The organism is Janthinobacterium paucivorans, assembly GCF_051380805.1.
GTDB lineage: Bacteria > Pseudomonadota > Gammaproteobacteria > Burkholderiales > Burkholderiaceae_D > Janthinobacterium > Janthinobacterium lividum_D.
In genome coordinates, this window is record NZ_JBNYXR010000004.1 from 1 (window position 1) to 57671 (window position 57671).

The window sequence follows — 57671 nt, forward strand, 5'->3', positions numbered from 1 at the left end:
AGCTGATCATCGGCGCCATGATGCGCAAGCTGGTGCACGTGGCATTCGGCGTGCTCAGGTCAGGAAAAATATTTGATCCGACCTTGCACGCCGCTTGACGGGGATAACAGTATCTACAACTGCCATGACGGAGGTAGGTCGGATTAGCGCTACGCGCGTAATCCGACAACATTGTTGGCCGCACTGCCGTCACCGCAGCAACGGTTGAATAGCCGCGATGGTCCGCGGCGTAGCGCCACGGTGCTGGCTGGCAAACGCCAGCGCCTTTTGTCCCATCGATGCCAGCTGCGCGGGGTTTTGCAGCAGGACTGACGCCTGCGCCATCAGCGCGTCCGCATCGACCACTCGCGCGGCGCCGCCGGCGGCAATCGCCTGTTCGGTGACCAGCGCAAAGTTGAAGGTGTGCGGGCCGATCAGCACGGGCTTGCCCAGGGCCGCCGGCTCGATCAGGTTTTGCCCACCCAGTGGCAGCAAGCTGCCGCCGACAAAGGCGCAATCGCAGGCCGCGTAATACGCAAACATCTCGCCCATCGAGTCGCCCAGCAGCACCTGCGTGTCCGCCGCCACAAAATCGTCCTGCGCCAGGCCGGACCTGCGCTGCACGGCCAGACCGTGCGCGGCGATCATTTTTTCCACCTCGTCGAAGCGCTGCGGATGACGCGGCACGATCAGCAGCAGCGCATTCGCAGGCAAGCTGGCGCGGGCAAAGGCATCGAGAATCAATGGCTCTTCACCTTCACGCGTACTGGCACACAGCAGCACGGGACGCTGGCCGATCGCTGCGCGCAGCGCAGCGCCCGTCGCCAGAGCAGTCTCGGGCACGACGACGTCGAACTTGATACTGCCCGTGACCACCACGCCCTGCACGCCCAACTGGCGCACGCGCTCGGCGTCATCATGCGTCTGCGCCGCCACCAGGGTGATGCCGCGCGCCGCATCGGCGATAAGCTTACCCAGGCGCTGCGCCTTGCCCAGCGAGCGCTGCGAAAATCGCGCATTGGCCAGCACCACCGGTACTTTGTAGCGATTGCATTGGTGGATCAGGTTAGGCCACACTTCCGTCTCCATCAGGATGCAGATGCGCGGCGCGAAATGGCGGATGAAACTGGCCGGCATGGCGCCCGTGTCGTAGGGCAGATAGCTTTGCACCAGGCGCACGCCGTGTTTTGCGAACAGGGACTTTCCCGTGGCACGCCCGGTGGGCGTCATGTGCGTGAGGACGATACGGCAATCGGGCCATGCGGCCAGCAAGGCATCGATCAACGGTTCGGCCGCGCGCGTCTCGCCGACGGAGACGGCGTGCAGCCAGAGCGTCGGCATCCGGCATTTGGGCAGGCGGCCATATAAACCAAGGCGCTCGCCCCAGTGCTGGCGGTAGCCGGGTTCCCGGCGTCCGCGCAGCCACAGCCGCGCCAGCACCAGGGGCAATGCCAGCCACCAGGCGAGGGTATAAAAATGTCGCATGATTGTTCAATATTAAAGTCAGGCGGGTGGATGCTCGGCCAGCAGGTGCTGCACTGCGGCCAGCACTTGCGGCACGCCCGGTGGCGCCCCCGTGTCGCCCAGGTTGATGATGTTCGGCGACCAGTTACCTTCTGTTTTCCAGCGCGGTGAATCGGCGTAGATTTCCACCGTCGGACGCACAAAGGCGGCGGCGATATGCGTGAGCCCCGTATCGACGCCGATCACCAGCGCCGCCTGGCGCGCCAGCAGGGTTGCCTCGCCCATCGACAGCTTGGGCAGCACGCGCGCATTCGGCAGGCCGGCCGCCAGCACTTCTGCTTCCGCTTTTTCCTTGGGCGAACCCCAGGGCAGCAAAATTGGCATCGGCGCCAGCGCCTGGCCGAGGGCGATCCAGTTTTCCGGCGCCCATTTCTTGGCGTCGCGCGCAGTGCCGTGAAAATATACGGCATACGGCGCAGCGCCCATCCAATCCGGACGTGGCTCGCTGCCCGACACTTTCGGCAAGCCAAAATCGGCAGGCGTGTCGGCCGAGTAGCCGAGTGCGGCGGCGGCCACCAGGCGGCCGCGCGTTACCGCATGCGTACGCGGGTCCAGCGCAATGCTTTTCGTATGGAACAGGCGCGAAATGCCTTCGTAACCTGAACCTTCGCTGCCATTCGCCAGGCCGACCTTGTGCCCGCCAGGCGCCAGGCGTGCAGCGCCCATGATGATGCCCGTCTTGAGCAAGCCCTGGGTATCGAACACATAATCGTAGCGCGTCTGGCGCAGGCTACGGAAAAAAGCGGCGATTTCCGCGCGCGTCTCCTTCTTGCCCAGGCTCTTGCGCCAGCGCCGCAGCGCGAACGGAAAAATGGTATTCACGCGCGGGTTCAGGCGCACCAGACTGGTGTAGCCTTCCTCGACCACCCAGTCGATACTTGCATCCGGATACTGACGCGCGATGTCTGCCACCATCGGCAAGTTATGCAGCACGTCGCCCAGCGAAGATACCCGCACCAGCAGAATTTTCAAGGGCGCCTGTGCGCCAGATTGACCGGCCATGCTGTCAGAACGGCAAAATAGCGTCAGGCTTGGCGCCCAGGATCACGCTCTTGAACTGTCCCTGGATGCGCGCCAAGGCTTCCGGCGTTTCCGCTTCGAAGCGCATCACGATCACCGGCGTGGTGTTCGATGAACGGGCCAGGCCAAAGCCGTCCGCATACTCCACGCGCAAGCCGTCGATGGTGATAATCTGTTCATTGCCAGGGAAGACTGCGTCGCGGCGCAGCATGTCCATCAGCGCGACGTTCTCGCCTTCCTGCAATTCCAGGTGCAGTTCCGGCGTGCTGTCGGACTGCGGCAGGGAATTGAGCAGGGCCGAAGGATGCGCTTCGCGCGTGAGAATTTCCAGCAGGCGCGCAGCCGAATACAGGCCGTCGTCGAAACCGTACCAGCGGTCCTTGAAGAAGATATGGCCGCTCATTTCGCCGCCCAGTGGCGCACCCGTCTCGCGCAGCTTGGCCTTCACCAGCGAATGCCCCGTCTTGTACATCAGCGGCACGCCGCCATGCTTGCTGATCCATGGTGCCAGGTGGCGCGTGCATTTGACGTCATACAATATCTGCGCACCCGGATGGCGGGTCAGCACGTCGGCGGCAAACAGCATCATCTGGCGGTCAGGGTAAATGATCTGGCCATCCTTGGTGACCACGCCCAGGCGATCGCCATCGCCATCGAAGGCGATGCCGATTTCCGCATCTGTCTCGGCCAGGCAGCGGATCAGGTCTTGCAGATTTTCCGGATGCGCGGGATCCGGATGGTGGTTCGGGAAATTGCCATCGACGTCGCAAAACAATTCGATGACCTCGCAGCCCATGCCACGGAACAAGTCGCCCGCAAATGCGCCGGCCACGCCATTGCCGCAATCGACAGCGATCTTGATCGGGCGCGCCAGCTTGACGTCACCCAGGATGCGCTCGAGGTAGGCGGCGCCGATATCGTGCGTGGCATAGCTGCCCGGCGTTTCACTGGCGCTACCGTCGTGGGCGACAATGCTGTGATACAGCGCCTGGATCGCTACACCGTGGATCGCTTCGCCGGCCAGCACCATCTTGAAACCGTTGTAATCGGGTGGATTGTGGCTACCCGTGACCATGATGCCGGAGCGCGTGTCGAGCACGTTCGTGCCGAAGTAGACCATCGGCGTGGCGACCACGCCCAAGTCGATCACGTCGATGCCCGCAGCCTGCAAACCCTGCGCCAGCGCCGCCGTCAGTTCAGGCCCCGACAGGCGACCATCACGACCGATCACGACCCGCTGCTCGCCCTTGGCCAGGGCGGCCTGGCCAAATGCCTGACCAATCTTGTAGGCCACGCTGGCATCAAGAGTTTTAGCGATGATGCCGCGAATATCGTAGGCCTTGAAGATCGTTTCAGACAATGGAAGCATGGTGTGGACGCTATGAGTAAAGGTATCGATGGGAGGCATGGCAAGGGAAGCGCATCACTAGCAGCTTGCCACTGTGCCAAGAGTATACCGAATTATACGCGCAGCAGATCGATGGACTTGTCCGATTCCACCCACTTTTTGACCCACCGCGGCTGGCGGCCACGGCCTGTCCATTGTTCAGTCGCATTGTCAGCATTGCGGTAACGTACCGCGACTTTGCCCGTGCGCGGTTGCAAACCGTCGAGCATCAGCTGTTTCAGCGCAATGCCCGCTTGCTGCGCGATAGCCATAATCTGTACGCGCGCCTTGTTCAAATCTTCACGCTCGCGGCTGATCAATTCCTGCTTCACATTATTTTCCAGCTTGCGCAATGCCAGCATCGTCATGGTCGACAGATCCATCGCGTATATCCTTGACGTTCAGTTCAACAAAAAGCGGTGAAACGTTTAGGCCACAGTAAATACCAATACGAAAAACTCGCACCCGGCCTTTCCCCTGCGACCGATCGTTCGCGCAAGCGGGACTCTGCCGGGAATGCATAGCACGCCAAAGTGCAAGCATGCTTATAATGCAGGCGCGTCGCTCACTTCAACTCGGCACCTATGAAAACTTACTTTATCGGCGATCTGCAAGGCTGCCATGCACAAACCGTCGAACTAATCGAACGGATCGAGGCAGCGGCAGATGGTCCATACCGACTCCTGTTCGCGGGCGACTTGATCAATCGCGGCCCGGACTCGCTGGCTACCCTGCGCCACGTGCACGCACTGGCGCAGCAGGGTCTGGCCGACAGCGTCCTGGGCAACCATGACTTGCACTTGCTGGCCGTGGCCAACGGCATCCGGCCCGAGCATGCCTCCGATACGCTATCCGAGATCCTCGACGCGCCCGACCGCGAGCAATTGCTCGGCTGGCTGCGCCAACGTCCACTCGCCTTGCAGCAGCAGGGCCATGTGCTTGTGCATGCGGGCTTGCTGCCGCAATGGAGCGCGGCCCAAGCCCTGTGCCTGAGTGAAGAAGTATCGGCCATGCTGCGCAGCGACGACTGGGTGGCCTTCCTGCGCACCATGTACGGCAATGAACCGGCTGCCTGGCGCGACGACCTGCAGGGCGCTGACCGGCTGCGCTGCATCGTCAACGCCATGACGCGGCTACGCTTTTGCACGCCAGACGGCGTGATGGACTTCAAGATGAAAGAGGGTGGCAGCGCGCCAGAGGGCTCTGGCCTGCTGCCCTGGTTCGACGTGCCGGGCCGGCAAAGCGCCGGCGACACCGTCGTCTTCGGCCACTGGTCGGCGCTGGGACTGCAGTTGCGGGCGCACCTGATCGGCCTCGATAGCGGCTGCGTCTGGGGTGGGAAACTGTCCGCCGTGTGCCTGGAAGACCGCTCGCTGCTGCAAGTCGACTGCCCCGCCTTCCGGCAGCACAGTGGCAAGCAGTAAGCTGTATTGCGCGCATATGCTTAATCGGAATCGGTCGTTTGCCTTGCCGCGCGTGGCCCGTATGATGCAACTTTTATGATGCAGCTTTTGCCCGTGCCATCCCATGCATCCTGATACCGACAGACTGGCGCGCTGGCTGCTCGGCAGCCTCGATCTCGACACCGCCGTGCTGCATGTGGGCCAGTACTGCGGCCGCTGGCGCGCTTCCACGGCGGGCCGGGAACTGGGCAGCTTTCACCTGGTGCTCGATGGCCACTGCTATTTGCATCTCGATGGCGCTGCGCCGATTGCGCTCGGCCCTCGTGATGGCGTCTTCCTGCTACGCGACTTGCCGCACTTCCTCAGCCCTCACAGCGATCCGTTGCAGGCGCTGAACGCGCTGAACGCGCACGCTATGCTGCCGCTGCAGGCCGTCACCGACCAGCCGGCGACGGCGCTGGCCTGCGGCTTCTTCCAATTTCGCGGCGCTCTTTCCGCGCTGATCGTCGACTCCTTTCCACCGTATCTGCTGATACGCGGCGACGCGCCCGCATTCGCCGCTGCCGCCGCGCTGTTCGACCTGATCCTGGCAGAGGCTGGCGGCGACCCGGAACAACCGTCGCCGCTCATCGCACGCCTGGTCGAACTGCTATTTTTTTATCTGATACGCCATGTGGCACAAGGTGAGCAGATGGCGGCCGGCCTGCTGTCGCTGCTACACCAGCCTGCGTTTTCGCCGCTGCTCGAACGCATGCTCGACGCCCCTGCCGATGACTGGTCGATCGAGAACATGGCCAAGGCCGCCTGCATGTCGCGCGCCAGCTTCTGCAAACATTTCGCCAGCGCCAGCGGCCACTCGCCGGCCCAGTTCCTGCTCCTGCTGCGCATGAAGATCGCCGCGCGGCGCCTGCACGATGGCGTCTCCGTCGAACGCACGGCCGAACTGGTCGGCTATCGCTCGCACGCCGCCTTTACGCGTGCCTTCAAACGGGTCACGGGCGAACAACCGGGCGCCTATCGCCGCGACCAGCGCCAGCGCCAACTGGCCAGCTGAGGTTCAGCTGAGGTTCAGCTGAGGTTCAGCTAAGGTTCAGCTGAAATTCATCCTGACATCAACGGTGAGGCAATCAAAGACGAACGAGCACAAAAGGACGACGCTGGCGTCTGTTGCGTGCACGGCATGGCCGATATAATGGCGAGGTGAATTACCAACTTAGCAAGGTCCCCCATGTCCCGTCTGACGCTGCACACTCTCGATACCGCCCCGGCCGATAGCCGCCCCTTCGTGGAGAAGGCCATCGCCAACAACGGCTACCTGCCCAACCTGATTGGCGTACTGGCCAATGCGCCAGTGGCATTGGAAACCTATCTGACTGTCGCGGGCATCAATGCGCGCACCAGCCTCAGCCTGATGGAACGCGAAGTGGTGCAAATCACCGCCGCGCGCATCCATGGCTGCGATTTTTGCATCGCCGGCCATAGCGCCATTTCGCTGAAAAAGGCCGGCCAGACGCCCGACATCGTGCGCGCACTGCAGCATGGCCAGCCGACCGGCGACGCCAAGCTCGACGCCGTTGCCGCCTTCGCCAGCGCCGTCATCGCCACGCGCGGCGCCGTCGCCGACAGCGAGTATCAAGCCTTCCTGGCAGCCGGCTATAACGAACAGCAGGCGCTGGAAGTCGTGCTGGGCATCAGCCTGGCCACGCTGTGCAATTTTTCCAACAGCCTGGCCGGCACGCCGGTCAATCCGCAATTGACGCCCTACCTGCCTGGCGCCGTCTGACATGGGCAAGCTCACTGAATGGCTGCACACGCATGCCGACCAGCTTGACCAATCATCGACACTGGCTGAAAACGTCCTGCCGGCGCTGGCCGGCGAGCAGTTACTGACCATCGGTGTGCCGCAGGCATACGGTGGCGCGGGCGGCGACGTGCGCGACGCCATCAATGCCATCGCCAGCGTGGCCGCGCAATCGGTAACGGCGGCTTTTGTTTTCTGGGGCCAGCGCTGCTTCATCGAATTCCTGCTGCAAAGCCAGAACTGCGCGCTGGCCGAGCGGCGCTTGCCCAGCCTGCTGGCGGGCAAGCAGGCTGGTGCCAGCGGCCTGTCGAACGCCATGAAATTCTTGTCCGGCATCGAGCAGCTGCAAATCACCGGCGTGCGCCACAATGACGGCTTGCTGGTCGACGGCAGCCTGGCCTGGGTGACGAATTTGCGCAAGGCGGGCTTTGTAGCGGCGGCCGCCGTGGCACCCAACGACGGCGCACCACCGGCCATCGTCGCCTTTGACAGCAGCACGCCAGGCGTCCAGCGCAGCGACGACCTGGACTTGGTCGCCCTGCGTGGCAGCAATACCGCCTCGGTCAAGCTGACGCAGGTGCACATCCCCGCCGCTGATATCATCAGCGACAATGCGCCGGCCTGGCTGCCGCAAGTGCGCCCATCGTTCCTCGGCATGCAGTGCGGCCTGTCGATCGGCCTGGCTCGTGCCAGCCTGGCGCAGGCGGCGCAGATCTCGGCCGGCTCGCGCAACGCGCTCACGCCGCGCATCGAAACGCTGCAAGCGACGCTGGAGGCGACTGTCACTACCCTGCTGGCCGGCGTGCACGATGGCCGCTTCAAGACGCAGGCGCCAGCCATGTTCCGCCTGCGCATACAGCTCGCTGAATTGCTGCAGCAAGCCTTGATGCTGGAACTGCAGGCGATGGGCGGGCGCGCTTACCTGAACGCGCAACAACAGGGCTTTGCGCGCCGCTGGCGCGAGTCGTCATTCATCCCCATCGTCACCCCCAGCCTGACGCAATTGCAAGCGGCCTTGCAGCAATTCGACAGCCAGCAGGCGGCCAAGGCGGGAGCATCGGCATGATCGTTGCTGATTGGGCCTTACAGGCGCAGGATCTGAGCTACGCCTATCCGGGCACGGCCCCCGTGTTCCAGCATGTCTCGCTGGGCGTGCGCAAGCGTGAAATCGTCTGTCTGCTGGGTGGCAGCGGCTGCGGCAAATCGAGCCTGCTGCGCGTGCTGGCCGGCTTGCAGCCGCCATCGACGGGCGCCATTCAATTCCTCGACGCACCCATGCACGAACCAGACCCGCGCAGTGCCCTGGTGTTCCAGCAGGCGAGCCTCTTGCCCTGGCTAAATGTCACGGCTAACGCCGGCTTTGGCCTGGACTTCAAGCACCAGCCGCAACTGACGCGCGCAGCGCACCAGGCGCGCGTGGCGCAAGCCATCGAGGCGGTGGGCCTGAAGGGCCGCGAAAAGCTGTATCCGTCCGCGCTCTCGGGCGGCATGGCTCAGCGCGTGGCGCTGGCCCGCGCACTGGCGCGCGAACCGGAACTGCTGTTCGCCGATGAGCCGTTTTCCGCGCTCGACGCCATCACCCGCGCCGAAATGCAGTCGCTGCTGGTCGACGTGGTGCACCGCTGGCATACGGCCGTGCTGCTGGTCACGCACGATATCGATGAAGCGATCCTGGTGGCCGACCGCATCTTGCTGATGGGCGGCAAGCCCGGCAACATCGTGCGCGAATGGCCGGTCGCCATCGCCCAGCCGCGCATCGGCCACAGCGCCGAAGTGATCGCCCTGAAAATGGATATCCTCGCCGCGCTGCAGGCACTGCAACTGCAAGATCAGGCCCACGCTGCCCATTGAGGCACCCCGGCCCCTTAGTACCCTAGCACCTTATTGGAACCCATCATGTCCCTCCCCGACGATAACAAACCACTGCACATCTGCGCTTCCTCCGATTGCGATTGCGGCCTGACGCGGCGCGACTTCCTGCGCATGTCGGCCCTGGCCACGGCCAGTATCGCTTCGCCCCTGCTGTTCGCCGGCGACGCCATGGCCCAGCAAGGTCCGAAAGGCGACGACCAGCCCGTGAAAATCGGCTACCTGCCGATCACCGACGCCACCCCGCTGCTTGTCGCCCACGCCCGAAAAATGTTCGAGGCAGAAGGCTTGCAGGCGGAAACACCGCGCCTGTTCCGCAGCTGGGCGCAAATCATCGAAGCCTTCGTCGCTGGCCAGGTCAACGTCATCCATTTGCTGTCGCCCGCCACCCTGTGGGTACGCTATGGCGCCAAGTTCCCGGCCAAGGTCGTCGCGTGGAACCACGTCAACGGCTCCGCGCTGACGGTGGCCAACGAGATCAACCAAGTGTCCGAACTGGGCGGACGCACCGTCGCCATTCCGTTCTGGTACTCGATCCACAACATCTTGCTGCAGCAAATCCTGTCCGCGCATGGCCTGACCCCGGTCACGCGCGCGCGCAACGCAGCGATCAAATCGAATGAAGTCAACCTGATCGTGCTGGCGCCGGCTGAAATGGTCTCCGCCCTGGCCAGCAAGTCCATCGCCGGCTACATCGTGGCCGAGCCATTCAATGCGGCAGCGGAAAACGCCGGCATCGGCAAGATCCTGCGCTTTTCGGGCGATGTGTGGAAAAACCATGCGTGCTGCGTCACATTCCTGTCGGAGCGCGACATCAATACGCGTCCCGAATGGGCGCAGAAGGTAACCAACGCCATCGTCAAGGCGCAGCTGTGGACACGCTCGAACCAGGTCGACACGGCGAAGCTGCTGTCGAACGTGGGCGAACACCGCTACACGCCGCATCCGCTGCAGGTACTGACCAAGGTGCTGGCCACCACCGATTACGCCAGCTACGAAAAACAGGGCCTGATCGTACACAAGAACTGGCAGCAGCGGCGCATCGACTTCCAGCCGTATCCATTCGCCTCGTACACGGAAGAACTGGTGCGCGCCATCGGCCGCACCAAGGTCGAAGGCGATACGCGCTTCCTGGCCAACCTCGATCCGAAGTTCGCCGCGCGCGACTTGGTCGATGACCGTTTCGTGCGCAAGGCCATTACCGCCGTGGGCGGCCCGGCTGCCTTCGGCTTGCCGGCCAACCTGCTGCGCAGCGAAACGGTGGCGGTCTGACGATGGCAAGCAAGTTGTTCACGAAATTCGGCCTGCCCCTGGTGGGCCTGGCCTGTGCTTTGCTGTTATGGTCCTGGGGCGTGACGACGCTGGAGAAATCCACGCCGATCGCGACCGCCTTTGCGCCGCTGCCCACGGCGCTGGCGCTGCGGGAAATGCTGGGCGGCGCAGATATCTGGCTGCACGTGGTACTGAGCCTGCAAAGGGTGGCCGTGGGCCTGGGGCTGGCCATCATCATCGGCGTGCCGCTGGGCGTGCTGGTGGCCATGTCGAAAAGCTTTTCCGGCGCGGCCATGCCGCTGTTCCAGCTGCTGCGCATGATTTCGCCACTGTCGTGGATGCCGATTGCCGTGATGGTGCTCGGCGTGGGCGACGCCCCCGTGTACTTCCTGCTGGCGTTTGCCGCCGTCTGGCCGATTCTGCTCAATACGGCGGCCGGCGTGGCGCGCCTCGATCCGAACTGGCTGCTGCTGGCGCGCAGCCTGTCTGCGACGCGCAGTGAAATCGTCTTCAAGATGATTTTGCCGGGCATCACGGCGGATATTTTGACGGGCGTGCGCCTGGCCATCGGCATCATCTGGATCGTGCTGGTACCGGCGGAAATGCTGGGCGTGTCTGCCGGTCTCGGCTACTTCATCCTAGATACGCGCGACCGCCTCGCGTATTCGGAACTGATGGCCGCCATCGTGCTGATCGGCATACTCGGTTTTATCCTCGACTACCTGGCCCGCGCCGCCCACGCGCGCTGGCTGCATGTGAAGAACTAAGCGGTTTTGTCCAGCGGCAGCACAGCGGCCACCGCCGCCTGCGTTGCCGCCGCCAGTTCGCGGCGGTGCGCGTCCAGCGTCGCCACTGGCGCCAAACAGGTCAGGCGCGCCGTGATGGGCGGACCGCTGAGGATCGCCACCATGCTTTGCGCAAAGCTCATCTCACCAATAAAATCGACGGCGTGATGCAACTGCCCCTGTGCATCCACATACACCAGCGCGAACGGCTGCACCGGCACTTGCGCATCGATGGCCGCCTCGAACAGGTTGGCGTGAAACGGCAGTATCTGTCCTTGCGCAGCAGTGGTGCCCTCGGGGAAGAAGGCAATGCGCTCGCCGGCCGTCAATTTATCTACCAGACCCTGAAAGATCAGGCGCAAATCACGCTTGCTGCCGCGCGAAATGAAGATGGTGCCGGCGCGCCCCGCCAACCAGCCAAGAATCGGCCAGGCACGGATTTCCGCCTTGGCCACGAAACGGCAGGGATGAACGGCATTGATGACGAAGATGTCGAGCCACGAGACATGGTTCGCCACCACCATCGCATGCGCCAGGGCCGGCACACTGTCGGCCGGCTGCACCACGTGCACGCCGCAAATGTCGAGCAGCTGCGTCGACCAGCTGCGGATGCGCCGGTTGCGTCCTTCCAGGTCCAACCAGGGAAAGAGCACGGCACTCTTGGCCATGCCGCAGCTGAGGTGAATGGCGATGCGCGCGAGGCGATAGGTAAGCAGAAGTTTCAAATCACACCAAGGTTGGAAGCAGCCCCAACAACAAAAACCGGGGTCGGACCCTCAGGGTCCGACCCCCAGCTCTTGGCCTTGGGTTCAAACAAAAAAATTAACGCTGAAAGGCTACCTGTCCAGCCACGATGGTCGCCTTGACGACGCCGCTCAGCTCATAGCCGAGGAAAGGCGTGTGCTTGCCCTGGCTTGCCAGCGAGGCCGACGACACGGTCCAGCGCGCGGCAGGATCGAAGACGCAAATGTCAGCCGCCTCGCCCACAGCCAGGCTGCCAGCCGGGATGCCGGCAACACGGGCCGCGTCCGACGTGACCTTGGCCACAGCGCGCGCCAGCGCACGGGCACCGCCTTGCGGCTGCTCCAGCGCATAGTCGTCGGCCCATTTCAGGGCCAGCGACAGCAGCAGTTCCAGGCCCGTGGCGCCCGGCGAAGCTTCGCCGAAGGGCAGCAGTTTTTCATCGTCGTCGACCGGCGTGTGGTCCGAGCACATGGCGTCCACCGTGCCGTCCAACAGGCCGGCACGGATCGCATCGCGGTCGCGCTGGCTGCGGAACGGCGGCGTGACGCGCGCGTTCGAATCGAAAAAGCCGATGTCGGCGTCCGTCAGGTGGACATGATGCACGCCCACGTCGCAGGTGACGGGCAAGCCTTCTGCCTTGGCAGCGCGGATCAATTCCAGGCCCGCTGCCGACGAAATGCGGCACAGGTGTACGCGCGCGCGGCTGGCGCGCATCAATTCGAAGATCGTGTGCAGGGCGATGGTTTCCGACATCACGGGCACGCCGGACAGACCCAGGCGCGACGCCAGCGGACCGCTATGGGCGATGCCGCCACGGCCAATGTGCGGATCTTGCGGGCGCAGCCAGACTGTGTAGCCGAAGGTGTTCGCATACTGCATGGCGCGCAACAACACGGTGGTGTCTTCGATAGGCTCTTCCGCCTGCGCGAAGCCGATGCAACCGGCTTCCGTCAATTCCGCCATTTCCGTCAGCGACTTGCCCTTCAAGCCCATGGTCAGTGCGCCCAGCGGGTGCACGTGCGCCTTGTTCTGCGTCTTGGCGCGGTATTTCAGCATCTCCACCAGGCCAGGCTCATCTAACACCGGGTCGGTGTCCGGCGGGCACACCAGGCTCGTCACGCCGCCCTGCAGGGCCGCCTGCAATTCCGATTCCAGCGTCGCCTTGTATTCGTAGCCCGGTTCGCGCAGGCGCGCGGACAGGTCGACCAAGCCAGGGGACACCACCAGGCCGGCCGCATCAAAGGTGGTGTCAGCCTTGAAACCGGCCGGGGCGCTGCCCACGGCCAGCACTTTGCCGTCGGCGATAAACAGGTCTTGCAAGCCATCGATGCCGTTGGCAGGGTCGATCAGGTGGCCGTTCTTGATATGTAGTGTCGTCATGCTCGCTTACTCGTCCTTGGGCTATCAGCCCTGATTACCAGCCAAAATACTCATCACCGCCATGCGCACGGCGATACCGAACGTCACTTGCGGCAAGATCACCGCCTGTGGGCCATCGGCCACGGCCGAATCGATCTCCACACCACGGTTCATCGGGCCCGGATGCATGACGATGGCGTCCGGTTTCGCCAGCGCCAGGCGCTCGGGCGTCAAGCCATAGCTCTTGAAATATTCCTGCGCCGACGGCAGCAGCGCGCCGCTCATGCGTTCATTTTGCAGGCGCAGCATGATGATCACGTCGACGCCCTTCAAGCCTTCATCCATATTGGTGAAGGTGCGCACGCCCATCTGCTCCAGGCCGCCCGGCAACAGGGTGTGCGGGCCGATGGCGCGCACTTCGGGCACGCCCAGCGTGGTCAGCGCGTGGATATCGGAACGGGCCACGCGGCTATGCAGGATGTCGCCCACAATGGCTACCGTCAGGTTGGTGAAGTCCTTCTTGTAGTGGCGGATCGTGTACATGTCGAGCAAGCCCTGGGTCGGGTGCGCGTGGCGTCCGTCGCCCGCGTTGACGACGTGGACGTGCGGCTGCTTGGTGTCGACCAGGTGCTTGGCGATCAGGTAGGGCGCGCCCGACTGTGCGTGGCGCACGACGAACATGTCCGCATGCATGGCCGACAGGTTGTCGATGGTATCGAGCAAGGACTCGCCCTTGCTGGCCGACGAAGCCTGGATGTTCAGGTTGATGACGTCTGCCGACAGGCGCTTCGAGGCGATCTCGAAGGTGGTGCGGGTGCGCGTGGAGTTTTCAAAGAACAGATTGAAAACACTTTTGCCGCGCATCAGCGGCACCTTTTTCACATCGCGGTCGGAAATGCCGACGAAGGACGAAGCGGTATCGAGGATGTGGTTGACGATAGACTTCGGCAAGCCTTCAATCGTCAGCAGATGTTGCAATTCGCCGTGTTTATTCAGTTGCGGATTAAGCATGGTGGGTATCTATGGTGAGCGTGAATTTTCCTGCGTCGGCTTGCTTCAGGACCAGGGCCTGACCCGCCGGCACGGCAGTGAAGGCGGCCACGAAATCAGCGGCCACCGGCAGTTGACGCTCGCCGCGGTCGACCAGGGCGGCCAGCATGATCTTGGCCGGACGGCCATAGTCGAACAATTCATTGATGGCAGCGCGCGTGGTGCGGCCCGTGTACAGCACGTCGTCGACCAGCAAGATGGTGGCGCCGGCCACGTCGAAACTGATTTGCGTCGGCTTCACGTCGGCATGCAGGCCTTTCTGGGCGAAGTCGTCGCGGTAGAACGACACGTCGAGCACGCCCAGGCGATCGAGCAGGTTCAGGTCGCGCGCCAGGCGTTCGGCCAGCCAGGCGCCGCCGGAATGGATGCCGACGATGGCCACGTTGGGGATGCCCGCCAGGCCGCTTTGCACCTGCTGCAGCAAGACCGCGTACAGGGCCTCGGCGTCGAGTTGGGAAGGATTCGTAGGATGCGGCATAGAGTTCTTAGTCATTCAGGGATGGGGGCTAAGGTCAGATTAATAATTCGCGTCAAAATACTGTTGCAGGATAATGGCGGCGGCGCGGTCGTCGATGACTTCGCCGCGCTTGGCGGCGATGACGGCCGAGGAATAACGCTCATCGACCAGTTCTACCGGCAGGCTGAAGCGGCCGTGTACCTGGTTGGCGAAACGACGGCAACGCGCGCTCATGTCGTGTTCCGTGCCATCGGGATGGCTGGGCAAGCCCACCACGATGCGGCTCGCGCCCCATTCCTTGATCAGGCTATCGATGGCGGCAAACTTTGGCTCATTGGCCGTGGCCGTGATCACGCTGAGCGGCTTGGCCTGGCAAATCATGCTATTGCCGATGGCCACGCCGATACGTTTCAAGCCGAAATCGAAGGCGAGGATGGTGTCGATGGGCTCACTCGTCACAGCATTTTTCCATAATAAAGGTCAACATAGGTGTAGGGCATCCACCTCATGCGTGTCCAGCCTCGCTCGCCAACATGAGCGGATCGATACCCAGCAATTTGATGGCCGCCACGTAACGCTGTTCAATCGGGTAGTCGAACAGGATGTCGGCCGAGGCACCCACCGTCAGCCAGCCATTGCGGCCGATCTCCTCTTCCAGCTGGCCCGGGCTCCAGCCCGAATAACCGATCGACACCAGCATGCGCTGCGGACCATCGCCCTTGGCGACGGCTTCGAGCACGTCCATCGAGGTGGTAAACGCGATTTCATCGGTCACCGTCAGCGATGAGGAATAATGCGCGCCCGGCGTATGGAGCACAAAGCCGCGGTCGTCCTGCACGGGGCCGCCGAACATGATCGGTTCCTTGATACTGGGCGTATCGCTGCCGGCCGCCAATGTCAGATCGATGCGGTCGAACAGCACTTCCATGGTCATATCGGTGGGTTTATTGATGACGACGCCCAGCACGCCGTTCTCATTATGTTCACAAACGTACACGACCGTGCCGCCGAAGATCGGATCTTGCATGGCCGGCATCGCAATCAGGAAATGATTGGCCAGATTCAAGGTGGAGGAAGCAGTCGCGGCCGTCTCACCCACACCCTGCATCAAACGATGACCTGGTAGAGTCTGCTCAATTTTACTCTTTTTCATACGCGATGCTCTCTCTGTGGGCTTGCTGGGAAGTCTTGCTTACCCCGCTATCGTACGCCTGGCGCCAGCTGCAGCACAGGCTGGGCGGCGCGCACCGTGATGCCAGGCGCTATTGTTGTTATGTTGTGATTTTGCTATAAATTAATGATTAATTCGTCATCAATTTGCTTGGCCTCGCGGCTGCGCCATGCGCGCCTTGCAACTTGCGCAATATTAAGTATTACCGTGCTTGAGGGTCAACGCCACCGTGCTTGAGGACGTATCGCCATGCGCATTGTAAAATTGATTGCAGCATCGCTGGCGCACTTAAAACACCGTGAACACACGCGCTAGTTTACACTGAATTGCCACCGCAGCGATGCCAAAGGCACGACGCGAGCGAGCATAAAGCCCTGATGGCGGCAAAAAATGGCCTATCTTTGACTCTGAACACGCAAAATAATGACAATCAAGACTACCCTGGTGTGGTTCCGGCGCGATCTGCGCGCCTTTGACCATGCTGCATTGCATCACGCCCTGCGCCAGAGCCAGACCGTGCACTGTGTCTTCGTATACGACACTGCCATCCTGGCAGCGCTGCCGCGCCGAGACCGGCGCGTCGATTTCCTCCATGCCAGCCTGGCCGAGCTGGCCGCCGAGCTGCGCCAGCTCGGCGGCGACCTGATCGTGCTGCATGCGGACGCCGCCGAGGCCATCCCGCGCCTGGCCGCCGAGTTGAACGCCGACGCCGTGTTTGCCAACCACGACTACGAACCGCAAGCGATCGCCCGCGACGCCCGGGTAGCCGCCGCGCTCACGCAAGAGGCGCGCCTGTGGTGCAGTTTCAAGGACCAGGTGATCTTTGAAAAGGACGAGGTGCTGACGCTGTCGGCCAAGCCGTACACGGTCTATACGCCGTACAAGAATGCCTGGCTGAAGAAAATGCGCGCCGAACCGGGCTGCCTGGCGCCGCTCGATATCGCGCCGCACGCGGCCAGCCTGGCACCGCCGCGCGACGGCACGCCGGCACCCCTGCCCAGCCTGGGCGAGCTGGGTTTCGAAGCGAGTAACCTGGCCGAACTGGCGATACCGACGGGCATGTCGGGCGCCAGCGAACTGTTCGAGGATTTCCTGGCGCGCTTGGCCCGCTATGACGTGGCGCGCGATTTTCCTGCCCTGAAGGGGCCGTCCTACCTGTCCATGCATCTGCGCTTCGGCACTGTATCGCTGCGCTACCTGGTGCGCAGCGTGGTCGACTTGATGGACCGGGACAGCGGCGGCGATGGCGCGCCCGTGTGGCTGGCCGAACTGATCTGGCGCGATTTCTACGCCATGATCTTGTACCAGAACCCGCATGTGGCGGGCGCTGCCTTCAAACCGGCCTACGACGCTATCGCCTGGGAAACGGGGCTTGAGGCCGATGCCGCGTTTGCGGCCTGGTGCGAGGGGCGCACCGGCTATCCGCTGGTGGATGCGGCCATGGCGCAGCTAAACCAGACAGGCTATATGCACAACCGCCTGCGCATGGTCACGGCCTGCTTCCTGATCAAGGATCTGGGCATAGACTGGCGTCGTGGCGAAGCATATTTCGCACTGCATCTGAATGATTTCGACCTGGCCTCGAACAACGGCGGCTGGCAATGGGCCTCCTCGTCGGGATGCGACTCGCAGCCCTACTTCCGCATCTTCAACCCGGTCACGCAATCGGAAAAATTCGATGCGAACGGGCGCTTCATCCGCCGCTACTTGCCACAACTGAAGGCGCTGGGAGACAAGGAAATCCACGCCCCCTGGCTGGTGCCGCGCATGCTGCTCGAGCAAAAAAACATCGTGCTGGGACGCGACTATCCGGAGCCGCTGGTGCAACATGATGAGGCGCGCAAGGAAACGTTGGCGCGCTATGCGGTGGTGAAGGTGGTCGCGTAATCCGGCCGGTGGTGGCGCCGGTTTACGCCGTCGTGCAAGAGCGTAGGTCGGATTAGCGGGGCAAGGCCGCGCGTAATCCGACAACATAGTTGGCGTTGGCGTCGATTACGCCACCTCACCGCCCAGTAAGCGCCCTACTTCGGCCAGCAATTCCGTTTCCTGGAACGGCTTGCCGAAATACGCATCGACGCCCAGTTCAAAGGCGTGCGCGCGGTGCTTGTCGGCGCTGCGCGAAGTGATCATGATGACGGGGATGGCGCGTGTCTTGTCATCGCTGCGCACATTGCGCGTCAAGTCAAAACCGTCCATGCGCGGCATCTCCACGTCAACCAGCAGTAGCGCAGGCAAGGCAGCCGGCTCCAGTGCATGCAGCTGCTCGAGCGCCTCGACGCCATCCTTGGCCAGCAGTACCTGGTAGCCTTCGCGCTCGAACAGGCGCTGCATCACGCGGCGCACCGTCAGCGAATCGTCGACCACCATCACGCGCACGGCAGGCATGGCCAGTGCGCTGGAAGCGGCGTCCTGCTCGCTACTGGCCAGCGCATATTGCGACAGCAGTTCCGGATGATGTTCCAGGTGCTGCGCCAGCGCCACCGGATTGAGTATCAGCACGATATCGCCCGTACCGAGCACCGTGGCGCCGGCGATGCCCGGCATGCGCGCCAGCTGCGGTCCCACATGCTTGACCACGACCTCGCGGTTACCGAGCACCTCATCGACCTGCAGCGCCAGCCTGTCATTGCCATTCCTGAGCAAGAGCACGGGCGCATAGCGCTGCATGGCCTGCATGGCCGGCGCCGCCGGCGGCGCGCCCAGCATGGACGACAAGTGGTGCAGCGCCAGCGACTGCCCGTGCGAGGTGATGCAGCCGGCCGCCTGCACCTGCTCCAGCTGCTCGCCTTTCAGATGCAGCACCTGCTCCACCAGCACCGATGGCAAGGCATACGTCTTGCCGTTTGCCGCCAGCAGCACTACTTGCGTCACGGCCAGGGTTAGCGGCAAGTGAATGGTAAAACGCATGCCCAGGCCGGCCTGCGTCAACGTTTCCACGCGCCCGCCCAGAGCCAGCGCTTCGGAGCGCACGATATCCATGCCAAAACCGCGTCCGGCCAGCTCGGTCAGGCTGTCTGCGGTGGAAAAACGCGGCGTAAAAATCAGCTCGGTCGCCTGCGCGTCGGTCAAAGGCGCGTCCGTCGCCAGCAGGCCGGCGCCATGCGCCTTGGCGCGGATACGCTCAAGGTCCAGCCCCGCGCCATCGTCGGAAAAGGCGATCGCCACTTCATTGCCCTGCTGGCTGACCTGCACCAGCAGCTCGCCCGTCTCGCTCTTGCCGGCAGCCAGGCGCGCCGCGCGCGGCTCGACGCCATGCACGATGGCGTTGCGTAGCAGGTGCTCGAAGGGCGCCGCCATGCGTTCGAGCACACTGCGGTCGATTTCCACGCCACCGCCCCGGATGTCGAGATTGACGCGCTTGTCGACTTCCTTGGCGCATTGCCGCGCCACGCGGAACAGACGTTCGGCAATGCTGGCAAACGGCACCATGCGGATCTGCATCAGGTCGCGCTGCAATTCTCGCGTCAGGCGCGCCTGCAACACCAGATCGTCCGTTACCGCATCGACGCTGTGACTGAGGTTTTCGTGGAACGAGGCCACGTCATTGACGCTTTCAGCCATCATGCGCGTGAGTTCCTGCAAGCGCGTAAAACGGTCGAATTCAAGTGGATCGAAATCACGCTCGCTACCGACGGCCATGCGCGAGGCGATCTGCGACTCGGCCTGCATCTCCACTTCACGCAGCTGGCGCCGCAAGCGCGCCAGGTTGTCGGAAAACTCGGACAGCGAAGCGCCCAGCACGCCAACTTCATTTTCCATCTTCGAGCGCGCAATCGACACTTCGCCAGCCTGGTTCACCAGGCGGTCAAGGATGTCGGCGCGCACGCGCACCAGCGCCGCCTTCGGTTCGAGCGCCGGCGTGTCCTCCATACCTGGCAAGGGCAGCAAGGGCTGCTGCAACTGTTCGAACAGGTGCAGCGCATGGTCGTAGTGGGCCAGCAATTCATCGAAGGCCTGCGGCGTGGCAGTGCCCGCGTGCAGCATGTTTTCGATATGCGTCTCGATTTCATGGGCATGCTGGCCCAGGCGCATGGCGCCGGCCATGCGCGCACTGCCCTTGACGGTATGCAGAGTGCGCAGCAGCATCTGCGCCTGGCCACTGTCGTGCGGCTGTTGCTGCCAGCTACGCAGGGCCTCGCCGATCTGCGGCAACAAGTCGGCGCCTTCCTCGAGAAAAACGGACAATAAATCGAGGTCAAGTTCATCGCTGATACCGGCGCTGGCCGCCAACAGCGCGGTCGCATCGGCAGGTAAGATGGCAGACGCCAACGCTTCCGGCACCGCCTGCTCCAACGGCGGCGCATGCTCGAAGCCGGCGTCGAACAGGTCGTCGCTGCTACCGCGCTCGTGTGCCTGCGTCGGCACCGGCGCGACTGGCTGCAGCGCATCGGCGACGATGCTCGCATACACCGCCTGGAACAGCGTCTCGAGCTGTGGCACGGGACTGTGCGCCAACGCATCGGCGAGCGGCTCGCCATACGGTTCGATGGACGGCTCGATGGACGGTTCGACGCACGGCGCGACCGTCTGCACCGGTGTGCCGACGATGCTGGCGTAAGCAGCGGCAAACAGGGCGTCGAGCCGCTCTGCCTTGTCCTCGCCGGGTGCCGCCGTCAGGGCGCGCCACAGGGTGTTGAGCGCTTCGATCATGTCTGGCTGCGATGGCGCCAGGTCGCCCAGCGCAAACGCCTGCAGCATTTGCGCGATGCGATGCGTGGCCTGCTCCAGCACATCGTGCTGCTCGGCGCGCAGGCCGGCCAGCGGCGGCAGCACCGTTTCGATCACGGTTTCCAGCGCGTGCGCCAGGTCGCGCAAAGACTGGAAACCGAGCGTACCCGACGTGCCCGCCAACGTATGCACGGCTTGCAACGCCTCCGCGCTGACGGCGCGCTGCTCATGGCGCCATTCGCCGAAGTCGCGCGTCAGCACGCGCAGCAATTCATCCGTCTCGGCCAGGTAGATGTTATACAAGGGTAGACTGATGCGCAGTTCACCGACGTGCTTGAGGTTATCGTCAGGCACCTCGTGCACGGCAGGCGCCGTGGCGGACGCAAAGCCGATCACATTACCATTGCCGAGCACCGGCGCGGCCGGGAGTGGCTTGCGCAGCTCGAACGGACCACCTTCGCGCACGCGTTCGGCCGCAGCCAGCAGCATGCCAGGCTCGCGTTCGCGCCCTGCGCCACCTTCCAGTTCGGCCACCCATTCGCTAAGCTGGTACCAGCCGTAATTGAGCAGGGTAAACAGATCATCGCTGACAGGGCGCGCCTCGGCCAGCCAAGTATTCATGACACGCTCGATGGCGCCAGCCGCTTCAGCAAAGCGCAGCAGTCCGATCATGCGGCTGCTGCCTTTGAGGGTATGGAACGAGCGGCGCAACATGGCCAGGTGCTCGCCGCTGGCGACCTGCTCGCGCGGCAAGGCGAGCGTGGCATCGACAAAGGCCAGCACTTCGCGCGCTTCGCTGATGAAGATGTCGAGCATCTGCGCATCAAGCTCGGTTACTGCCGGTGCGCCATCGAGGCTGGCCGATGTCACCGGGGCCAAGGCTTGGTCGAGCAAGGGCACCGGCACGGCACCGGCTGCGGCGACTTTTTCGAATGGCAGGGCGCGGAAGGTGCCGGCGGCGGCATCGAAATGGAAGCGCCCGCTGGCAGCGGGCGCGTTACGGCCCAGCATGTCGACAAAAAAGCCCAGCGCACTGACATTTTGCGCGATCTCGTCGAGCGCCTCGGCATGCATATCCGCACTGCCAGCGTTGCGGGCCAACTGCTGCACGGCGGCATCGACCTGCAGCACGGCGGCACAGGCATCTTCCTGTCCCAGCCCGGCCAGTTGCTGCTGCAACTGTCCCAGCACGGGTGCGACGCCATCGAGCCCCCCCGCCGCCGCCCGCGAGGCATCCACATAATACGCATTGAGCACCTTTTCTACCTGACGCAGGCCCGTCTTCATTTGCTCGGCCAGCGCGGCGACGCTCTGCCCCTGTTCAATCTGGCGCGACAACTCGCCGGCGCTGCAAGCTGGCGGCGCTTCGCCGGCGAGCAGTGCCTGCAGGCGCGCGGCGATGGTTTCCGCATTGCCGGCAAAATCGTCGGGCAGGCGGCGCACCTGCGCCAGCCCCGTGTCGGCAAACAGCAGCGCCATGCCAATTTCATTTTCCAGGGCAGCACTGCGCCCACTGGCCACGGCTAGCCGCGCCACGAGCGCGCATTGGCGCAGCAGGCTGGCCAGGGCCGGCTGCCTCAATATATCGCTCTGTGCCGCCACCTGCTGCAGCGACTGCTCGAATGCCAGGCCCAGGGCGGGATCGAGGTCGGCTTGCGCCAGACGGCTCCAGCTGACACGTGCCTGTGCCAGGGCCGCGCGTGCGCCTTGCAAGGCGTCCTGGTCGACCTGACCGTAGCGGCGCGCTTCCACGTCGGCCGGCAGCATACCTTCCAGTGCGAAAGCGGCTCGCAACTGAAGGGCCTCCGGCGTCGGCTCGTTTGCCGCAGCGATGAAAAACAGGGCGTCGCGCAACATCGATTCAGGCAAGTTGGCCGTCCCCTGTGCCAGGCGGCGCAATTGCAGGTTGATCAGGCCGAACAACTGTTTGACGTTGAGCGTGCCCATGCCCTCGCTACTGGCCGCCAATCCTGCAAATGCCTGCATGGCGAACCAGAAGGTGCGCGCTGGTGCATCCTGCTGCGCGTCGGCCACCAGGCTCAAGGTTGCATGCAAGTCGCTGGCGTGCTGGCGCCGCGCCGCATCATCGGGCGCCTTCAGGAAGGGCAGCAAAGACTTTTCAAAGCGCCCGCGCCAGGCCGGATAATCGGCCGCCGGGGGCACCTGCGCGAGGGCGATGGCATGTCCTTCCAGCGTCGATGAAGGCGGGAAAAATAGGTCGGCCGGGTGTATGCGTTCGGCCCCCAGCATGGCTTGCAGATCGCGGTAATAGGGAAACAGACGCGTCGGCTGCTGCGGCGTGCCCGCCACCAGGTCTTCCAGGTATTCGATCAGGGCCTGATACAGCCCGGCGAGGATCTGCGCATGGTCCAGCGTATATTCCAGGCTGCCGTCGCGCAAGCGCGCCAGTGCTTGTTCCGCGCCATCCGTCAACAGGCTGGCACCGGCAACGTCCACCATCACCAGGGCGCCGTGCGCCTGGTGCAAGTGCGAGCGTGCATGCTGTAGTGCCGTGGCGCGGTCCTCTCGCTCGCGGCCACCCGCTTCGAACAAGGCCGTTTTCGAGCGGCCCAGCGCTTCGCGAATTTCCAGCATCACCCACGACAACGGTTCGCTATCGAACGGCTTGGACTGCTGCGGACTATCAGGTGTGCTCATGCATGCCTCGGTAAAGAAATCGTAGCGCAAAAATCGGTACGCACAACACGCCGCGCCCGGAATGGCGCGCCGTTCAGGCGGCGACGCGGAAGCGCGACACCGAGTTTTTCAGTTCCTGCGCCAGCATCGACAACTTGTGGATCGACTGCGCCGTTTGCTGCGTGCCGTCCTGGGTCTGCTCCGTCACGCTCAGGATATGCTGGATGTTCAAGGCCACGCCGCTAGCCGAACCGGCCTGCGTGCCAGTGGCGAACGAGATGCCCTGGATCAGCTCAGCGAGGTGTTTCGACACCTGGCTGATGTCGTTCAAGGCAGCGCCGGCCGCATCCGACAGGTGGGCGCCTTCCACTACGCCCTGCGTGGATTTTTCCATCGCGCGGGTGGCGTCCTGGGTGTCGGCCTGAATGGTGCGCACCAGCGCCCCGATCTGCTTGGCAGCGGCGGCCGAGCGTTCGGCCAGGCGCTGCACTTCCTCGGCGACGACCGAAAAGCCGCGCCCCGCCTCGCCGGCCGATGCGGCCTGGATGGCGGCGTTCAGCGCCAGCACGTTGGTCTGCTCGGTGATGTCGGAAATGAGCTCGGTGATTTCGCCGATTTCCTGCGACGATTCGCCCAGGCGCTTGATGCGCTTGGAGGTATCCTGGATCTGCTCGCGGATTTCATGCATGCCCTTGATGGCATTTTCCACCGCCGTCGCCCCCTGCTGCGCCGCCGCCACTGACTGGCGCGCCACGTCGGCCGAGACACTGGCCGACTTCGACACGTCGGTAATTGCATTGGCCATATTGACCACCGTGGCGCTGACGCCCTGAATTTCGCGCGACTGCTGCTGCGAAGCGATCAGCAGCTTGCTGGAAATGCTTTGCGCCTGCGTCGAGGCGCGGTTGACCTGCTCGGCCGTCGCCGTCACGCGCCCCACCAAGCCACGCAATTCCTCGACCGTATAGTTGACGGAATCGGCAATGGCGCCAGTGATATCCTCCGACACGGTGGCCTGCACCGTCAGGTCGCCGTCGGCGACCTTCTGCAATTCGTTCATCAGACGCAGAATGGCTGCCTGGTTTTGCTCATTCTTGGCCTTGGCCTGTTCTTCCTTTTCCTGCGACAGCAGGCGCAAGATTTCCGCTTCCTGGCGTCGCCGCTCGGCGTCGCGGGTGCGGTTGACGGAGTCCTGCAGCAGCACGCGGCCGATGCCGGCTGCCGCGACCAGGGTCAGCAGCACGCCGCCGACCATCATCCAGAAGGCCATGTCCAGCGTTTCCTGGTTCACGTGATACATCTTCTGCAACAGCGTCAAGCGCTGGCGCAAGTCTTCGTTCTCGTTGAAGATCAGCTGTTCGGCGCTTTTGGCAGAACTGAATTTATCCAGACGGTCGAGTATCGCCGAAACCAGTTGCTGGTAAGTGTAGAAACTGGCTTTCAGCGCCAGCAGCCGGTCGCGCAATTCGGTGTCGCGCGTGGGCGCCAATTGCAGCACCACGCTGCCGTTGAGCAAGCCTTCGACGGCGCTACGGAAATAGGTCGTGTCGCGTCCCAGCGAAAATGCCGTTTCCGAGCTGATGCTGCCCGACGACAGGAACTCGCCGGCACTGCGGCTCATGCGCTGGCTCAGCATCATCAAACGGCCGATGACGGCCAGGTCGCGCGCATTGCCGCCGCGCTGCACCTTGAGCGCCGCGATTTCCTCGGTCTGGGCCAGCAACGCCGGCGATAGCGCGTTCAATTGCTGCAAGGTCTTGTCAAATTCGCCGAGCTCGGTTTTCAGGCGCAAGATGGTGCTGGCCGCGCGGTCGCTGCTGGCCCACTTCTTGCGCGCGTCGGCCACTGCCGCCAACAGGGCGGCACGCGACTCGCCGATATCGCGGCCGTGATACGTCCCGCCGCGCAGCATCAGGCGGAAATCCTGGTTCAATTCATTGCGGCTTTCCTCGAGCTGGCGGAAGGCTTCAGGATTGCCTTGCACGGCATTGGGCGCAGCCTTGCCGATGCGCTGCGAATGCATCAGCGCATCGCTGGCCAGCTGCGTCTGCGCCGAGGCAATATTGCCGCTGCGCGTGTTGAGGCCGACGAACAGCAAGCTGGCGGCCAGGCTCAGGGCCATCAGCGTCGACAGGATGCGCAATTGCTTTTGCAGCGGCAAACGGCCGATCAGCGGCAGCTTCAAGTCGCTGACCGGTGCCGTAGCCAGCGACTTGCGCCGTCCCAGCGCGTCGCGCAGGCGCAGCGGCAGGTCAGCGGCCGATGCCGGCGCCCCAGGCACGTGCCCGGCTTCGGGCACGCCAGCGGCCAGGATAGGAGAATTGGCGCCCATCAGCAAACATCCTTGTGGGCAGCAAGGCCAGCAAAACCGGCATCGAGGAAGCGTTCCGCTTGCGCCAGTTGCGCCAGATCCAGGCGCAGCCAATGCTGCCCTTCGCTGTCGCGCAGTGCTTGCGCCGCCCACGATGGCGCCGCGCGCGGCAGCGTAGCGGGCAAGGGCACCGATTGCATCGTGCGCAACTGGCGCAAGCCCAGTACGCGCTCGACCAGCAGTGCGCAGTTCAGGCCAAGACGGGGAGAAAACGTGATGATGCGGCAGTGATTGCCTGGCGCGCAAGCTGGTTCGCCCATGTAGCGGGCTAGGTCGACGACCCCCGTCAGTCGTCCGCGCATGGCCGCCAGGCCAAGGTACCAGTCCTGCGCCAGCGGCACGCCCTGAATCTGCACGCCGCTAGCGATGACGATTTCACCGAGCTGCGTCAAATCGAGCAGGCACGGCCGGCCACCGAGCATCACGCCCAGTTCCTTGCGCGCTGCCAGCGCACCGCTGCGCGCGGCCTGTATCCGCTCGATCAATTGCAGCTGATACTGGCGCAAGCGCCCCTGCCGCGCACCCGTCTCGCAGGATGACATGACGATAGCGGCGGCCGGCAAGGCCGTTATGGAAGCGCCATGACCTGGCATCGTTTGCATACTCAGGAAATCGCAGCTATCTTGGCCAGCAGCTCGGCTTCGACCACCGGCTTGACCAGGTAATCGCGGGCGCCTTGGCGCAAGCCCCAGATGCGGTCCGTTTCCTGGCTCTTGCTGGAGCAGATAAACACCGGCACGTCCTGCAGTTCGGGATCGCGGGCAATCGCGCGCGTGATCTGGAAGCCATTCGCACCGGGCATCACCACGTCCATCAGGATCAGGTCAGGCCTGGCCTGTTTCAGTTGCGCCAACGCGTCGGCACCGTCCTGCGCCGTGACGACGGCATAACCGGCACGCACCAGCATCTCGCTCAGGTAATAGCGTTCTGTCGGCGAGTCATCGACGATCAGAATTGTGTGTATGGCCATCTGCTTCCTTGCTGCGTTGTCAATCAATAAACTACTTACTCAAAATGCCTGGCCAGGTGCAGCCGCACGGCTTCCAGCAGCGCCTCGCGCGTCAGCGGCTTGACCAGGCAAGCGCTGGCGCCTGCCATGGCGCCGCGCGCGCGGTCGAACAATCCCTGCTTGGACGACAGCATCAGCACCGGCGTGGCATGAAAAGCCGCACTGGACTTGATCAGCGCACACGTGCGGTAGCCGTCCAGGCGCGGCATCACGATGTCGCACACGATCAACGCCGGCTGGCAGTCGGCGATCTTGGCCAGAGCCACGAAGCCGTCTTCCGCCACCACCACGCGATATCCTGCCTCGCGCAAGACCCTTTCGGCCGCGCTGCGGCTCGTAGCGCTGTCGTCGATCAGCAGTATTGTGACGCTGGCGCACGCGGCATCGGACGGCGCCTCGGGCAGGAAGGGACGCGTCATGTGATTATTCGACAATCTTTCATACGATAGCACAAGCGGCCGCGATACCAGCATGCGGCAGCACCATCCCCGGGGTCTGGATTAATTAAAGCGCCACCATCTCGAAATCATCCTTGCGCGCACCGCATTCGGGACAGGTCCAGTTCATCGGAACATCGGCCCAACGCGTGCCGGGCGCGATGTCTTCGTCGGGTAGGCCGGCCGCCTCGTCATAAACCCAGCCGCAAATAAGACACATCCACGTTTGGAATTGCTGCGTTGTTTCGTTGCTACTCACGTTCTGCCACCCTTCAATCAAGTAAAATGCTGAATTAGGTATCTTAATCTACCCGCCGTGCAAAACCAAACTTCTCCCCTCATATTAAGCTTCGGCGTGTCCGATCCAGTCGGCGCGATCGGCATACAGGCCGACCTGGCCACGTTTTCAGCCTTCGGCTGCCATGGCCTGTCGGTCACCACGGGCCTGTTGATCAGCGATACGGCGCGCGTGGAAGACGTGCAGGCAGTCGACCCGGACTGGGTTTCCGACCAGGCACGCGTGCTGCTGGAAGACATGTCCGTCTCGGCCATCAAGATCGGCGCGCTGGGCAGCGTGGAAAACGTCACGGCCATCGCCGAAATCGTCTCCGACTATCCGAACGTGCCGCTGATCCTCGATCCCTTCATTTCAGCCTTGCCGGAACAGGGCATGGACGACGAAGACATCCTCACTGCGGTGCGCCAGTTGTTGATCCCGCAAACGACCTTGCTGGTGCTCTCGCCGGTAGAACTGGAGCGCCTGGCCGAAACCTGGCGCGATGCCGACCCGGACGATACTTTACAGAACGATGTCGACTACCTGGTCGCCCTGGGCTGCGAATACGTGCTCGTCACCGGCATGCCGGCCAATGCCAGCAAGTCCGGCACGGCCGAAGGCAAGTTGCGCGCCAATACCCTGTTCGGCGAGGACGGCGTGGTGCGCCACGATGAATGGCAACACCTGCCGGGCATCTTCAACGGCGCCGGCAGCACCCTGTCGGCGGCGGCCACCGCCCTCTTGGCGCTGGCTGAAAACGAAGACGATGTGCCGCAGGTGATCGTTGCGGCGCAGGAATTTACTACCGGCGCGCTGGCCCACGCGCAGCGCCACGGCATGGGCAAGCTGGTGCCGAACCGGCAGTTCCAGCAGCAGCGCCAGCGCGCCAGCCAATAAATACAGCAATCAGCACAGATCAGACGACACAGACAACGATCCACTTTCAAGGCACGATTATCATGACGACGACTTCACAGAACGACATCCTGTTTGCCCGCGCACAAAAAACCACGCCAGGCGGCGTCAACTCGCCCGTGCGCGCCTTCCGCTCCGTCGGTGGCACGCCGCGCTTCATCACACGCGCCGAAGGCCCCTACTTCTGGGATGCAGACGGCAAGCGCTATATCGACTACATCGGTTCGTGGGGCCCGGCCATCGTCGGCCACGCCCATCCGGAAGTGGTCAAGGCGGTGCAAGATGCAGCCGCGCTGGGCCTGTCGTTCGGCGCACCGACCGAAGGCGAAGTACTGATGGCCGAGGAAATCACGCGCCTGGTGCCCTCCATCGAGCAAGTGCGCCTGGTATCGTCGGGCACGGAAGCGACCATGAGCGCCCTGCGCCTGGCGCGCGGCGCCACCGGACGCGACAAGATCGTCAAATTCGAAGGCTGCTATCACGGCCACGCCGATTCACTGCTGGTCAAGGCAGGCAGCGGCCTGCTCACCTTCGGCAACCCGACCTCGGCCGGCGTGCCGGAAGATTTCGTCAAGCATACGCTGGTACTCGACTATAACAACGTGGAGCAGCTGAAAGACGCCTTCGACAGCTACGGCGCGCAAATCGCCTGCGTCATCGTCGAACCCGTGGCCGGCAACATGAACCTGGTGAAAGCCACGCCGCAATTTCTGCAGGCGATGCGCGATCTGTGCACGCAGCACGGCGCCCTGCTCATTTTCGATGAGGTCATGTGCGGCTTGCGCGTGGCCCTGGGCGGCGCACAGGAACTGTACGGCATCAAACCCGATCTCACCGCACTGGGCAAGGTGATAGGCGGCGGCCTGCCGGTGGCGGCCTTCGGTGGCAGCGCGGCGCTGATGCAGCATATGGCACCGCTGGGCGCCGTCTACCAGGCAGGTACCCTGTCGGGCAACCCGGTCGCCGTGGCGGCCGGCATGACGACCTTGAAACTGATCCAGCAGCCAGGCTTTTACGAGCGGCTGGGCGCCACCGCCAAGCGCCTAGCCGAAGGCTTGACTGCCGCCGCAAAAGACGCTGGCGTAGTCTTCTGCGCCGACTACATCGGTGGCATGTTCGGCATTTATTTCAGCGCCACGCCACCGACCAGCTATGCAGAAATGATGGCAGGCGACCGCAGCAAGTTCAATGCCTTCTTCCACGCCATGCTGGACGAAGGCGTGTACTTTGCGCCAGCCGCCTTCGAGGCCGGCTTCGTCTCGGCGCAGCATGACGATGCCGTCATCGACGCCACCATCGCCGCCGCGCGCAAGGTGTTTGCTCAATTAGCGTAAGCGCAGTCAGACGGCGGCGGTGTCCGGCACCGCGGCCGTCACGCCCGTGACGCTATCTTGCAGCACCAGGCATCGGCCTGGCGCCATACCGGAGGCGCAAGCTGGCGACGCCAGGACGCAGACGCGTCGCGGCGCAGAAGACTTATTTTAGCCAGCCGCGATGGCGGAAGTACAGGAAGGGCGCGATGGCGCTGGTAATCATCAGACTCCAGGCCCATGGATAGCCGAACGACCATTCCAGTTCCGGCATCAGCTTGAAGTTCATGCCGTACACGCTGGCGATCAAGGTAGGCGGCAAGAAAGCCACGCTGGCCACCGAGAAGATCTTGATGATCTTGTTCTGGTTGATGTTGATGAAACCGACGGTGGCATCCATCAGGAAGTTGATCTTGTCAAACAGGAACGAGGTATGGCCGTCCAGCGATTCGATGTCGCGCAAAATCTGCCGCGCTTCCTCGAACTGCTCGGAATTGAGCAAGCGGCCTCGCATCAGGAAACTCACGGCGCGGCGCGTATCCATCATGTTGCGGCGGATACGCCCATTCAAGTCTTCCTCGTGCGCAATCGCGTTCAACGCTTCGGCGGCGTGCGCATCGGTAAATTCCTTTTGCAGCACACGCGTGCTGACTTCTTCCAGGTTCTGGTAGATGCCTTCGAGCACGTCAGCCGAATATTCGGCGTCGGTGGCGTACAGGTCGAGCAGCACATCCATATAGTCGGCAATCGAGCCTGGCCGCGAACGGGCGCGCATGCGCACCAGGCGGAACACGGGCAAGTCGTCCGTATGCATGGAAAACAGAATCTTGCGGGCCAGAATGAACGCCACGGTAATGACGCGCGACGGACCGTCGTCTTCTTCACGCAAGAAGTCTGTGCGCAGATGCAAGTCGCCGTTTTCCGCTTCGTAATAGCGGGCCGACGCTTCAATATCCTTGACTTCGTCTTCGCCCGGCAGGGTGACGTTGTAGATAGCCTTGACCCAGGCCCGTTCATCATCGGTGGGGTCGGTCAGGTCGACCCACACCGGTTCGGCATTTTCGAGGTCTGCGCGGCTGTCGATCGGCACCTGGTTGAGCCGGCCATTCTGTAATACAAAGACATTGATCATGCGCGCTCTCAGCCGGATGTTGGGTTATCGTGATGTGCTGGCGCTGGCGCCAAAAATGAAAACAGCGCAAGTGTACCCGCAAAGGCCTTTTCACGACCACCCCCCAGCACCGCTTTTTCACGGAAAAAGTGCGGCCTTGCAGCAAGCGTGCCGATTAAGATGCTGCGCCACAATAGTTCTAAAAATACATCATTGATTTTATGAGCACAAATCAGACCGCCATCAAGGCAGTTCGGCCGCCCCCATGCGGCGCAGGATCACGCCCGTGCGCCGGTTCAGGTAGCCCGTATCACGGTGACGGTCATAAAAGCGGGGGTTCGGCAGCATCACGGCCAGCTTCGCTCCCTGCGCCGCACTCAGACCCGCGGCACTGACGTGGTAATAGTGGCGCGCAGCCGCTTCGGCGCCGAAGATGCCGGTGCCAAATTCCACCACGTTCAAATAAATCTCGAAAATGCGCTGCTTCTCCATCAGGCTTTCCAGCATGTAGGTGATGATCAGCTCCTGGCCCTTGCGCACATAGCTGCGCGAACCGGAGAGGAACAGATTCTTCGCCAACTGTTGTGTGATAGTCGAGCCGCCCGCCACAACCTTTTGCTTTTTATTATTCTTTTCGTAGGCCTTTTGCAAAGCCTCCCAGTCTACCCCTTCATGCTCGGAGAAATTCGCATCTTCCGAAGCGATGATGGCCCGTTTCAAGTTGTTCGAGATGCGCTTGTATGGCACCCACGTCTGCTCGATCGCGGCATTCGGATTCTTGTCCTGCAAGACAGACAACTGTTCGCGCATGAAGGCCGTGCTGGACGGATTGTGGTCGACCCACCACCAGATTTGCAGGAAAAAATACAGTTGCACGACGATGAAGGCCAACACCGGCACGATGAACAGCCACTTGATCCAGCCATAGCGGCTCCCGCTACGGCGCGCGCCCTTCTTGCCGACGTTCACAGGCTGCCCCGCAATTGCGCCAGCAAGTGCTGCGTCTGCGGCTGCACGCCGCGCCACACGTAAAACGCTGCTGCCGCCTGCTCGACCAGCATGCCCAAACCATCGCGCACGTGCGCGCCATGCTGTGCGGCAAAGTCCATGAAGACGGTGGGCTGGGCGCCATACATCATGTCCAGCGCCAGCGTGTGGCTGCCGAAGACGTGCGCGGGCACGGGCGGCAAATCGCCCGCCAGGCTGGCCGAGGTGGCATTGATGACGATATCGAAAACACCTTCGGGCAACGCGAAGCCACCGGCACGCAGCTGCTCAGGATGACTCGCCGCATCGGCAAACTGCGCCACCAGCGCCTCGGCCGTGGCCACGCTGCGGTTGGCAATGACCAGTTCCAGCGGCGCCTGCTCCAGCAGCGGCAACACAACGCCGCGCGCCGCACCGCCCGCACCGAGCAACAGTACGCGCTTGCCGGCGATGGCCACGCCCGCATTGCGCACGATGTCGGCCACCAGGCCAGCGCCATCGGTATTGTCGCCAAGAATGGTGTCGCCATCGAAACGCAGGGTGTTGACAGCGCCTGCCGCCCTGGCGCGCGGCGTCAGTTCGCTTGCAAATGCACACGCATCGAGCTTGAATGGCACCGTCACGTTCGCGCCCTTGCCCCCTTCTTCTGCGAAGCTGCGGGCCGCCAGGGCAAAGCCATCGAGCGGCGCCAGCCGGCGTTCATAGGCCATCGCCTGGCCTGTCTGCAGGGCAAAGGCGGCGTGAATCAGCGGGGACTTGCTATGGGCGATAGGGTTGCCAAATACGCAATACTGATCAGGATGAGTCGTTTGCTTGTTCAATTGCTGCCGCCAGTCAGGTTAGCTTCCATTTTTTCTTCGCGGGTAAATTTGAAACGGGTGATGACAACCCACAGGTCATCTTTATCACTCGACAACATATTCGGGGGAAAACGGCCGAACGGCGCCGCGCGGCGCACGATGGCCAGGGCGGCAGCGTCCAGCGCTGGGTTGCCCGAGCTTTTCTCCACGCGGGCGCCACCTTCCACCTGGTAAATCGTGCCGTCCTGGAAGACGGGAATGTATACGACCAGTTCGCCATACATCTTGCGGCCATTCTTTTGCGGGAAATTCAGGGTGCCGATTTCCTCGATACGCTTTTGCAAGGTCTTGTAATACATGGCATAACCGACCTCCTGCGTGCTGGGCGTAATGAAGGTCTTGCGGGGACGCTTGTTCTGGTCTTCCACGGTCTGGCTGATCTCGGCCGCCATGCGCGCGATGGCCTTGCTGCTTTCCATCAAATCCGCACCGCTGGCCAAGGGATTGGGCTTGTCCTTTTCCGTGACGGGCGCGGCGCTGTAAGGGGTAGCCTTGGCCGTCTGCGTCAGCAGTTCCTGCTGCTTCTGCTCCAACTCGGCGATGCGCCGGGCGCTGGCCTTGACGCTGTCGCCCTCATCGACCTTGCGCATGTCGGGCAAGGGCGACTTGGCGCGGCCCTTGTCGGCCTGGCCACCGCCATCGAGATTGGCTTGCGCCAGGGCCTCGGCCTGCAGCGGTTTATTGGCATGCTTGGCATTGACCAGTATCACTTCCAGGCCGGGATCCGTGGCCACCGCACGCTGCGGGGCAGGCGCGACAAAATGCATCGCCAGCAAGACGCCGTGCGCCAGCAGCGATACCGCCACGGCGATCATCAAGAAACGATACTCTCGGAAAGACTTCACGCGCAACCCAGTTCGCAACAAGCACAAAATGTGCTCAATTCTACGTCAAAGGGCGGTGCCGGCAACAGTTTTCAGCACCGCCTTGTGGCCTGACGGCGGCCTTACTTGAGCTCAGGCTCGCTGACCACGTCTTCGCTGAGCAGTTGCGCCACTTGCGCATCGGCGTCGCTGACCTGGTTCGCCGCTTCCGGCGAGGCTACGGCCGCCACGTCAGCGTCTTCGGCGTCTTCGGCGTCTTCAGCGTCTTGCTCACCCGCCTCTTCCTCGTAGTCGAGTGCGGCGTCGGTCGCCGCATCGGGCGCGGCGGCGATTTCCAGCAGGCGCGCTTCGATGCTCAGGTCGACCTCATCCCAGCGCAGCAAGTCCAGCTTCACCTGGGCGCCGCGCGCCACCGCTGGCATGCCCGGCAGCTTGATGACCAGCGGAATGTCGACCAGACGCAGGATTTCATCTTTCAGCACGACAGCATCGACCTGACGCGCATTTTCCTGGTGCAGCCAGCGCAAGCACCAGTAGCGTTCCATGTTCGACTGGAAATCGCCATACGCCGCATACGCTGCGTCAAACGCCGAGACGATGGCGAACAGGTTGGCGTCACGCGGCTTGAACGGCGCCACCAGGGGTGCCGTCACGCCATGCTCGGCGCAGGCAATGATTTGCCATTGGTTCACCAAGTCCGTATAGCGGCGCAAGGGCGAGGTGCTCCACGCATATTGATCGACGCCCAGGCCCTGGTGCGGCGCCGCATGGGTGACCATGCGCACCTGCATCTTTGCCGCCCAGCTATTGCCGCTGCCGCCACCCTGGCTGCGATAGATGCCAGGCACGCCGTGCTCGTGCAGCATCTTGCCCCAGCTGCTGTTAGCAAAAATCATCAGTTCAGCGACGATCTTGTCGAGCGGCGCACCACGCTTGCGGCGGGCCACGGTGACGACATCGTTTTCCACATAGAAGTTGAAATCGACGCGGTTATTCTGTTCCGGCTTCAGGCCAAACGCTTCGCGTTTCTTCATGCGGCCCTGCTCCAGTTGCTGCGCCCATTGCCACAGCACGGCAAAATCAGCCTTGTGCGGGTACTCGCCCTCGCCGCTGGCCAGGGTTTCCTCGTTGACCAGGTCGTCGAGCTGGTTATGCCGCAAATTGCTGGCAATCGGCACCAGCTCGGCGCGCGTCTGCGTGCTGACCACGGCCCAGTCGGCTTTCGGGTCCAGCGTCGCGTACAGGGACAGGGCCGGGCAGGTCGTACCTTCCGCGAGCGTGAAAGCCTGCACGATTTCGTCGGGCAGCATGGTGATCTTGTCGCCCGGCATGTAGACGGTCGACATACGCTGGCGCGCCATCTTGTCGATCACATCATCCGGGCGTATGCCCAGGCCCGGCGCGGCGATATGTATGCCCACTTTCACGGTACCATCGGGCAGCGTCTGCACGGAGAAGGCATCGTCGATCTCGGTAGTGGTCACGTCGTCGATCGAGAAGGCGGCCACGTCGGCCAGCGGCAGTTTGGCCGTCACGGCAGGCACAGGCACGCTCGGGAAGCCGGCACCCTTGGGGAAATTTTCGAAGAGAAATTTCGACAGGTGCAAGTCTTTCGGCGACGACATGCCGCCGACGGCCAGCATCAGGCGCGGCGGCGTGGTATGCAACTCGGTGCAGGCCGCTTCCAGCGCCTTGTATTCGATGGTGTTCTTGTCGGGCTTGAACAACAGTTGCAGCACCATGGGCTGCATCGAGGCGGGCAAGCGGTTCTGTTTCAGTTCTTCCACATACGCCGCTTGCACCAGCGCCTGCTGCTTTTTCTTTTCGATGCCGGCCAATGCCGCCTTCAAGGACGCTTCCGGCGCCGCCTTGTAGCGGCCACGGCCCTTTTTGTAAAAATACACGGGCGCCGAATGCAGGGCCAGGATCAGGCCGGCCGCTTCCGGCGGCAAGGGAGCGTGGCCGAAATACTCGGTGCCCAGCTCGACAAAGCCGAACTCGTCTTCGCCCGCCACTTCCCACAGGAAATCGAGGTCGATATCCAAAGCGAGGGCCTTGGCTTGCTCGAGCAGCTCGGCCGGGGCCGGCTTTTCATACTGCAGCAACACATCCTTGATCTTGACCTTGGTGCGCTTGCCGCTGGCCATTTCCACTTGATACGCCTCACCCGCTTGTGACAGGACCGTGCCGACCTTGAAATCGCCGGATTCTTCAAAAAATAGATTCATTATTATGCTTTGTTTATTAATGTGTCGGTTGCAACGGTGCGAGTGAACGATGTCAACTCTAGCACCGCCGGCAAAAATACTTCAGTTACCAGCAGCAATCCCTGGTGACGCTGATACAGGCAGCGGCGGGCAAAAAACAGCGCCTTCTCGTCGACGCCCTGCCCGTCCCGTGCCAGCGCTGCCTGCACCCGCTGCACCAGCGGGTGGCTGGCGCGCAAGCGGGCAAATTCCAGCCTGCCACGGCGCACCATGCGGTCACCGAACAGCGTCGTGCCCAGCGAGCGCTCGCCCAGCGCGGAAAACAAAGGCCAGTCCGTGGCCGTCGCCTGCATGGGCACGACGGTATGGCCAAACACGGCCGGCCTGTTATCACAACGCAACAACACTTCGCGCTCCCATACACGGCCCGCGCGGTGTAGACCAATGATGGCGGCCTCGTCATTCAGGCAACGCGCCGTTTCCTGATGCAAACATTGCACGCGAAATGCCTGGCTGTGCGCTTTCAACTTGGCCGTCAGCGAGCCGCCAGCCGTGAGCCAGTGGCGCAAGGCGGCCGGCGCATGGACGGCGTTGACGTGCGCATGCCATTGCGCCTGGCGCAGCGAACCGGGCCTCACCGGGCGGCGTCCGCAGTGATACCGCAAAATGCCAGCACGGGTGCCAGGTAATCAGAAAATTCGCTGATGCCATGGTCGCTGCCATCGATGACGCACTGCTGCGCCCCCGGATAATGCGCCACCATGTCGCGGTAGTCGAGCACTTCATCGCCGCTGGCGGCAATCAGGAAGTAGCGTTGTGGTTGAGTAATTTCCGCTACGGCAAACGCACGCAGTTCGTCGATATACTCGCGCTTGAACTCGAATGGCTGGTCCGAATGGAACTCTGTCGTCACGCCCACATGCTGCTCCAGGTCGATCAGGGGCACGATGGCAGGATTCAGCAGCACGGCGCGGCAGCCGAGTTGCTCGGCCAGCCAGGTGGCGTAATAGCCACCCAAGGATGAGCCGATGATCGTCAACTCGCCCGGCGCCACGTCCTTGACCAGCATCAAGGCCAGCTCGATGGCCAGCTTGGGCGAGGCCGGCAATTGCGGACATAGCCACTCTGCCTCGCGGCCCAGCGCCTGCATCTGCGCGGCCAGCAGGCGCGACTTCATCGACAGGGGCGACGAACGAAATCCGTGCAGGTACAGAATCATCGGCCCAGGGCTTCCAGCAATTTCTGGTGCACGCCGCCAAAGCCGCCGTTGCTCATGACGACGATCTGGTCGCCCGGACGGGCGCTCGCTGCCACGGCGGCGACCAGGGTATCGATATCTTCATAGGCGCTGGCAATCTTGCCCAGCGGCGCCAGCGCGTCGCCCAGGCTCCAGCCCAGCGCAGCATGGCTGCCGAAACCGAAGACCAGGTCGGCATCGTTCAGGCTGCCCGGCAGCGCATCTTTCATGGCGCCCAGCTTCATGGTGTTCGAACGTGGCTCCAGCACGGCCAGGATGCGGCCGCTGTTGCCGGCGATTTGGCGCATTTTTTGACGCAGCCCGCCCACCGTGGTGGCGATGGCCGTCGGATGATGGGCGAAATCGTCATATACGGTAATGTTGTTGACCACGCCGCGCACTTCCATGCGGCGCTTGACGCTATCGAACCTGGCCAGCGCGGCGCACGCCTGGGCAATAGGCACGCCCACGTGGCGCGCGGCGGCGATGGCCGCCAGCGCATTGCTGCGGTTGTGCTTGCCCGTGAGCGCCCACGCCACATGGCCTGCCTGCTGGCCATTGAAATAGACGTCGAAACTGCCATCGCTCTGTTCTTGCAATTGCCAGTTGGCATCCTGGCCAAAACTTTCCGTTTCACTCCAGCAACCACGCGCCAGCACACGCTGCAGCGACGCTTCGTCGCCGTTGAAGACCAGGCGGCCGATGCCGGGCACGGTGCGTGCCAGATGGTGGAATTGCGTCTCGATCGCGTGCAGATCGGGGAAGATGTCGGCGTGATCATATTCCAGGTTATTCATGATGGCCGTCTTCGCGTGGTAATGCACGAACTTGCTGCGCTTGTCGAAGAAGGCCGTATCGTATTCATCGGCTTCGATGACGAAGAAGTCCGAATCGACGCTCTTGCCGTCGATCTTGCCGCTGAGGCGGGCGGAAATGCCAAAGTTCATCGGCACGCCACCGATCAGGAAACCGGGCGCGTAGCCGGCGTCTTCGAGGATCCAGGCCAGCATGGCAGACGTGGTCGTCTTGCCATGCGTGCCGGCCACGGCCAGCACCCACCGATTGCGCAAGATATGTTCGCCTATCCACTGCGGGCCGGAGACATAGGGCAAGCTGCGGTTGAGGATTTCTTCCACCAGCGCGTTGCCGCGCGAAACCACATTGCCAATCACATACAAATCCGGATTGAGCTTGGTTTGTTGCGGATCAAAACCCTGGATCAGTTCGATTCCCTGCGATTCCAGCTGGGTGCTCATCGGCGGATAGACGTTGGCATCGCAACCGGTAACTTTGTGACCAGCCTCCTTGGCCAGCACGGCCAGGCCGCCCATGAAGGTACCGCAAATGCCGAGAATATGAATATGCATGTGATCAGTGCGAAGGTGCACGCTTAGTAAGTAAGACGGTGAAATAAAAAACAGCAAGTACGCGATTTTACCTGACGCCATGACTTTTCCCGCTTCGGAGTATCATCATGCGCATGACGAACGATGCATTTGACGATAGCGCCCAGTTGCGCCTGGAAATAGCTGCCGCTGCCGCGCGCCTCGTGGCGCACGATGGCGCCGACTATGGCAGTGCCAAGCGCAAGGCAGCGCGGCAGATACTCGGCGATGCGCCGAACTTGGCCAATGTACTACCTGACAACGATATGATCGAGGCACAGGTGCGGCAATACAATGCCCTGTTCCTGGCCGACAGCCAGCCGGCGCGCCTGTTCCAGTTGCGCACGATCGCGCTGCAGGTCATGCAAGCGTTGCAACAATTTCATCCCCTGCTCAGCGGGCCCGTGCTGAACGGTACGGCTGGCCCCCACGACGAGATCTACTTGCAGCTGTTTGCCGAGAGCGCCAAAGAAATCCACATCTTCCTGTTGAATAAAAATGTCGTGCTCGACATGTCGGAAAGCCCGCATTTCAAAGGAGCGCGTTATGATGCGGTCGAGACGGCCAGTTTCTTATGGAAAAATGAGGGCGTGCACGCAGCCATGTATGAACTCGACGACATGCGCGGCGCCCTGAAAGCGAAAGCCGATGGAAAAGTGCTGCGCACCGATATCACCGGGCTGCGCAGCCTGCTGGCCGCCAGCCTCGCCGATGGCGTGCCGGCTGCCGACTAATATTGATATAGATAAATTTATGACAAAAAAGAATTGGATCGCCTGCGCCATCGTGGCGCTGATGTTCGGCGGCATGGGTGCTTACGTCGGCTTGAGCAAGGAAAAAAAGAAAGACACGGGACCGCAGACGACAACCATCGCGCCAGGCGCGACGGGCCCCGTTAAGGAACTGTATGCGCTGTCACTGCCGGACGCGACTGGCGCCACGCAAGCCTTGTCGCAATGGAAAGGCAAGAATTTGCTGGTCAATTTTTGGGCGCCGTGGTGCCCTCCTTGCGTGGAAGAAATGCCGGAGTTATCCGAAGTACAAGGGCACTATGCGGCGAAAAACCTGCAAATCATCGGCATTGGTGTCGATTCAGCAAGTAACATTGCCACTTTTGCCAACAAAGTTAAGATCGCCTATCCGGTGTATGTTGCCGGCCTGAGCGGCACCGACTTGTCGCGTCATTTCGGCAATGCCACGGGCGGTTTGCCCTTTACGGTGCTGATCGGCGCCGATGGCGAAATCAAAAAGACCTATCTGGGCCGCTTGAAATTTGATCAGTTACGTGCCGATCTGGATAAATTGTAAATTCGGAGCGTGCTTTTTTCTCTTGCCAATGCGTATCTTTGGCGGCAAAATGCGGAACTTTCGCTAAAACGGTCTTCCATACATGGCAAAAAACCTCCTTCTGCTCAACGGTCCCAACCTCAATTTGCTGGGAACGCGCGAGCCTGAGGTCTACGGCGCCAGCACCTTGGCCGATATCGAGCAGGCAGCAATGGCGCAAGCCATGGCCGCTGGTGCCGACCTGGTCTGCTTTCAAAGCAACCATGAAGGCGCACTGATCGACCGCATCCACGCTGCGCGAGCCGAAGGGATAGATGCCATCGTCATCAATCCGGGCGGCCTGACCCATACCAGCGTTGCCTTGCGCGATGCGCTGGCCGGGGTCGCCATACCGTTCGTGGAAGTCCATATCTCGAATATTTATCAACGCGAAACGTTTCGACATCACTCATTTCTCAGCGCGATCGCGCAGGGGACGATCTGCGGCCTGGGATTCGATGGATATCGGTTTGCCATCGACTTTGCGCTTAAAAAACGTTAATCTACGCGATCTGCACGCATTTAGCGCGGCGATAGGTTCTGGACATCACCGCATCACTCATAAAACAAACTACATTCCTAGGGGTTTTACATGGATCTACGAAAACTCAAGACCTTGATCGACCTGGTCGCCGAATCGGATATCGCAGAGCTGGAAGTGACCGAAGGCGAAAGCAAGGTTCGCATCGTCAAATCGTCGGCCATGCCGCAAAACCAGATGGTCATGATGCAGCCGCAAGGCATGCAAGCCCACTACCAGCCAGCCGCACCAGCTGCCGCGCCCGCTGCCGTCGTGGTGGCCGCCGAGCCAACCGGCTATGTGGTCAAGTCGCCCATGGTCGGCACCTTCTACCGCTCTTCCGCTCCTGGCAGCGCCGCCTATGTTGAAGTGGGCGCTACCGTCAAGGAAGGTGATACCCTGTGCATCATCGAAGCGATGAAGCTGCTCAATGAAATCGACTCCGATAAAGCCGGTGTCGTGACCCAGATCCTGGTCGAAAACGGCCAACCGGTCGAATTCGGTCAACCCTTGTTTGTGATCGGCTAAAACCCAGTCCACACGGCCGGCAACGGCCGTTTGCAGTTTTAGCCCCTCACACTTGTTGTTTCGCCGGCTCGCCGGCTCTCACAGACATACGCGAACCTACCATGTTTGAAAAAATCCTGATTGCCAACCGTGGTGAAATTGCCCTCCGTATTCAGCGCGCCTGCCGCGAAATGGGCATCAAAACGGTTGTAGTCCACTCCGAAGCCGACAAGGACGCAAAATACGTCAAGCTGGCCGACGAATCCGTTTGTATCGGCCCGGCACAGTCGTCCCTGAGCTATCTGAACATGCCCGCCATCATCAGCGCCGCTGAAGTGACGGATGCGCAAGCGATTCACCCAGGCTATGGCTTCCTGTCGGAAAATGCCGACTTTGCCGAACGCGTCGAGAAATCGGGCTTCGTCTTCATCGGCCCGCGCTCCGAATCGATCCGTTTGATGGGCGACAAAGTGTCGGCCAAGCAAACCATGATCAAGGCTGGCGTACCCTGCGTTCCCGGCTCGGAAGGCGCGTTGCCGGACGATCCAAAAGCGATCGTGCAAATTGCCCGCAAGGTCGGCTACCCGGTCATCATCAAGGCTGCCGGTGGCGGTGGCGGACGCGGCATGCGCGTGGTGCACACGGAAGCGGCCCTGATCAACGCCGTGGCGATGACCAAGACGGAAGCCGGCACGGCTTTCGGCAACCCTGAAGTGTATATGGAGAAGTACCTGGAAAATCCGCGCCACGTGGAAATCCAGATCCTTGCCGACGAACACAAGAACGCCGTCTGGCTGGGCGAGCGCGACTGCTCCATGCAGCGCCGCCACCAGAAAGTGATCGAAGAAGCGCCGGCACCGGGCATCCCACGCAAGCTGATCGAAAAAATTGGCGACCGTTGCGCCGAAGCTTGCCGCAAGATCGGCTATCGCGGCGCCGGCACGTTTGAATTCCTGTACGAAAACGGCGAGTTCTATTTCATTGAAATGAATACCCGTGTGCAAGTGGAGCATCCGGTCACCGAGATGATCACCGGCATCGACATCGTGCAAGAGCAGATCCGCATCGCCGCTGGCGAAAAACTGCGTTTCCGCCAGCGTGACGTCTTGCTGTCTGGCCACGCCATCGAGTGCCGCATCAATGCCGAAGATCCATTCAAGTTCACGCCATCGCCAGGCAAGATCGTCTCTTGGCACGCGCCGGGCGGCCCCGGCATCCGCGTCGACTCGCACGCCTATGCCGGCTACTACGTGCCGCCCCACTACGACTCGATGATCGGCAAAGTGATCGCTTACGGCGCCACGCGCGAGCAAGCAATCCGCCGCATGCAGATCGCCCTGTCCGAAATGGTGGTCGAAGGCATCAGCACGAATATTGCCCTGCACCGCGAACTGATGATCGATGCGCGCTTTATCGAAGGCGGCACCAACATTCACTATCTGGAACAGAAACTGGCCGACATGCCGGACCTGGGCAAGAACCTCAATGGTGGCAGCCCCAGCATCGCCAAGAAATCTGAAATCAAGGCGGGCGCATGAGCTGGACAGAAATCGTCATAGAAATCGCGCGTGACAATGCCGAAGCCATGTCTGACGCGTTGATGGAAGCCGGCGCCCTGTCGGTCTCGGTGGAAGACGCCGATGAAGGCACGGATGCCGAGCAGCCCCTGTTTGGCGAGCCCGGCATGGAACCGAAGGAAGCGGCGTGGGAACGCAGCCGCGTGGTGGCGCTGACCGACGTCGACGCCGACCAGGCCGCAATCGTGGCTGCCGCAGCGCAAGCTATCGGCATGGCAACGGCACCAGCGTTCACCATGCGCCCCGTGGAAGAGCAGGACTGGGTGCGTCTGACCCAGTCGCAATTCGCGCCGATTCACATCGGCAAGAATATCTGGGTTGTGCCCAGCTGGCACGAGGCACCGGATCCTGCCGGCCTGATCCTGGAACTGGACCCGGGCCTAGCCTTCGGCACGGGTAGCCATCCGACCACGCGCCTGTGCATGGAGTGGCTGGAAGCGCATCCTGCCCCGGGCAAGAGCGTGCTTGACTACGGCTGCGGCTCCGGCATCCTGGCCATGGTGGCCAAGAAGCTGGGCGCGCAAACAGTGGCGGGCGTCGATATCGACCCGCAAGCGATCGAATCGGCGCGCGACAATGCCGAACGCAACCAGTGCGAGATCGAATATTTCTTGCCAGACACGTTTGCCACGTCGGCACACGCCACGGCAAAATTTGACATCGTCGTCGCCAATATTCTGTCGAGTCCATTGCAGCTGATGGCACCGATGCTCTCTGGCAGAGTTGCCGACGGTGGCGCCCTGATCCTGTCCGGCGTGCTGGCACGCCAGGTGGAAGAAGTGACGGCTGCCTACGCACCGTTCATCACGCTGGGTGTCTGGGCCGAGCAAGATGGCTGGGTGGCCCTGCATGGCAGCCTGGGCAGCACGCAAGCGCCTGCGCCCCGCGCGGAAGGTGCATAAGCACAGCAATGGCCCTCGCCACCAAATGCCCCCATTGCAACACGATATTTCGGGTCGCCGCTGACCAGTTGAAGTTGCGTGGGGGTATCGTACGCTGTGGCACGTGCAGGGAAGTCTTTGACGGCAATGCCGCGCTGGTCGATCCAGCTGCGGCATCGCCGTTCTTGACATCGGGCCCTGGCACTGCCGCCACGTTATCGGGCATAGCCCCGACCGACAACAGCTTGCCGTCCACCATGGACGACGAACCCATTTATTCTCTCGACTTCGACACCTCGTTCGACCCGTTCGGCATCTTGCCGGAAGCGGCGCAGCGCAAGGACGACGAAGACGACGACGTACACCTCGAACTGGACTTTGACATCGCTGCGCCAGACGCCGCTTCGGCTGCCGCCCCTGTCGTTGTCCCTGCTGCCGCCCCTGTCATGGACGCTGCCCCTGTCGTTGCAGCAGCCGAGCCACCCGAAGCGCCGCTGCCCCAGCCGATGGCGCCCTTCAAGCGCCGCCAGGTCGATGACGCGCCCGCCTTCGCCACCTATTTGCGCGACAGCCGCCGAGAGCCGAATCTGGAAGCGGCGCCAGCCCCGCTGGCCCAAGCATTGCCGGTGGCCGACAAAGTGAGCCTGCACAGGCCTAAGCGCGTCGCGCCCGCGCCCACGCGTTTGGAACCGACCTTGGCCGAGCACGCCTTTGAACCATTGCCCGCCCCTGTTGCGCCCGAGCCAGCGATACAGGCCACGGCCACAGAAACGACCATGGCCGCAGTCGGCGACGAACCAGCCTTTGTGATCCAGGGACGGCGCCGCGAACAGAGCGGCAAGGCCTTGCGCGTGAGCATGGCCATCGCTTCGGTGCTGCTGCTGTTGCTGTTATTACTACAAATGATGAGCACCTTCCGCAATCGACTGGCGGCGCAATTCCCACAGTACAAGCCAGCTCTGGTCGCGCTGTGCAAGCTCAATGGCTGCCAAGTCGACTTGCCAGCGCAGATCGAGGCGCTGGCCATCGAACAAGGTGAATTGCAAACCATCAAGGAACAAACCTTTTCCTACGTCTCGCTGCTGCGCAACCAGGGCCGCAGCGTGCAAACGTGGCCCCACATCGAGCTGATACTCAACGACGCCAACGACAAGCCGCTGTTGCGCCGCGTGATCGCGCCGCGCGACTATCTGCCGGCCGAGATCGACATCAGCCTGGGTTTTGCAGCGCGCTCGGAACAAACTATCAAACTGTACTTTGCATTAGACCAGCTCACGGCGTCTGGTTACCGTATCGCCATCTTTTACCCTTAAGTGACACTATCATGACAAAAACCTCGTTGATCTGCGGCTCGCTTGCCACCGACACCATCATGCAATTCCACGGCCGCTTCGGCGAATCGCTGCTGGCCGACCAATTGCACAAGGTGAACGTGTCCTTCCTCGTACCGACCATGCGCACGGAGTTCGGCGGCTGCTCGGGCAACATCGCCTACAGCCTGAAAATGCTGGGCGGCGACCCGCGCATCGTCGGCGTCATGGGCCAGGATAGCGCCGCCTACCTGGAGCGTCTGCAAAAGCTGGATATTTCCACCGCCAACATCCTGATCAAGGCCGACAGCTACAACGCGCAATGCTTCGTCACGGCCGATGCGGACAATAACCAGATCAATGCCTTCCACCCCGGTGCCATGTCGTTTGCACATGAAAACCCGATCGCCAATGCGGGCCCGGCCAAGGTCGCCATCATTTCGCCCGACGGCGACCTTGGCATGCTCAAGCACGCCGCCGATCTGGCCGAACTGGGCATCCCCTTCATGTTCGACCCAGGCCAGCAGTTGCCACGTTTCAATGGCGAACAGTTGATCGACTTCATCAACAAAGCCACGTATGTGTCGGCCAACGACTATGAAATGGAAATGTTGATGGAACGCACGGGCTTGACCCTGCCGGACATCGCCAGCCGCCTGGAGGCGCTGATCGTTACGCGCGGCGAAAAAGGTTCGGAGATTTATACGGATGGCAAGCGCATCGACATTCCTGTCGTAGTCGCCAAGGAAGTGCTGGACCCGACCGGCTGCGGCGACGCCTACCGCGCTGGCTTGCTGTTCGGCATCACTAACGACCTGGGCTGGGAAACCAGCGGCCGCCTGGCCAGCCTGCTGGGCGCCATCAAGATCGCCACGCAAGGCGCGCAAAACCATGTGTTTACACCGGCCGGCATCGCCGACCAGTTTGAAGCGGCGTTCGGTTACCGCTATTAATCCAGCGAAGTCCGAGTAAGGCTGGGGTCGGTCGCTTCGCGATCGCAATACGTCCCATTGGGACGTATTGCCCCGCCGGGTCTGACCCCATATGCACGTCGGCTTGTGCCAAAGTGCTGACGTCGGGTTACGCTACGCTAACCCGACCTACTCCACCCTCACCATCATCGCAGCACGATAATCATCCCCACCAGCACTTGCGCGATCTGCAGCAGGATCAGCGCCACCAGCAGCGACAGATCCAGGCTGCCAACGAGCGGCACCACCTTGCGGATAGGACGCAGCAGCGGCTCGTTCAGGGCGCGTACAAACGGCGCCAGCGGCGCATGCGGGTTGACCCAGCTAAAGATGGCTTCGACGATCAGCAAAGCCATGAAACCGTAGAGTATCCATTGCAGGAAGCGTTGCAGCGACTTGAGCAGTACCACGTCGACGGGAGCGCCGGAAACAAACAGGATCGAGCTGGCCAGCAGCACGATCAGGAAGGCGCCGATCAGGCTGGCCCAGTCATATCCGCCCACGCCCGGTACCACGCGGCGCAGGGGACGCACCAGCCAGTCGGACAATTGAAACGTGAATTGCGCCACCGATGAAGGGGGCCGCACGCGCACCGCCTGCATCCAGAAGCGCAGCAGCAACACGCCGCCCAGCAAGGTGGCAATGGTATCAACGATCAAGGTAAGAATAACGATCAGCACGACTAATTCTCCAAAAAAAAACCGCTGTGTGATTGAGTCACACAGCGGCGTGTTGCCTCATCCAGGCACCCGTATCGTAGCAATTACGATGGGCGAGTGCTGGTTGGGAATGGCCAGGCAGCAGCCGGTGACAATACGGTTTTTGCTACAGGTGCGATCGGTGCCGATGGCTTGGCGACAGCAACTGCCTTCTTCGGCACGGCCTTTTTAGGCGCGGCCTTCTTCGCTGCTGGCTTGGCGGGCACGGCGGCTGGTACCGCTGCGGCCGCTACTGGCGCTGCTGCTTTCGCGGCCGGCTTGACCGCTGGCTTGGCGGCGGCTTTGGCTACTGGCTTGGCCGCTACCTTGGCCGTTGGCTTGGCTGCTGCTGCGACCTTGACGGCAGGCTTCGCTGCTGCTTTGGCGACCGGCTTGGCGGCTACCTTGGCGGCGGGCTTGGCGGCAACTTTCGCTGCCGGCTTCGCTGCTACCTTGGCCGCTGGCTTGGCTGCCGCCTTTGCTGCTGGCTTTGCTGCCGGTTTGGCAGCTGGTTTCTTCGCTGCAGGCTTGGCCGCTGGCTTGGCTTTGGCTGCAGGCTTGGCGACGGCTTTCTTCGCTGCAGGCTTGGCGGCCACCTTTGCTGCTGGCTTCGCTGCTGGCTTGGCTGCGACCTTCGCTGCTGGCTTGGCTGCCGCTTTCGCTACTGGCTTCGCTGCTGCCTTGACGGCCGGCTTGGCGGCTGCCTTGGCTACCACCTTGGCGACGACTTTTTTCACTGCAGGCTTGGCTGCTGCCTTGGCGACCGGTTTGGCCGCTGCCTTGACTGCCGGTTTTGCTGCAGCTTTTTTCACTGCTGGCTTGGCAGCAGGTTTCGCTGCAGCTTTTGCTGCTGGCTTGGCTGCCGGCTTGGCAACGGCTTTTTTCGCCGCTGGCTTGGCCGCTGCTTTGGCAACAGGTTTCGCTGCTGGCTTGGCGGCCGGTTTTGCTGTTGCCTTGGCCGCTGGTTTCGCCGCAGCTTTTGCTACTGGCTTGGCTGCCACTTTTGCTGCAGGCTTGGCTGCAGCTTTGGCCGCTGGCTTGACTGCGGCTTTGGCAGCCGGTTTAGCGGCCGGTTTAGCGGCAACCGTCTTGGCTGCGGCTGCCGGCTTCTTCGCGGCAGGAGCAGCCTTGGCGGCTGGTTTCTTTACTTCTGATTTCTTAGCGGCTGTTGCCATTTGTCTCTCCTTCATCTGAGATGAGAAATTTAAGCTACAAGATTTAAACCCGTCCGACCCACCACAGGGATGGACCAGGCGAATTATTCATCGGCACAAACGGTCGTTTGCGCTAATGAATTCGGCACCAGCTGAACTGCTGCAACTCCTCACGTTTGCAGCACTTCAGCCATCGTCGGTGCCACCCTGCTTAATCTCGCAGCTGGTGGCAAAGTCTGAATTCGGTCATTCGTTTTCGATGCCGTGCGTTTTTTCGCTCCTCGCATCGCGCTCGCCACAACACCCATGCGTCAAATAAAAAACCGCCATGCCTGAAAAAATTCGGGCACGGCGGCAGACGAAAACGGTGTGGTTTTGTGCATATCCGTGTAAATCTGTATCCCTGTTTTGCGAGGTTTTTTCGTTACCGCGCCGGTTAAAAACCCCCGCTTCTTAACACTCGCATTTGCAATCTCATAAAGTACACGAAAACCTTGTCCATGCGCAACCGGCACGACACATTTTCGCCCGCTTTTTTGCACGATACGCGTGCTATCGCACAATCGCGCGGCAAATGCCGCCGCCAGCGTCTGCGGAAACGATTTTCGGGGCCGATATTACGCTCATTGGCGGCATCCGAAAACCAGGCGCGAGCCTCTTCGCATCGCTGAGGCAAGCACGCATTTTTGCATCCCGTTGGAGGGGCTTTTAGCTGCCACAGCGGACGCATTTTTCGCCGCCTGCCGGTCCGAATCGGCAACCCGCAAGAGTGCGCCCTGCCGGGCGCACAAAAAAAAGCGCCGTCACGAAGACGGCGCTTTGAGCATAGACGGAAAGACGCTTATTCCCAGTTCAGCGCGCCACCGGTCTGGTACTCGGTCACGCGTGTTTCGAAGAAATTGCGTTCCTTCTTCATGTCGATCATTTCGCTCATCCACGGGAATGGATTTTCTTCCTGCGCGAACAACTGCTCAAGGCCGATCTGTTGCGCGCGGCGGTTGGCGATGAAGCGCAAATAGCCCTTGAACATCGGTGCATTCAGACCCAGCACACCGCGCGGCATGGTGTCTTCCGCGTAAGCGTATTCCAGTTCCACAGCCTGCATGAACAGCGCTTTGATCTCTTCGCGGAAGGCGGCCGTCCACAGCAAGGGGTTTTCCATCTTGATCGTGTTGATCAAGTCGATACCGAAGTTGCAATGCATCGATTCGTCGCGCAAGATGTACTGGTACTGCTCGGCAGCACCCATCATCTTGTTTTGGCGACCCAGCGCCAGGATTTGCGTGAAGCCGACGTAGAAGAACAGGCCTTCCATCAGGCAGGCAAACACGATCAGCGATTTCAACAGCTTCTGGTCGTTTTCCACCGTGCCGGTGACAAACGCAGGGTCGGTCAGCGTATTGATAAACGGGATCAGGAATTCATCCTTGTCGCGAATCGACTTGACTTCGTTGTAGGCGTTGAAGATCTCGCTTTCATCGAGGCCCAGCGATTCGACGATGTACTGGTAGGCGTGCGTATGGATCGCTTCCTCGAACGCCTGGCGCAGCAGGTACTGGCGGCATTCCGGCGCCGTGATGTGGCGGTAGGTGCCCAGCACGATGTTGTTGGCGGCCAGCGAGTCGGCGGTGACGAAGAAGCCCAGGTTGCGCTTGACCAGGCGGCGCTCATCGTCCGTCAGGCCGTTCGGGTTTTTCCACAGCTCGATATCGCGCTGCATGTTCACTTCCTGCGGCATCCAGTGGTTAGCGCAGCCGGCCAGATATTTGTCCCATGCCCATTTATACTTGAACGGCACCAACTGGTTGACATCGGTCTTGCCGTTGATGATGCGCTTGTCATCGGCATTCACGCGAAGCGCCACTTGCTCGGCGTTCGCTTCGGACGGTTCGGCACTGGCCGACAGGTTCAATTCGGTATTTCCCAATGGCGCTTGCTGCGCCGGACGCGGCACAGCTACCGGCGTGGTTTCATCATCCCAGGACAACGACATAATATGATTCCTTTCGATGCCGGCGAGCCGGCGCTCCGCAACAGGTCCGTTGAATCGGACAATACGGACATTAACAACATTGAATCAGCCCAGCAGCGCTGGGCTGACAACTTTACATTTTTTAAAAACCGTCGCTAGCGAGCACAATATCGGGTCGACTAGCGCAGCAGGTTTTTACTGGCAAGCTTCGCATTCCTCAAAGCCGTCATCACCGGGGCGCAGGTAGCAGGCTTCGCCATCGGCGTCGTCCGCTGCCGCCACGGGCGCCGCCACGGCGGCAGCGGCAGCGGCAGCCGCCACGACCGCAGCCTGGGCGCTCTGTGCGCTGGCCGACATGCCGCCATCGACTGCCACGGCATTCAGGGCACCAGTCTTGGAGGTCGATTTCTCCATGTGGGTCGCGGCGATGGTGCGCAGGTAGTAAGTGGTTTTCAGGCCACGCAACCATGCCAGCTTGTAGGTTTCATCGAGTTTCTTGCCCGATGCGCCAGCCATGTAAATGTTCAGCGACTGGGCCTGGTCGATCCACTTCTGGCGACGCGAAGCCGCTTCCACCAGCCAGCTTGGCGACACTTCAAAGGCGGTGGCGTAGATGTCACGCAGGTCTTGCGGGATGCGGTCGATCTTCACCAGCGAACCGTCGAAGTACTTCAGGTCGGAGATCATGACTTCATCCCACAGGTCGCGCGCCTTCAGGTCGCGCACCAGGTAGCCGTTGATCTCGGTGAATTCACCCGACAGGTTCGATTTTACATACAGGTTCTGGAACGTCGGCTCGATGCAGGCCGACACGCCAATGATGTTCGAAATTGTCGCCGTCGGGGCGATCGCCACGCAGTTCGAGTTGCGCATGCCGAACTTGGCGATGCGTTCACGCACCGGCGTCCAGTCCATGGCCGACGAGGAATCGACTTCCAGGTAGCCGCCGCGCTCTTCGGCCAGCAGTTTCACCGAGTCTTGCGGCAAGATGCCGCGGTCCCACAGCGAACCGGCATACGATTCATAGCGGCCGCGTTCTTCGGCCAGTTCTGTCGACGCCAGGTAGGCGTAGTAGCAGACTGTCTCCATCGAGGTGTCGGCGAAGCTGACGGCTGCGTCGGAGGCAAACGGGATGCGCATCATGTGCAGGCAGTCCTGGAAGCCCATGACACCCATGCCGACCGGACGATGGCGCATGTTCGAATTGCGCGCCTTCTCGACGGCGTAGTAATTGATGTCGATGACGTTGTCGAGCATGCGCATGGCGGTGCGGATGGTCTTGGCCAGCTTGACGTGATCGAGCTTGCCTTCCTTCATGTGCGCCGGCATGTTGACGGAACCGAGGTTGCAAACGGCGATTTCATCCGGACCCGTGTTAAGCGTGATTTCGGTGCACAGATTCGAGCTGTGGACGACGCCAACGTGCGACTGCGGGCTGCGGATGTTGCAAGGATCCTTGAACGTGATCCATGGGTGGCCCGTTTCAAACAGCATCGACAGCATCTTGCGCCACAGGTCCAGCGCCTGAATCTTCTTGAACGAGCGGATTTCGCCGGCGGCTGCCTTGGCTTCGTAGCCGAGGTAAGCCTTTTCAAAGGCTTTGCCGACCAGGTCGTGCAAGTCTGGCGTTTCGCTTGGCGAGAACAGGGTCCACTCGCCTTTTTCCATGACGCGCTTCATGAACATGTCGGGAATCCAGTTCGACGTGTTCATGTCGTGCGTGCGGCGGCGGTCGTCGCCCGTGTTCTTGCGCAGGTCGAGGAATTCCTCGATGTCCATGTGCCAGGTTTCCAGGTAGGCGCAGACTGCGCCCTTGCGCTTGCCGCCCTGGTTGACTGCCACGGCCGTGTCGTTGACTACTTTCAGGAACGGCACCACGCCTTGCGACTTGCCGTTGGTGCCCTTGATATGGGCGCCCAGGGCGCGCACTGGCGTCCAGTCGTTACCCAGGCCGCCGGCATACTTGGCCAGCAGCGCATTGTCCTTGATGGCGTCATAGATGCCTTCCAAGTCGTCCGAGACGGTGCTCAGGTAACACGACGACAGCTGCGAACGCAGGGTGCCCGAGTTGAACAGGGTCGGGGTCGAGCTCATGAAGTCGAACGAGGACAGCAGGCTGTAGAACTCGATGGCGCGCGCTTCGCGGTCCGCTTCGTTCAGCGCCAGGCCCATCGCCACGCGCATGTAGAACGCTTGCGGCATTTCGATGCGCACGTCATGGATGTGCAGGAAGTAGCGGTCATACAGCGTTTGCAGGCCGATGTAGCCGAATTGCAAGTCGCGGTCGGCAACGATGGCCTTGGCCAGGCGTTCCAGGTCGAAGCTGGCGAGTACCGGGTTCAGCAGATCGTTGGCGATGCCCTTGGCGATATATTGCGGGAAGTACGTCAGGTACTCGGCAGCAGCGGCCGCTTGCGGCACTTCCTTGCCAAACACTTCCTTGCGCACCGTATGGAGCAAGATGCGGGCCGTGACCTGGCTGTAGGCCGGGTCTTTTTCCATCAGCGCGCGCGCTGCCAGGATGGCCGACTTGTGCAGCTCTTCGACAGGCACGCCGTCATACAAGTTCTTCACCGTTTCAGCCAGAATGGCGTCGGCATCGACGTGCTTTTCCAGGCCGACGCAGGCGGCGTTGATCAGGTCGCGCACTTCCTGCATGTCCAGCAGGCGACGCACGCCATTGTCGGTGACATTCAATTGCGGTGCGGAAACTTGCGCGGAAGCGCCCAGCGCCTCCTTCTGCAAACGACGCTCTTCCATGTGCTTGGCACGGTACAGCACGTAGGCACGCGCCACGTCGTGCTCGCCCGAACGCATCAGCGACAGTTCTACCTGGTCTTGCACGTCTTCGATATGGAAGGTGCCGCCACCCGGATGGCGGCGCACCAGCGCGGCGACGACGCTGTCGGTCAGTTGTTCCACCAGTTCGCGGATGCGTGCCGAAGCGGCGCCCTGGCCACCGTTGACGGCCAGAAACGCCTTGGTCATGGCGATGGCGATCTTCGAAGGCTCAAATGCCACCACCGCGCCGTTGCGGCGGATGATGCGATAGTCGCCCAAGGCCGCGCCCGTACTCGCCACGCTATTGGCCGCGCCTGGCGCTGGCGATACTGGCGTTGGATGGATGGAAATATCTTGTGGTGATTGCATTAAAGCTCCCGTTGTCAGCTAAAGTCAGCCTGCAGTTTTGCTGCCGCGTATGTTGTTGAGTAGAACGCCCGATGGTCAGGCTTTCCTCAAATAATTGTTGCTAAATAGTAAATAATTCACAGCCAGAAATCATGCGCCCAACCTGTACAGCTCGGCTGGCGCTCAACATGATCAAGGGTGGTGAAACGCCAGTTCCCGCTGCCGTATCAACAAGCAGGATAGCTTTGGTAATAATTCCGGAAACGTCTGTGATGGCACTAGATATAGTCTTTAAATCCAATTTATACACTAATTGTAGTACCCATCGACAGGCGATGCAATAGTTTTCCGGCATCTGTCGGCGTAATTTTTTGTATTTCCAAACACGATTTCGGTTGACTTTTCAGGGCACGGATGGAAAGCCCAATCCCCGCGTAGTAAGCGCTAACGCAGGCTCGCCGCGGGCAGTTTCCAGCCAGCATTCTTGATAATAATGCCAGTCGAAAAATGGTCCCGGGTCCGTCTTCCTCCCCGCTGCAATATGCTCGTGGCCACGCACCTGGGACAAGCCGTAGCGCGCCACCAGCGCCGCCGTCAGCGCTGCCAGGACATGGTATTGCCGCCGCTGGAAAGGTACATCGTCCGCACCTTCCATTTCGATACCGATGGAATAGCCATTGCACTGCGCGCGTCCTTCGAATGTGGACGCGCCAGCATGCCAGGCACGTTGATCAGCGGAAACATATTGCAACAGCGCACCATCACGCCGCACAAAAAAGTGCGCCGAGACCTGCAAGCCACGCAGGTCGGCGAAAGAAGGATGGGCATTATAATCTAGCCGGCCGGTAAACAAGTCGGACACATGCGGTCCGCCAAACTGGCCGCCCGGCAAGCTGATGTTATGGATCACCAGCAAGTCGACTTGCACGCCGTCCGGGCGCGCATCCTGGTGCGGCGAGTCATAGCGCAGTGCGCCGTCGCACCAGCCGTTTTCATCTATCGTCCATGCTGTCATCAAGCTAGCAATTCCTGTATCGTCAATTTCTGCATCCGGTAACGCAGTTGGCGCACGCTCAGCCCCAGCTGGCGCGCCGCCTGTTCGCGGTGATAGCGCGCCTGTACCAGCGCCTGCAAGATCATGTCGCGCTCGGCCTGGCGCAAATACATGTCAAGCGGCAAGACCGGGACAACGCCGGAGAGCGCCATGCCGGGCAAGCACAGTTGCCGCTCAGACACTACCGGCGGCAATGCCGTCCGCGGCGCGGTGATGCCAGCCGAGGACGGCAAGTCCAACCCGTCGAGCGCGATCACGCCGCCATCGGCAAAGGCCAGCGCCCGTTCCAGCATATTTTCCAGTTCGCGCACATTGCCGGGAAACGCATACGCGGCCAGGGCCGCCAGTACCGGCGGCGTCAGGCTCACACCCTGGCCTGGTGCCAGACGCGCCAGGATGGCTTCACATAATACCTGCAGATCGCCGCGCCGCTCACGCAGCGATGGCAGCGCCAGTTCGATGACATTCAGGCGGTAAAACAGATCCTGGCGGAACGTGCCGGCGGCCACGCCGCGCCCCAGGCCGTGCTGGCTGGCGCACAGGATACGCACATCAATGGCTTCGTCGCTACTGCCGCCGAGCTTGCGCACGCGGCGCTCCTGCAGCACGCGCAACAGCTTCACTTGCATGGCCAGCGGCAAGTCATCGACTTCATCGAGCAGCAAACTGCCGCCGTTGGCAGCCTGGAACAATCCTTCACGCTCGTGCAGCGCGCCCGTATAGGCACCCGGCCGGCAGCCGAAGAATTCAGCTTCCATCAGCGCTTCGGGAATGGCACCACAGTTGACGGCGATAAACGGCAAGCTGGCGCGCGCACCCTGCGCGTGGATGGCGCGTGCCGCCAGTTCCTTGCCCGTGCCCGATTCACCTCGGATGGCCACCGGCGCGCCGCAGCGTGCGATACGCCCGATCTGCGCGCGCAGCGCCTGCATGGGCAGCGAATTGCCACATAGTTGCGGCACCGATGGCAAGGCGCCAGCGGCCACCTTGCCGGCGGCGGTCGCGGACTGCGCACTGGGGCTGGGGCTGGGCATGGAAGAGCGCACCTTTCTGCAATGGCGATGGGGAACCGCTTGCTGCAGATGCTACGCCGGACAGCTGCCGGAGGACGTCACGATACGCATGCGCAATGCAGCGCGCTTGCCCTTACAGCGTGGCGTGCGCGTGGCTGCAGTAATCGTGGCCCTTGGCCTGCACATTTTCGGACGCTGGATAGTACACGCCGCAATGGGCGCAACACAGCATCAGCTCGGCATCCGGCAATTGCTGTGGCCGACCCGGCGGCGTAAATGGATTCGATTGCGGTTGCGGTTGCTGCGCGCGGGCGCGCTGCTGCATGCCGCGCAGCTTGCTGCGGATAGCAAACAGCACCAGAAACACCAGCGCCAGCCAGAATAAAACTCGTGTCATGCGTATCCTCGGTGTAAAACCACTTCCAGTACAAAACGGCTACCGACATAGGCCAGCAGCAAGGTGGCGAAACCGGCCAAAGTGAAGCTCAAGGCCGTCTTGCCGCGCCAGCCGCGAAAGCGGCGCCCTGCCAGCAGGGCGGCAAACAGCAGCCACGACAGCATGGTAAACACGGACTTGTGATCCCAGTTGAGCGCCTTGCCAAATAATTGTTCGGAAAACACGATGCCCGACAGCACGGTCAGGCTGAGCAGGATGAAGCCCAGGCCGATCATGCGGAACAGCAACTTTTCCATCGTCAGCAGCGCTGGCAGCTGATCCAGCGCGCTGCCGATGAAGCCACGGCTTTCGCTGCGCGTATGCAGGCGCGATTCCTGCAGCGCCATGAGCACGGCGTGAAAAGCCGCTATCGTCAAGGTGCTATAGGCCAGCACCGCCACGGCAATATGCCAACCGAAGACGGCGGACTTGCCTTCCATGCTGACCTGGCTGCCAGGAAAGACCCAGGCCAGGCCGAGGGCGATGACGGCGCTGGGCATGACCATGCGGCGCAGTCCGTCCAGGCTGAAATTACGGTTCTCTAACCAGTAGGTGCCCACCGAAACCCATAGAGCGGCCGACAGCATGGCCGAAAAGCCGAAACGCAAGGTGCCCGGCGCCATCAGGTCGAACCACAGGGTGATGGCGTGCGCCAGCCAGGCGAGCCCGGTCAGACCGGTAATGAGCCGGGCACGGGATGAGGGAAGCACCGCGCACGCCGCGTACAACAGGGCGGCGATGAAAAAGAAATAGATCTGCATAGTTTAAGTTTACACCATAGCCGACAAGCGCGATTCAAGCGACAGCCCGGATGACAGGCATTGCGCCGCCAGCCCATGCTGCAAGCCTGCCATGATATCGCGCCTGAGGCGCAACGGGGTAACACCCCTCAAGATTTCGGCAATCTTTCTTCTGATACACTTTTCCACAGTGCAGCAACGTTGCCATGATGATCAGCCTATCCTCTATGCACAAGCAGATCGTGCAAGACAATGACGGCGCATCATCACGCACCAGCACAAGAACGGCGATGCACTGACGCGTATCGATACGCTGAGCTTCAGGCAGTCCCAAAAAAGCTCGATGGGCTTTCACGCGCCAAGGGCGCTGGCCGATCAAAACACCGCCGCAACATGGCTGGCACGGCGGTGTTTGGATGGTTTCCTGATTTACTTGACATTCAGGCTCTTTTTCGCTTGCTCCAGCAAGTCCGTCTTGACCCAGTCCTTGGCCACGGGCGGCTTCGTCATGCGGCCCACGCCCGTTTTTACCATCACATCGGTGGTCACCTGGATATGTTCGGGCGAAATATCATACGAATACGGCGAATTGCTGATCGCATCGTCGAAATCATCTTTCGTGATTTGACCGCGGAACACGACTTCGCGCACATACTTTTCCGCCGTCGCCTTATTGTCAATAAAGGTCTTGGTGGCTTCGACGAAGCAGCGCATGAATTTTTCCGCCACGGGACGGCGTTCCTTGTAAAACTTTTCCGTCATCACCATGGTACGCACGGGTTCGCCGATCGGCGTGTCGTACGGTTTGATGACTTCGCTGCCAAAGCCCTTGTTGATCGCCTGCGACGATTGCGGCTCCGACTGCATCATGGCATCGATATTGTTGCCCATCAGCGCCTGGTTCAAATCAGCGTAGGCGAGGAACACCAGTTGCACATCCTTGCCCTTGGTTTCGGAATACGTCAGGCCCGCTTGCGACAGCTCGGCCAACAGCAGCACTTCCTGAATGCCGCCGCGCGTCACGCCGACGCGCTTACCCTTCAGATCCTTCACGCTGGCGATCTTTTGCCCCGTGCCCCCGACCAGGCGCGCGCCGCCCTTGGCAAAACCGGCCACCACATAGATGGGCGCACCGCTGGCGCGCCCGGAGATGGCCGCCTCGGACGCCGTCGCCCCCACGTCCAGCTCGCCCGCAATGATGGCCTGCATCACATCGAGTCCCTTGGCAAAGATATGCTCTTCGACCTTGATGCCGCACTTGGGTGCGATTTCCTTGATATACGACACGGCACCGTAATGGGCGAATTTCAAATTACCCAGGCGCACGACTTCCTGCGCCTGGGCCTGGATAGCAACTGCGCTGAACGCCAGCATGAGGGCGGCGGCGATACCGGTCTTCAAGGTCAATTTCTTTTGCATCGAATTCTCCTGTGGTGGTTGGTGTGTGCCCGCATGGACAAACCTGCGCGTAACACTGCATTTTTATTCTGCCTAGATAGTACCGTGTGTTAGAGACAGGATAATATTTTTTACGCTGGCCAACCCGGCGCCAGGCAAGACCCAGGCCATCGTCGCGCATGCGGTGGCGCTGAACATCACGGTAGCAACGTCACCAGAGCTGCCAGCGCGGCGACTGCTGCCAGCAAGGAACTACGTAACAGCAAGCGGGGCGCATATGGCAGCAGCAGGGCCACCAGCAGCGCCCCGGCACCGATGCATCCGAGCCAGGCGACCAGGCCGACGGTGGCGCTCCAGCCGGCCACGCATGGCCAGATGGCCAGTGCCAGCAACAGTGCGCCGGTCAATTGCAGCACGCGCCGCACCTTGGGCGCCGCGTCGCGGCCCCATACCTGACCGTGATGGCGATCCATCGCCAGCGAAAGGCTGGCCATGCCCGCATACGACAGGCCCAGTGCACACAGGATAGTGTTGTTCATGACTGCCCTTGCGTAGTCACTTGCAGGCTGGACGATGGCGCAGCGCTTTCCTTGGCTGCGCTCTTGCTGACCGCCTTGCGCTTGTGGACTTTCCACGCGCCCCAGGCGGCCAGCAGGCCGAAGGCCATGCTGGCCAGTTCCACGCCGGCGCTTTCCCAGTCGCCGCGCGCCACCTGCGCCGCCAGATTGTCGCCCGTGCTCAATACATTCAGCACCGGCAGCAGCAGGCATAGCACGGCCAGCAAGCACAACTGCTCGATCCAGGCGCGCTTTTCGGCGCGCAGGCAGGCGTGCACCAACATCAGGAGCCACACGCCGAAGAAGGCGCGCACTTCCCAGCCGGCGCGCTGTTCGAGGCCGATGGGGATCAAACGGTTGGCCCACAGGAAG

Annotated in this window: 53 protein-coding genes and 1 pseudogene (1 of these 54 running past the window's edge); 19 read left to right on the forward strand and 35 right to left on the reverse strand. The window is 61.8% G+C overall.

Annotated features, from left to right (window positions below; genetic code table 11):
- Positions 1–189: 189 nt before the first annotated feature.
- The 4 genes from waaA to ACQ4V8_RS06115 form a co-directional block, all read right to left on the reverse strand.
- Entirely contained in the window at positions 190–1464 is a 1275-nt protein-coding gene (gene waaA / locus ACQ4V8_RS06100; protein ID WP_436571083.1) for a lipid IV(A) 3-deoxy-D-manno-octulosonic acid transferase, read from the reverse strand.
- 18 nt (positions 1465–1482) lie between these two features.
- On the reverse strand, positions 1483–2505 hold the full coding sequence (gene waaC, locus ACQ4V8_RS06105) for a lipopolysaccharide heptosyltransferase I (protein WP_436571084.1): 1023 nt from the start codon (positions 2503–2505) through the stop codon (positions 1483–1485).
- A gap of 4 nt (positions 2506–2509) precedes the next feature.
- Positions 2510–3892 carry a phosphomannomutase/phosphoglucomutase gene (locus ACQ4V8_RS06110; protein ID WP_070346238.1) on the reverse strand — a complete coding sequence of 461 codons (1383 nt, stop codon included), beginning with the start codon at positions 3890–3892 and terminating at the stop codon, positions 2510–2512.
- A gap of 92 nt (positions 3893–3984) precedes the next feature.
- Positions 3985–4293 carry an H-NS histone family protein gene (locus tag ACQ4V8_RS06115; protein WP_070346237.1) on the reverse strand — a complete coding sequence of 103 codons (309 nt, stop codon included), beginning with the start codon at positions 4291–4293 and terminating at the stop codon, positions 3985–3987.
- Positions 4294–4494: 201 nt separating this feature from the next.
- Between ACQ4V8_RS06115 and ACQ4V8_RS06120 the strand changes: the two genes are divergently transcribed.
- The 7 genes from ACQ4V8_RS06120 (at position 4495) to ACQ4V8_RS06150 (ending at position 11022) form a co-directional block, all read left to right on the forward strand.
- Entirely contained in the window at positions 4495–5334 is an 840-nt protein-coding gene (locus ACQ4V8_RS06120; RefSeq protein WP_436571085.1) for a symmetrical bis(5'-nucleosyl)-tetraphosphatase, read from the forward strand.
- Positions 5335–5437: 103 nt separating this feature from the next.
- Positions 5438–6367: an AraC family transcriptional regulator gene (locus tag ACQ4V8_RS06125; protein ID WP_010401281.1), complete on the forward strand. Its 930-nt coding sequence runs from the start codon at positions 5438–5440 to the stop codon at positions 6365–6367.
- A 174-nt stretch (positions 6368–6541) separates the two neighbouring features.
- Positions 6542–7096 (forward strand): carboxymuconolactone decarboxylase family protein, encoded by a 555-nt coding sequence (locus ACQ4V8_RS06130; protein ID WP_436571086.1) that lies wholly within the window; start codon positions 6542–6544, stop codon positions 7094–7096.
- Between the two features lies 1 nt (position 7097).
- Positions 7098–8180 (forward strand): acyl-CoA dehydrogenase family protein, encoded by a 1083-nt coding sequence (locus tag ACQ4V8_RS06135; RefSeq protein ID WP_436571087.1) that lies wholly within the window; start codon positions 7098–7100, stop codon positions 8178–8180.
- A complete protein-coding gene (locus tag ACQ4V8_RS06140) occupies positions 8177–8965 on the forward strand; it encodes an ABC transporter ATP-binding protein (RefSeq protein ID WP_010401284.1) in 789 nt (262 codons plus the stop codon). The genes ACQ4V8_RS06135 and ACQ4V8_RS06140 overlap by 4 nt, the downstream gene beginning before the upstream one ends.
- A 45-nt stretch (positions 8966–9010) precedes the next feature.
- Complete coding sequence (locus ACQ4V8_RS06145) at positions 9011–10255, forward strand: ABC transporter substrate-binding protein (RefSeq protein ID WP_010401285.1); 1245 nt, start codon at positions 9011–9013, stop codon at positions 10253–10255.
- Positions 10256–10257: 2 nt separating this feature from the next.
- On the forward strand, positions 10258–11022 hold the full coding sequence (locus tag ACQ4V8_RS06150) for an ABC transporter permease (protein ID WP_010401286.1): 765 nt from the start codon (positions 10258–10260) through the stop codon (positions 11020–11022).
- Here ACQ4V8_RS06150 and ACQ4V8_RS06155 read toward each other — a convergent pair.
- The 6 genes from ACQ4V8_RS06155 to ACQ4V8_RS06180 form a co-directional block, all read right to left on the reverse strand.
- Complete coding sequence (locus ACQ4V8_RS06155) at positions 11019–11765, reverse strand: lysophospholipid acyltransferase family protein (RefSeq protein WP_010401287.1); 747 nt, start codon at positions 11763–11765, stop codon at positions 11019–11021. The genes ACQ4V8_RS06150 and ACQ4V8_RS06155 overlap by 4 nt on opposite strands.
- Before the next feature lie 97 nt (positions 11766–11862).
- On the reverse strand, positions 11863–13164 hold the full coding sequence (locus ACQ4V8_RS06160; RefSeq protein WP_070346232.1) for a dihydroorotase: 1302 nt from the start codon (positions 13162–13164) through the stop codon (positions 11863–11865).
- Positions 13165–13188: 24 nt separating this feature from the next.
- On the reverse strand, positions 13189–14154 hold the full coding sequence (locus ACQ4V8_RS06165; protein WP_010401291.1) for an aspartate carbamoyltransferase catalytic subunit: 966 nt from the start codon (positions 14152–14154) through the stop codon (positions 13189–13191).
- Entirely contained in the window at positions 14147–14671 is a 525-nt protein-coding gene (gene pyrR / locus ACQ4V8_RS06170; RefSeq protein ID WP_070346230.1) for a bifunctional pyr operon transcriptional regulator/uracil phosphoribosyltransferase PyrR, read from the reverse strand. Before pyrR ends, ACQ4V8_RS06165 begins: the two co-directional genes overlap by 8 nt.
- 39 nt (positions 14672–14710) lie before the next feature.
- Positions 14711–15094, reverse strand: a complete 384-nt coding sequence (gene ruvX, locus ACQ4V8_RS06175) for a Holliday junction resolvase RuvX (protein WP_029496664.1) — start codon at positions 15092–15094, stop codon at positions 14711–14713.
- Positions 15095–15155: 61 nt separating this feature from the next.
- Positions 15156–15758 carry a YqgE/AlgH family protein gene (locus ACQ4V8_RS06180; RefSeq protein ID WP_010401298.1) on the reverse strand — a complete coding sequence of 201 codons (603 nt, stop codon included), beginning with the start codon at positions 15756–15758 and terminating at the stop codon, positions 15156–15158.
- 486 nt (positions 15759–16244) lie between these two features.
- On the opposite strand from ACQ4V8_RS06180, the gene ACQ4V8_RS06185 reads away from it, so the two are divergent.
- Positions 16245–17708 carry a cryptochrome/photolyase family protein gene (locus ACQ4V8_RS06185; protein ID WP_436571088.1) on the forward strand — a complete coding sequence of 488 codons (1464 nt, stop codon included), beginning with the start codon at positions 16245–16247 and terminating at the stop codon, positions 17706–17708.
- A gap of 105 nt (positions 17709–17813) precedes the next feature.
- Here ACQ4V8_RS06185 and ACQ4V8_RS06190 read toward each other — a convergent pair whose 3' ends face one another.
- From ACQ4V8_RS06190 to ACQ4V8_RS06215, 6 genes are all read right to left on the reverse strand, one after another.
- Entirely contained in the window at positions 17814–23147 is a 5334-nt protein-coding gene (locus ACQ4V8_RS06190) for a hybrid sensor histidine kinase/response regulator (protein ID WP_436571089.1), read from the reverse strand.
- A 73-nt stretch (positions 23148–23220) separates the two neighbouring features.
- Positions 23221–25458 (reverse strand): methyl-accepting chemotaxis protein, encoded by a 2238-nt coding sequence (locus ACQ4V8_RS06195; RefSeq protein ID WP_436571090.1) that lies wholly within the window; start codon positions 25456–25458, stop codon positions 23221–23223.
- The gene (locus ACQ4V8_RS06200; protein ID WP_082260967.1) at positions 25458–26099 is read right to left on the reverse strand and encodes a chemotaxis protein CheW; all 642 of its coding nucleotides are present in this window, start codon (positions 26097–26099) and stop codon (positions 25458–25460) included. Before ACQ4V8_RS06200 ends, ACQ4V8_RS06195 begins: the two co-directional genes overlap by 1 nt.
- A 2-nt stretch (positions 26100–26101) precedes the next feature.
- Positions 26102–26467: a response regulator gene (locus tag ACQ4V8_RS06205; RefSeq protein ID WP_010401305.1), complete on the reverse strand. Its 366-nt coding sequence runs from the start codon at positions 26465–26467 to the stop codon at positions 26102–26104.
- A gap of 35 nt (positions 26468–26502) precedes the next feature.
- Entirely contained in the window at positions 26503–26925 is a 423-nt protein-coding gene (locus ACQ4V8_RS06210; protein WP_010401307.1) for a response regulator, read from the reverse strand.
- Between the two features lie 85 nt (positions 26926–27010).
- Positions 27011–27163 carry a rubredoxin gene (locus ACQ4V8_RS06215; RefSeq protein ID WP_010401308.1) on the reverse strand — a complete coding sequence of 51 codons (153 nt, stop codon included), beginning with the start codon at positions 27161–27163 and terminating at the stop codon, positions 27011–27013.
- Between the two features lie 96 nt (positions 27164–27259).
- On the opposite strand from ACQ4V8_RS06215, the gene thiD reads away from it, so the two are divergent.
- Entirely contained in the window at positions 27260–28117 is an 858-nt protein-coding gene (thiD, locus tag ACQ4V8_RS06220; RefSeq protein WP_029496667.1) for a bifunctional hydroxymethylpyrimidine kinase/phosphomethylpyrimidine kinase, read from the forward strand.
- Between the two features lie 62 nt (positions 28118–28179).
- Complete coding sequence (gene hemL, locus ACQ4V8_RS06225) at positions 28180–29469, forward strand: glutamate-1-semialdehyde 2,1-aminomutase (protein ID WP_196855004.1); 1290 nt, start codon at positions 28180–28182, stop codon at positions 29467–29469.
- 142 nt (positions 29470–29611) lie between these two features.
- Here hemL and corA read toward each other — a convergent pair whose 3' ends face one another.
- From corA to mpl, 8 genes are all read right to left on the reverse strand, one after another.
- Positions 29612–30577: a magnesium/cobalt transporter CorA gene (gene corA / locus ACQ4V8_RS06230; protein WP_010401315.1), complete on the reverse strand. Its 966-nt coding sequence runs from the start codon at positions 30575–30577 to the stop codon at positions 29612–29614.
- A 222-nt stretch (positions 30578–30799) separates the two neighbouring features.
- A complete protein-coding gene (gene mtgA / locus ACQ4V8_RS06235; protein ID WP_436571160.1) occupies positions 30800–31540 on the reverse strand; it encodes a monofunctional biosynthetic peptidoglycan transglycosylase in 741 nt (246 codons plus the stop codon).
- Complete coding sequence (aroE, locus tag ACQ4V8_RS06240) at positions 31522–32364, reverse strand: shikimate dehydrogenase (protein ID WP_070346226.1); 843 nt, start codon at positions 32362–32364, stop codon at positions 31522–31524. The genes mtgA and aroE overlap by 19 nt, the downstream gene beginning before the upstream one ends.
- The gene (locus ACQ4V8_RS06245) at positions 32361–33218 is read right to left on the reverse strand and encodes an energy transducer TonB family protein (protein ID WP_196855082.1); all 858 of its coding nucleotides are present in this window, start codon (positions 33216–33218) and stop codon (positions 32361–32363) included. The genes aroE and ACQ4V8_RS06245 overlap by 4 nt, the downstream gene beginning before the upstream one ends.
- A 131-nt stretch (positions 33219–33349) precedes the next feature.
- Entirely contained in the window at positions 33350–35455 is a 2106-nt protein-coding gene (locus tag ACQ4V8_RS06250; RefSeq protein WP_436571091.1) for a ribonuclease catalytic domain-containing protein, read from the reverse strand.
- A 2-nt stretch (positions 35456–35457) separates the two neighbouring features.
- Positions 35458–36072, reverse strand: a complete 615-nt coding sequence (locus tag ACQ4V8_RS06255; RefSeq protein ID WP_010401323.1) for a chorismate--pyruvate lyase family protein — start codon at positions 36070–36072, stop codon at positions 35458–35460.
- Positions 36069–36653 carry a YqiA/YcfP family alpha/beta fold hydrolase gene (locus ACQ4V8_RS06260; RefSeq protein ID WP_010401325.1) on the reverse strand — a complete coding sequence of 195 codons (585 nt, stop codon included), beginning with the start codon at positions 36651–36653 and terminating at the stop codon, positions 36069–36071. Before ACQ4V8_RS06260 ends, ACQ4V8_RS06255 begins: the two co-directional genes overlap by 4 nt.
- A complete protein-coding gene (gene mpl / locus ACQ4V8_RS06265; RefSeq protein WP_082260966.1) occupies positions 36650–38038 on the reverse strand; it encodes a UDP-N-acetylmuramate:L-alanyl-gamma-D-glutamyl-meso-diaminopimelate ligase in 1389 nt (462 codons plus the stop codon). The genes ACQ4V8_RS06260 and mpl overlap by 4 nt, the downstream gene beginning before the upstream one ends.
- 113 nt (positions 38039–38151) lie before the next feature.
- Here mpl and ACQ4V8_RS06270 point away from each other — a divergent pair, with 113 nt between their 5' ends.
- The 9 genes and pseudogenes from ACQ4V8_RS06270 (at position 38152) to ACQ4V8_RS06310 (ending at position 45130) form a co-directional block, all read left to right on the forward strand.
- Positions 38152–38790 (forward strand): hypothetical protein, encoded by a 639-nt coding sequence (locus ACQ4V8_RS06270; RefSeq protein WP_196855081.1) that lies wholly within the window; start codon positions 38152–38154, stop codon positions 38788–38790.
- Between the two features lie 19 nt (positions 38791–38809).
- Positions 38810–39364: a TlpA family protein disulfide reductase gene (locus tag ACQ4V8_RS06275; RefSeq protein WP_010401330.1), complete on the forward strand. Its 555-nt coding sequence runs from the start codon at positions 38810–38812 to the stop codon at positions 39362–39364.
- A gap of 82 nt (positions 39365–39446) precedes the next feature.
- On the forward strand, positions 39447–39884 hold the full coding sequence (gene aroQ, locus ACQ4V8_RS06280; protein ID WP_010401332.1) for a type II 3-dehydroquinate dehydratase: 438 nt from the start codon (positions 39447–39449) through the stop codon (positions 39882–39884).
- Between the two features lie 90 nt (positions 39885–39974).
- The gene (accB, locus tag ACQ4V8_RS06285; RefSeq protein ID WP_010401333.1) at positions 39975–40430 is read left to right on the forward strand and encodes an acetyl-CoA carboxylase biotin carboxyl carrier protein; all 456 of its coding nucleotides are present in this window, start codon (positions 39975–39977) and stop codon (positions 40428–40430) included.
- Between the two features lie 101 nt (positions 40431–40531).
- Positions 40532–41947 carry an acetyl-CoA carboxylase biotin carboxylase subunit gene (gene accC / locus ACQ4V8_RS06290; RefSeq protein ID WP_010401334.1) on the forward strand — a complete coding sequence of 472 codons (1416 nt, stop codon included), beginning with the start codon at positions 40532–40534 and terminating at the stop codon, positions 41945–41947.
- A complete protein-coding gene (gene prmA, locus ACQ4V8_RS06295) occupies positions 41944–42888 on the forward strand; it encodes a 50S ribosomal protein L11 methyltransferase (protein ID WP_436571092.1) in 945 nt (314 codons plus the stop codon). Before accC ends, prmA begins: the two co-directional genes overlap by 4 nt.
- An 8-nt stretch (positions 42889–42896) precedes the next feature.
- Positions 42897–42965, forward strand: a pseudogene (locus ACQ4V8_RS06300) (MJ0042-type zinc finger domain-containing protein); the annotation flags it as partial.
- Positions 42966–43124: 159 nt separating this feature from the next.
- Complete coding sequence (locus tag ACQ4V8_RS06305; RefSeq protein ID WP_436571161.1) at positions 43125–44180, forward strand: DUF3426 domain-containing protein; 1056 nt, start codon at positions 43125–43127, stop codon at positions 44178–44180.
- Between the two features lie 11 nt (positions 44181–44191).
- On the forward strand, positions 44192–45130 hold the full coding sequence (locus tag ACQ4V8_RS06310) for a carbohydrate kinase family protein (protein WP_029496669.1): 939 nt from the start codon (positions 44192–44194) through the stop codon (positions 45128–45130).
- Between the two features lie 164 nt (positions 45131–45294).
- Here the strand turns inward: ACQ4V8_RS06310 and ACQ4V8_RS06315 are convergent, their stop codons facing one another.
- The 11 genes from ACQ4V8_RS06315 to ACQ4V8_RS06365 all read right to left on the reverse strand — a co-directional run.
- Positions 45295–45828, reverse strand: a complete 534-nt coding sequence (locus tag ACQ4V8_RS06315; RefSeq protein WP_010401339.1) for a YggT family protein — start codon at positions 45826–45828, stop codon at positions 45295–45297.
- Positions 45829–45911: 83 nt separating this feature from the next.
- Positions 45912–47021: a transcriptional regulator gene (locus tag ACQ4V8_RS06320; RefSeq protein ID WP_436571093.1), complete on the reverse strand. Its 1110-nt coding sequence runs from the start codon at positions 47019–47021 to the stop codon at positions 45912–45914.
- Positions 47022–47841: 820 nt separating this feature from the next.
- The gene (locus ACQ4V8_RS06325) at positions 47842–48993 is read right to left on the reverse strand and encodes a ribonucleotide-diphosphate reductase subunit beta (protein WP_436571094.1); all 1152 of its coding nucleotides are present in this window, start codon (positions 48991–48993) and stop codon (positions 47842–47844) included.
- Between the two features lie 174 nt (positions 48994–49167).
- Complete coding sequence (locus ACQ4V8_RS06330) at positions 49168–52122, reverse strand: ribonucleoside-diphosphate reductase subunit alpha (protein WP_196854998.1); 2955 nt, start codon at positions 52120–52122, stop codon at positions 49168–49170.
- A 382-nt stretch (positions 52123–52504) separates the two neighbouring features.
- Positions 52505–53116, reverse strand: coding sequence for a 1,6-anhydro-N-acetylmuramyl-L-alanine amidase AmpD (gene ampD / locus ACQ4V8_RS06335; RefSeq protein ID WP_010401347.1), 612 nt, complete (start codon positions 53114–53116; stop codon positions 52505–52507).
- The gene (locus tag ACQ4V8_RS06340) at positions 53116–54189 is read right to left on the reverse strand and encodes a sigma-54 interaction domain-containing protein (protein WP_436571095.1); all 1074 of its coding nucleotides are present in this window, start codon (positions 54187–54189) and stop codon (positions 53116–53118) included. Before ACQ4V8_RS06340 ends, ampD begins: the two co-directional genes overlap by 1 nt.
- A 112-nt stretch (positions 54190–54301) precedes the next feature.
- Positions 54302–54565, reverse strand: a complete 264-nt coding sequence (locus ACQ4V8_RS06345; RefSeq protein ID WP_010401352.1) for a PP0621 family protein — start codon at positions 54563–54565, stop codon at positions 54302–54304.
- A complete protein-coding gene (locus ACQ4V8_RS06350; RefSeq protein WP_010401354.1) occupies positions 54562–55365 on the reverse strand; it encodes a cytochrome C assembly family protein in 804 nt (267 codons plus the stop codon). Before ACQ4V8_RS06350 ends, ACQ4V8_RS06345 begins: the two co-directional genes overlap by 4 nt.
- A gap of 408 nt (positions 55366–55773) precedes the next feature.
- On the reverse strand, positions 55774–56763 hold the full coding sequence (locus tag ACQ4V8_RS06355) for an ABC transporter substrate-binding protein (RefSeq protein WP_436571096.1): 990 nt from the start codon (positions 56761–56763) through the stop codon (positions 55774–55776).
- A gap of 176 nt (positions 56764–56939) precedes the next feature.
- Positions 56940–57281, reverse strand: coding sequence for a DUF3325 domain-containing protein (locus ACQ4V8_RS06360; protein WP_436571097.1), 342 nt, complete (start codon positions 57279–57281; stop codon positions 56940–56942).
- Positions 57278–57671, reverse strand: the end of a protein-coding gene (locus tag ACQ4V8_RS06365) for a PepSY-associated TM helix domain-containing protein (protein WP_436571162.1). The gene runs 1241 nt beyond the window's last position; the window shows 394 of its 1635 coding nt (coding positions 1242–1635); the start codon falls outside the window, past its right edge — the gene reads right to left on this strand; it ends in the stop codon at positions 57278–57280. The genes ACQ4V8_RS06360 and ACQ4V8_RS06365 overlap by 4 nt, the downstream gene beginning before the upstream one ends.

Coding starts and splice junctions, on each gene's coding strand:
- waaA (WP_436571083.1), bottom strand. CDS start 1,464: ATGCGACATTTTTATACCCTCGCCTGGTGGCTGGCATTGCCCCTGGTG.
- waaC (WP_436571084.1), bottom strand. CDS start 2,505: ATGGCCGGTCAATCTGGCGCACAGGCGCCCTTGAAAATTCTGCTGGTG.
- ACQ4V8_RS06110 (WP_070346238.1), bottom strand. CDS start 3,892: ATGCTTCCATTGTCTGAAACGATCTTCAAGGCCTACGATATTCGCGGC.
- ACQ4V8_RS06115 (WP_070346237.1), bottom strand. CDS start 4,293: ATGGATCTGTCGACCATGACGATGCTGGCATTGCGCAAGCTGGAAAAT.
- ACQ4V8_RS06120 (WP_436571085.1), top strand. CDS start 4,495: ATGAAAACTTACTTTATCGGCGATCTGCAAGGCTGCCATGCACAAACC.
- ACQ4V8_RS06125 (WP_010401281.1), top strand. CDS start 5,438: ATGCATCCTGATACCGACAGACTGGCGCGCTGGCTGCTCGGCAGCCTC.
- ACQ4V8_RS06130 (WP_436571086.1), top strand. CDS start 6,542: ATGTCCCGTCTGACGCTGCACACTCTCGATACCGCCCCGGCCGATAGC.
- ACQ4V8_RS06135 (WP_436571087.1), top strand. CDS start 7,098: ATGGGCAAGCTCACTGAATGGCTGCACACGCATGCCGACCAGCTTGAC.
- ACQ4V8_RS06140 (WP_010401284.1), top strand. CDS start 8,177: ATGATCGTTGCTGATTGGGCCTTACAGGCGCAGGATCTGAGCTACGCC.
- ACQ4V8_RS06145 (WP_010401285.1), top strand. CDS start 9,011: ATGTCCCTCCCCGACGATAACAAACCACTGCACATCTGCGCTTCCTCC.
- ACQ4V8_RS06150 (WP_010401286.1), top strand. CDS start 10,258: ATGGCAAGCAAGTTGTTCACGAAATTCGGCCTGCCCCTGGTGGGCCTG.
- ACQ4V8_RS06160 (WP_070346232.1), bottom strand. CDS start 13,164: ATGACGACACTACATATCAAGAACGGCCACCTGATCGACCCTGCCAAC.
- ACQ4V8_RS06165 (WP_010401291.1), bottom strand. CDS start 14,154: ATGCTTAATCCGCAACTGAATAAACACGGCGAATTGCAACATCTGCTG.
- pyrR (WP_070346230.1), bottom strand. CDS start 14,671: ATGCCGCATCCTACGAATCCTTCCCAACTCGACGCCGAGGCCCTGTAC.
- ACQ4V8_RS06180 (WP_010401298.1), bottom strand. CDS start 15,758: ATGCAGGGTGTGGGTGAGACGGCCGCGACTGCTTCCTCCACCTTGAAT.
- ACQ4V8_RS06185 (WP_436571088.1), top strand. CDS start 16,245: ATGACAATCAAGACTACCCTGGTGTGGTTCCGGCGCGATCTGCGCGCC.
- ACQ4V8_RS06190 (WP_436571089.1), bottom strand. CDS start 23,147: ATGAGCACACCTGATAGTCCGCAGCAGTCCAAGCCGTTCGATAGCGAA.
- ACQ4V8_RS06195 (WP_436571090.1), bottom strand. CDS start 25,458: ATGGGCGCCAATTCTCCTATCCTGGCCGCTGGCGTGCCCGAAGCCGGG.
- ACQ4V8_RS06200 (WP_082260967.1), bottom strand. CDS start 26,099: ATGCAAACGATGCCAGGTCATGGCGCTTCCATAACGGCCTTGCCGGCC.
- ACQ4V8_RS06205 (WP_010401305.1), bottom strand. CDS start 26,467: ATGGCCATACACACAATTCTGATCGTCGATGACTCGCCGACAGAACGC.
- ACQ4V8_RS06210 (WP_010401307.1), bottom strand. CDS start 26,925: ATGACGCGTCCCTTCCTGCCCGAGGCGCCGTCCGATGCCGCGTGCGCC.
- ACQ4V8_RS06215 (WP_010401308.1), bottom strand. CDS start 27,163: ATGTGTCTTATTTGCGGCTGGGTTTATGACGAGGCGGCCGGCCTACCC.
- hemL (WP_196855004.1), top strand. CDS start 28,180: ATGACGACGACTTCACAGAACGACATCCTGTTTGCCCGCGCACAAAAA.
- corA (WP_010401315.1), bottom strand. CDS start 30,577: ATGATCAATGTCTTTGTATTACAGAATGGCCGGCTCAACCAGGTGCCG.
- ACQ4V8_RS06245 (WP_196855082.1), bottom strand. CDS start 33,218: ATGATCGCCGTGGCGGTATCGCTGCTGGCGCACGGCGTCTTGCTGGCG.
- ACQ4V8_RS06250 (WP_436571091.1), bottom strand. CDS start 35,455: ATGAATCTATTTTTTGAAGAATCCGGCGATTTCAAGGTCGGCACGGTC.
- ACQ4V8_RS06260 (WP_010401325.1), bottom strand. CDS start 36,653: ATGATTCTGTACCTGCACGGATTTCGTTCGTCGCCCCTGTCGATGAAG.
- mpl (WP_082260966.1), bottom strand. CDS start 38,038: ATGCATATTCATATTCTCGGCATTTGCGGTACCTTCATGGGCGGCCTG.
- ACQ4V8_RS06270 (WP_196855081.1), top strand. CDS start 38,152: ATGACGAACGATGCATTTGACGATAGCGCCCAGTTGCGCCTGGAAATA.
- ACQ4V8_RS06275 (WP_010401330.1), top strand. CDS start 38,810: ATGACAAAAAAGAATTGGATCGCCTGCGCCATCGTGGCGCTGATGTTC.
- aroQ (WP_010401332.1), top strand. CDS start 39,447: ATGGCAAAAAACCTCCTTCTGCTCAACGGTCCCAACCTCAATTTGCTG.
- accB (WP_010401333.1), top strand. CDS start 39,975: ATGGATCTACGAAAACTCAAGACCTTGATCGACCTGGTCGCCGAATCG.
- accC (WP_010401334.1), top strand. CDS start 40,532: ATGTTTGAAAAAATCCTGATTGCCAACCGTGGTGAAATTGCCCTCCGT.
- prmA (WP_436571092.1), top strand. CDS start 41,944: ATGAGCTGGACAGAAATCGTCATAGAAATCGCGCGTGACAATGCCGAA.
- ACQ4V8_RS06305 (WP_436571161.1), top strand. CDS start 43,125: ATGGACGACGAACCCATTTATTCTCTCGACTTCGACACCTCGTTCGAC.
- ACQ4V8_RS06310 (WP_029496669.1), top strand. CDS start 44,192: ATGACAAAAACCTCGTTGATCTGCGGCTCGCTTGCCACCGACACCATC.
- ACQ4V8_RS06320 (WP_436571093.1), bottom strand. CDS start 47,021: ATGGCAACAGCCGCTAAGAAATCAGAAGTAAAGAAACCAGCCGCCAAG.
- ACQ4V8_RS06325 (WP_436571094.1), bottom strand. CDS start 48,993: ATGTCGTTGTCCTGGGATGATGAAACCACGCCGGTAGCTGTGCCGCGT.
- ACQ4V8_RS06330 (WP_196854998.1), bottom strand. CDS start 52,122: ATGCAATCACCACAAGATATTTCCATCCATCCAACGCCAGTATCGCCA.
- ampD (WP_010401347.1), bottom strand. CDS start 53,116: ATGACAGCATGGACGATAGATGAAAACGGCTGGTGCGACGGCGCACTG.
- ACQ4V8_RS06340 (WP_436571095.1), bottom strand. CDS start 54,189: ATGCCCAGCCCCAGCCCCAGTGCGCAGTCCGCGACCGCCGCCGGCAAG.
- ACQ4V8_RS06345 (WP_010401352.1), bottom strand. CDS start 54,565: ATGACACGAGTTTTATTCTGGCTGGCGCTGGTGTTTCTGGTGCTGTTT.
- ACQ4V8_RS06350 (WP_010401354.1), bottom strand. CDS start 55,365: ATGCAGATCTATTTCTTTTTCATCGCCGCCCTGTTGTACGCGGCGTGC.
- ACQ4V8_RS06355 (WP_436571096.1), bottom strand. CDS start 56,763: ATGCAAAAGAAATTGACCTTGAAGACCGGTATCGCCGCCGCCCTCATG.
- ACQ4V8_RS06360 (WP_436571097.1), bottom strand. CDS start 57,281: ATGAACAACACTATCCTGTGTGCACTGGGCCTGTCGTATGCGGGCATG.